Raw genomic sequence first — 55,557 nt, 5'->3', positions numbered from 1 at the left:
CATAGTCGAGCAGGTCGTCGATCATCTGTTCGGCGCGTGCGATGCGAAGCGCGATGCGGTCAAAGTTATGGCGCACGTCCTCGGGCAGGTTGTCCTCGCCCAGGTCCTCGCGAATCCAGCTTACCAGATCGCCGATGCCGCGCAGCGGAGAGCGCAAGTCGTGGCTGGCGACGTACGTGAATTCCTCCAGTTGCGCGTTGGTCTGCTGTAGCGCGCTTTCCGCGCCCTTGCGCTGGGAGATATTGCTGACCGTCGCCATGAACAGCGGCTTGCTGGCCGTTTCCAGCTTGCTGAGGGCGATCTCGACCGGGATCTCCTGGCCCGAGCTGTGCAGCCCGGTAAGATCCCGGCCCGAACCCATCATCCGCGAGGTGGGGTCGGCCAGATAGCCTTCGACATGATGGCCATGCGCTTCGCGGTACCGGTCCGGAAGCAGCATTTCCAGCGGCTGGCCGACGAGGTCCTCGTATTCATAGCCGAATTCGGTCGCCAGGGTGCGGTTGGCCTGGACGATGCGCTGGCGGCTGTCGACGACGAGGAGGGCGAGCGGAAGGTTCTCGAATATCTGCGTGAAACGCCTTTCCGCGATGATCTGGCGGGTGAGACTCTGGACGTAGATGATGGCGGACTGTTCGTATTCCTCGGACAGCGTGGCGATCGTCATCTCGACGGTCTGGCTCGCTCCGTCGAGCCCGAACAGCGTGAATTGACGCACCCACCCCGACCGGGCTTCGTCCGGGGCGGCGAAATGGAGGTCGAGCATCTGCCGGAGCGTGTCCGCCTCGTCCTCGCCCAGCCAGGTGTAGACCAGCGAATGGCGCAGCGAGGCAGGGTCGGACTCCGCCAGAAGCGTGGCAAGCGCGGAGTTCGCCCAGGAGACGACGCCCGCGGCGTCGACCACCATCGCGCCGACCGGCGCCTGCGCGAGCGCGGCATGAACGTCGGCCCTGATATGCGTTTCGGCCGTCACCGGTGCTTCCCTTGCCAGTGAGGGGTGGAAGGCCCTTTGCCTTTACCCCCTCGTTCCCGGCCAAGGAGTCGCCCCGAATTTGCCCTTGAGGGAAGAGGTAACTGATCCGATCCGGAAGATCAGATTTCGACGAAGGTCCCCGCCTCGCGGTCTTTGCGGACCTTGAGACCGTCGAAAACGGAGCCATTCATGGTGATCCACACCCCGGGCGCGGCCGTCTGGCAGCAGGCGAAGGCCATGCCGAGGTTGAACGCGGCATCGCTTTCGGCAAAGCGCGCCGGGGCAAGGGCGCCGGCGAAGACCACGGTCTTGCCCGGGATGTGGGCAAGGGTCTTCGCGGTTTCGGCCATGGTATCCGTCCCATGGGTGATGACCACGCGCCTTTCGGGCGCGTTCGCGACGGTCGCCGCGATCAGGGCGCGATCATCGTCGGTCAGTTCGAGGCTGTCCTTGCGCATCAGTTCGATGACGCGGAAAGGGTGGGTAACGCGCGCCGTCGCCAGCAGCTTTTCGATCACGCTCTCGGTAATCTGGTATTCGCTGAGGGCGTCGAAGTACTGCTTGTCGATCGTGCCGCCGGTAGTGACGATGAGGATGGGGGAGCGGTCCATGTGCGTCTTCCAGGTGCTGGAGGAGGGGTATGTTCAATGCCCGGCCGGCTCGATGCCGTCGAGCCGCAGCCGGGCGATCAGCATGTCGACGAAGTGTTCGCGGTCCGAAGTCTTCGGGCGGATCGGATTGACGAGGACTTCCGAGCGAAAGCCGACGAGGGCGGTAATGACGAGTCGCGAGAGTTCCGAGGCGTCCGGTTCCTCGAAATGAGTCGCGAAGAACCGGTGGATACGCGAGCGCAGCCTCGCCGGGCCGAGCCTGAAGTAGGCTTCGACGATCTCCGGAAACCGCTCGCCTTCGCTGACCACGAGCCGGTAGAGCGGCGAAGCGCTGCTGTCGATCAACTGCTGGATCAGTCGCAGGCAGAGCTTTCGCAGCGTCGACGTGCTGAAGTGATTGATGTCGAGAGTGCGTTCGAGGTCCTGAGCGAAACATTCGACCTGCCAATCGACCACGGCCACGAACAGTTCCTCCTTCGAGGAAAAGTGCGACCATAGCGTCGTCTTCGATCCGCCGAGTTCGTCGGCGATCGCCGACATGCTCGTCGCCCCGTAGCCGTGTTCGCAGAACCAGCGGCTGGCGATGGCAACGATTTCGGCGCGCTTCTTCGCCTTGTTGAGCTCTCGTTTTCCGGTTTTCTCTCCCATATGCGTACCAGCAAGTACACTTTTTGGTTGACAGGCGCAAGTCGCGCTTCAATAAAAAGTGTACGCATGAGTACGGTAATAACATCACGAGTCGCGACGATGTCGCTGCTTGCCCTCGCCCTTCCGCTTTCCGCATGTATGGCGCCCGATCTCGGCGCTCGTCCGGAAATGCGCCCTCCCGCCGGTCTGGAAAGCGGCCGCTCGCTGCCGGCTGCGGACATTGCCGCGCATTGGCCGCAGGAACGCTGGTGGACCGCCTACGGCGATTCCCAGCTCAACGAGCTGGTGGATGAGGCGCTGGCCCGATCGCCGAGCGTCGCCATGGCCGAGGCGCGGATACGGCAGGCGCGCGGCGCCGTGCAAGCGGCGGGCGCGCAAGGCCTGCCCCGCGTCGGCGGCCAGGCTTCGGCCGGCGTGACCAAGCAGAGCTATAACGCGGGCGTGCCTCCCGAGGTGGTCCCGCGCGGCTGGAAGAGCACCGGGACGCTGGCGCTGACGGGCGAGTTCGATCTGGACCTGTGGGGCAAGGCCCGAAACGGGCTTGCCGCCGCCACGTCGGAGGAAATGGCGGCCGAAGCCGATGCCCGGCAGGCAGCCCTCATGCTCGCGGCGAACGTGGTCGCTTCCTATTTCGATCTTGCCCGTCTCACCGAGCGCGGCAAGGCGCTGGAGGAGGCGCTTCATGCGCGCGAGAGCACGGTTGAGCTGACTCGCCAGCGGGTGGAGCAGGGGCTCGACAACGAAGGCCCGCTTCGCCTGGCCGAAGCCGCTGCCGCAGGTGCCCGGGCCGATCTGTCGGCCAATGCCGAGCAGGTGCTGCTTCGCCGCCACGCGCTGGCCGCGCTGCTGGGCGCCGGCCCCGACCGGGGGCTCGCCATCGCGCCGCCATCGCTGGCGGCGATACCGGAGACCCCGCTGCCGGCCGATGCCGGGATCGCTCTCGCTGGCCGGCGGCCGGACATCGTCGCCGCGCGCCTGCGGGCAGAGGCGGCGGCGTCCCGCATCGAGGAGGCAAGGGCGGCATTCATGCCGGATGTCTCGCTCAGCGGACTGATCGGCGTCACCTCACTGGGACTCTCGAAGCTCGTCGACAGCGGTTCGACCTATGGCGATGCGGGTGGCGCAATCAGCCTGCCGATCTTTCTGGGAGGGCGGCTCAAGGGGCAGTTCACGCAGGCCCGGGGGGACTACGATGCCGCCGTCGCGGACTACAACAGGGCCGTCGTCGGAGCGCTCCAGGACGTCGCTGACGCGCTTGCCAGCCGGGATGCGGCCGCCGCCCGCGAAAGTGACGTAATCGAGGCGCGGGACAGGTCCGCGGCCGGTTATGACATCGCGCTCAGTCGCTACCGCGGCGGGCTTTCCAGCTACCTCGAAGTCCTGACCGCCGAGACCGCCGCTCTTGAAGCGCGCGAAGCCGCGATCGACGCCCGTTTCCGGACCCTGGCTCTTGAAGTCGCGCTGAGGCGTGCGCTGGGCGGCGGGTTCGAAGACAAATCCAGTGAAAAGGCTCCCAAAAATGACTGACGAAGTGCAGGATGTGCCTGCGGGAAACGAAGGCGAGCCGGAGGCGGCCAGTGTCATCAAGGGGGAACGCCGCAAGCCGCTGCTCATTGGGCTCCTGATCGCGGTCGGAGCGATAGCGGGGCTCTATTTCCTCTACGACACCTTTATCGGCAGCCGATCGGTTTCGACAGACAATGCCTATGTCGCGGGAGATACGGCGCAGGTTACGCCGCTTACCAGCGGCAAGGTGGCAGAAGTGCTGGTCACCGATACGCAGCCGGTGAAACGGGGCCAGCTCCTGTTCCGCCTGGATGATTCCGACCAGAAGATCGCGCTCGCCGAGGCAGAGGCGGATCTGGCGAGCGCGGAGCGCCGGTACAGGCAGTCCCTTGCCAACAATGGGGCGCTGGGCGCGGCGGCCGATGCCGATGCCGCGCAGGTCGCTTCGGCCAGGGCGCGCCTTGCCTCGGCCGAAGCCGCGCTCGCCCGGGCGCAGACTGACTATGAGCGCCGGGCCGCGCTGGCCGGGAGCGGCGCCGTTTCCGCAGAGGAACTGACCACTGCGCGCGAGGCGCTGGCTTCGGCCCGGGCGGCGACGCGCGAGGCGCGCGCGGCGGTCGCGCAGGCACGTTCCGGCGCGATCAGCGCGCGGCGGCAGGAAGAGGCCTCGGAGGCGCTGACTGCCGGCACGACCGCCGAGACCGCGCCCGAAATCCAGCTTGCGAGGGCGCGGCTCGCACAGGCCCGGCTCGATCTCGAGCGAACGATCGTCCGGGCACTGGTCGACGGTATCGTTGCCAAGCGTTCGATCCAGGTCGGCCAGAAGGTCGAGGATGGCTCGGTCGCCATGGTTATCGTTCCGGTGGGGCAGCTCTACGTCAACGCCAACTTCAAGGAAGACCAGCTCGGCAAGGTCCACTCCGGCCAGAAGGTCACGCTCACGTCCGACTTCTACGGCGGGGACGTGACGTATCACGGCAGGGTGGCCGGCTTTTCAGGCGGCACCGGATCGGCCTTTTCCCTGATCCCGGCACAGAATGCGACCGGCAACTGGATCAAGGTCGTACAGCGCCTGCCGGTGCGTATCGAACTCGATTCCAGCGAATTGAAGGAGCATCCGCTTCGCATCGGATTGTCGATGGAGGCCGAGATCGACCTGACAGGCTCCGACTGATGGCAGGTGCGGCGACCGTTTCGGCGGCAGCGGAAATGCGCGGCGACGAAGGCCGTCCGATCAGGGGCGTGCGGCTGGTTCTGGCGGGCGTCGTGCTCGCGTTGGCTAACTTCATCGTCGTGCTCGATCTCACCATCGCCAACGTGTCGGTGCCGCACATCGCCGGCGGGCTGGCGGTATCGGTCTCGAGCGGAACCTGGGTCATTACCTCCTACGCGGTGGCGGAGGCGATCTGCGTGCCGCTCACCGGCTGGCTCTCGGGGCGTTTCGGAACCTTGCGGGTGTTCACCGTCTCGCTCGCGGGGTTTGGCCTGTTCTCGGCACTTTGCGGCATGGCGGACACGCTTGGCGCGCTCGTCCTGTTCCGGATCGGGCAGGGCTTTTGCGGCGGCCCGCTGATGCCGCTGACGCAAACCCTTCTGCTGCGGATATTTCCGCGCGAATTACATGCCAAGGCCATGGCGCTATGGGCCATGACCGTGGTCACGGCGCCGATCATCGGCCCGATCGCGGGCGGCTGGATCAGCGACAACTGGTCATGGCACTGGATATTCTTCATCAACGTGCCGATCGTCATCCTGCTCCTCTTTGGCGTACTCGCGCTCCTGCGCGGGGCCGAAACGCCTACCAGGAAACTGCCGATCGACGGGATCGGTCTGGTGCTGCTGGTGATCTGGGTCGGCGCGCTTCAGATGATGATCGACCTTGGCCGCGAGGAAGATTGGTTCAGCTCCGAAAAGATCGTCGCGCTGGCCTGTATCGCGGCGGTCTTCTTCGCGGCGTTCGTCATATGGGAGCTGACCGAGAAGCACCCCATCGTCGACCTCAAGGTTTTCCGGCACGCCGGTTTTTCCGCTTCGACGCTCTCGCTCATCCTGGCCTTCGGAACGTACTTTTCCTCGGTGGTGATCATTCCGCAGTGGCTGCAGACGTCGATGGGATACACGGCCACACAGGCGGGCTATGCCATGGCCTTTGCCGGCGTCCTGGCCGTCGCGGTTTCGCCGGTCGTCCCCCGGCTGATGCAGAAGTTCGATCCGCGCCTGCTGGTCTTTGTCGGTGTCTCTTGGCTCGGCGCGTGTTCCTTCCTGCGCAGTTGGTGGTCGAGCGATTCGACCTTCTGGATGATTGCGATGCCGCAACTGCTGCAGGGTGCGGGCGTGGCGCTGTTCATGGTCCCGCTCACGACGATCAGCCTCAACGCGGTGACACCGGAGGAAACCGCGTCAGCGGCAGGCATCGCCAATTTTGGCAGGACGCTTGCCGGCGCCATCGCGACGGCGGTGGTCACCACTGCCTGGAGCAACATGTCGACCGGCCAGGGCGCGGAACTGGCCGCCTCGCTCAACGACGCGGACCGGGTCACGCAGGCGCTGCAGGAGCAGGGCCTTTCAGCGGATCAGGCCAGAGGCGTCATCGCTCAACTCGTCGCGGAGCAGGGCTCGGCGCTCGGCACCACGCACCTCTTCGCGATCGCGGCGCTTGTCCTGGTCGCGGCGGCCTCGGCGATATGGATCGCACCGCGCCCGCGTGGTGACGCCAAGCCGGAGGCCGGGCATTGACGCATTATAGTCCGGCGCCTGGTCGTGTGAGGAATGTCTTGCACAATTTGCGAGAGCCTCACCCACGCGCCTGAAATGAGGGGCGATGGAAAAGCGGCCGTGACCGCGATGCCGTTCTGAGCCGCAGGCCGGGGTGCCGGCCGCAGGCCGGGGTGCCGGTGATGCCGGCAGGGACACCGACGCTCGATTTCCGGTCGGCGAGGATAACGGGAATGGCATTTTTGCTCGGCCGGAAACAATTCGTAACGGACGGGAAGGAACGAGGACACGAACAGGCTCCAAGTGCTGGACGCACCAAATTTCAGATTGGAGTGAACAATGATATCCGCCGTCCTTTTCGCGATCTCGACTCTGACGGGGCCGGTCGCTGCGTGTTCGCCTGCGGCAATTTCCTGTGCCGCGCCTGACGCAGCTTATTCCGACCGGCCTATCCTCAGGGCCAAGGGCGTGGCCGGGGCAAAGGGGCAGAGTGGATCTGGTGCCGGCGCTGACGATCGGGCCGCCACGGCCTGCCATCCGCATCCAACCAGGAACCCCACCTGCCGTCATCGCCAGACCAGCGCGCGTATCGAGGCGATGCAGTCCAAATTCGCGCTGGAAGAAGCGCACGAGGTTCACGCCCGATGAATGGGATCCGAACTACACTACTTGCACTGGTCGGCGCCGCACTGATGTGCGGCACGGCCGGTGCCGCCTACGACAAGCTCCCCAAAGGATTGGCGCGGCTGACGCCGGAAGAAGTCTCACGACGGATCGAAGTCACGGATGACCCACTAGAGCCGTACATCCTGGTCTCGACGCGGGGGGCATGGGCGCGGGGACGCTCAATCGATGGCGCCCATGCAAATGATGTTCACCTGCGTGCTTTGGTGGATCGTGGCTCCGGCGCCGTACAGTGGCAGGTCTGGCACGAACTCGTGTCTGGCAGGGTCATGCGTGACATGACCGAAGTGAGCTACCGTGTCGGCGGTCGGCCACAGAAGGCCGACGTGCTGGTCATGAAACGCTGGTCTGCTGATTGCCCTTCAGTCGACGCGATCCACACTGCCTGCAACCAATATGCTCGTCTCGTCTTCGAACTCCCTGGCAGCGTGGTCCAAGAGATTGCGGACGCTTACAGTCCGGGTCACCGTGCTGCGTGGCGGCTGCGTTTCACGGACGCGCGTGGCGCCACCATTGCCGGCGGGTTGGCACCTGCCGAGGCGTCCGGGCTGGTCGAGGCGGTGACAAGAGTGCGCCACCAGCATCTGACGCCGGTCAACTGATCGCTAAAACGACTGGTCTTTCCGGCCAGTGCGGTTTGTTTAACCGCGCTGGCAGCTCTATATGCGGGAAGATATACGGGAAGGCATGCACGAGACGATGACCATCGCTCCGAGATTAAAGTCCTCCGACAATATGACACTTGCAGCCCCAACCATTCTTCTCGTCGAGGACGACGGTGCCCTGCGTACGCTTACGGCGCGGGCGCTGCGTCAGAACGGGTTCAACGTGCTGACCGCGGCGACTGGTGCCGAGATGTGGGTGAGTTTGCGCACAAGCGTCGTCCACCTTATCATTCTCGACATCATGCTGCCCGGTGCCAGCGGTTTTGACCTGTTTCGCCGGCTTCGCCGTGAAAGCAATATTCCCATCATCTTCATCAGCGCCCGCGGCAGTGAGGAGGATCGGGTTCTCGGCCTTGAGCTTGGGGCAGACGATTATGTCGCCAAGCCCTTCAGTACTCGCGAACTGGCGGCGCGGGTCAGCGCTGTGTTGCGCCGGGGTGGATTCGAGGGGGCGGCGGAAGGCATCGCCGACGGCCACGTGCCCGAAGTGCTCTGTTTCGATGGCTGGCAGGTCTCGCTGACCCGGCGCGAACTTCGTGCGCCGAGCGGGGCCATCGTCGACCTGACGGGGGCAGAGTTCGACCTGCTGTCCACGTTTCTAAGCCATCCGCAGCGGGTCCTGGGGCGGGAGCGCCTTATGGAGCTGTCGCGTTCACGCATCGGCGATAGTTCAGACCGCAGCATCGATGTCCTCGTCAGTCGTCTGCGGCGCAAGCTGCAGGCTAGCGGTAGCGAACCGCCGATCGTCACGGTCCGCGGCGTAGGTTACATGTTCAGGGTGGAAGTGTCCCGCGCCTGATGCTCGCGCTAGGTTTGCGACTGTTCAGACGGATGGGCCTTCCCGAGCGGTTGCTGGCCATTCTGTTGCTGGTCGTGCTCGTGGAGATCATTGCCAACGCGGTTCTGTTCGAACGCGCCAATTCGTTCGAGCTGCGTCGGGACGACGCTGAGCGCATTGCCGAGAATCTCGTACTCGCCTCGCGGGCGGTGGCGCAGGCGCCGCCCGATTCACGCGCACAAGTCGCCGCCGCGCTCGGCACGAAGCGTTTTTCGCTGAAGTGGCTACCGCCCACGAATCGAAATCGCGGATCGCTTGGCCTGGCCAACCTGCGCGCCCAGATCATTGAAATCGAACCGGACCTCGCGCTTGCCGACCTGGAACTGCACCTCGAGGAATTGCCGGGCAAGGGCAACATCGGTGGATCGCTCCAGCTTCCCGACCGCAGCGTGCTGAAATTTCATACGCATGCCAACGCCGCATGGAAGCTGACGGCGGGCCGGGTGGTAAGCCTTGTCTTTCCCACACTGCTGCTTGTGGCGCTGGCATGGGTATTGCTGCGCGCGACGCTCAAGCCGCTGCGCGCGGTAATCGGGGCCACGCGGCATCTCGGCTCGGGGCCGCCTCGGCCGGTACCGGAAGGCGGCCCCGACGAACTGCGGCAGTTGATCCGCGCTCTGAATGACATGCAAGAACGTATTCACCAGTCCCTGGTCGAACGTACTCAAACAATGCTGGCTATCGGGCACGACCTCAAGACTCCGCTCGCCCGAATGCGGCTGCGGCTCGACGAAGGCGAGGTCGAATCCGAAATACGCGAGGGAATTTCGCGGGACATCGAGGAAATGCGGCTGCTGATCGAGTCGATCCAGGCCTACGTCGACAACGGCGGCGAGGCCATTCCGGCCGAACGGATCGACATCGCCGTAATGGCGGAAACCCTGGTCGATACAGCCGCAGACCGCGGCGCCGATGCGACCTACGAGGGAGCGTCCAGCGTCGTGGTGTGTGCAAGGCCGGTGGCGATTCGGCGGGCGCTGTCCAACCTCATCGAGAACGCCATCCATTACGGCGGCAACGCGCGCGTAAGCGTGCGTCGCGACGGTGATGGCGCGGAAATCGTTATTGAGGATGACGGGCCGGGTATTGCCGAGGAGCGCATTGCCGACGCCCTGCAACCTTTCGTGCGGCTCGACACGGCTCGGTCGCGCGATACCGCCGGCATGGGGCTAGGCCTGCCGATCGTCCAGAAGGCGGTGCGCATGGAGAATGGCACACTGGATTTGCGCAACCGGCCGGAGGGCGGCCTGCGCGCGACGATCAGGCTTCCGCTCGAGACGAAATAGTCCTCTGCTGCACTGCGGCAAAACTTCGTAACATTCGTGAAGTTTGGTAGACAAGTCCGTCGTCTAGCTCGTGGAGACATCCCTGCGGTCAAACGCTGCGGGAGAACATCCTCCAGAGAAAGGTGACGAACGTGAACGAATTGATTGGTCGCGTTTTCAGTTTCGAGAAGACGATCTTCCCGGCAAGCAGCGAGCTCTTCGGCAAGCTGGCTACTCACGGACAGGCGCCCAAGGCGCTGATGATTTCCTGCGCGGATTCGCGCATCGTGCCCGAACAGATCATGCAGGCTCAGCCCGGTGACCTGTTCGTCTGCCGCAATGCCGGCAACATGGTCCCGCCGTTTGCGACGATGAACGGCGGCGTATCATCCACCGTTGAATATGCCGTGATGGCACTGGGCGTGCGCGACATCATTATCTGCGGCCATTCCGATTGCGGCGCGATGAAGGCGCTGAGCAATCCCGTTGGCCTCGAAAAAATGCCCAACGTCGCGGCGTGGCTGCGCCACGGTTCGGCGGCAGAGCACATCGTCAGCACCTGCCAGCCCCATCTCGAGGACCATGAACGCGTCCGCGCGGTGAGCCTCGAAAACGTAATCGCGCAGATCGCTCACTTGCGGACGCACACTTCGGTGGCGGCAGCGATGGCACGCGGCGAAATGGCACTGCACGGCTGGTTCGTGGACATCCACGCGGGGCAAGTGCTGGGTCTCGATGGCAATACCGGACAGTTCGTGCCGCTGCGCGAGGACAGCCCGCTGCCCGTCGCGCATGCCGCACGGGCGCGCATCGCCACCCAGATCGCGGAGGCTGCGGAATGAGTGCGATCTCTTCCGAGCCTACAGGTCCCTTCGCCCACTTCACGCGCGATTTCACCGCTTCGATAGTCGTGTTCCTGGTGGCAATGCCCCTGTGCATGGGCATTGCCATCGCGTCGGGCGTGCCGCCGGAGAGGGGGCTGGTCACCGGCATCATCGGCGGGCTTGTCGTCGGACTCTTCGCGGGATCGCCGCTGCAGGTCAGCGGCCCGGCAGCGGGCCTGGCCGTCATCGTCTTCGAATTTGTCCGCGAGCACGGTCTGGAGGTGCTCGGGCCGGTGCTGCTGCTGGCGGGGGTGCTGCAGCTCGCCGCGGGTGCGCTGAAACTCGGCGGCCTGTTTCGTGCGATCAGCCCGGCAGTGGTCCATGGCATGCTCGCCGGCATCGGCGCGTTGATCGTCATCGGACAGTTCCACATCCTGTTCGACGAGAAGCCGCTTTCCAGCGGGCTCGAGAACATTGCGATGATGCCCGCGCGCTTTATCGGCCTCGATCCCTTCGATCTGTCGGGCACTGAACTGGCGCTGGCGCTGGGCGTCCTGACCATCGCCGTCATGCTGGGCTGGGAAAAGCTCCGCCCGAAGTCGATGGCGCTCGTTCCGGGAGCACTGCTGGGGGTTGTCGCGGCGACGATGATCGCCTGGTCCCTGAGCCTCGGCGTTGCCCGCATCGACGTACCCGCCTCAATAAGCGCGGCCTTCGTGCTTCCCACCAGCGTCGGGTGGTTCGCGCCGCTGGCCAGCCCCGCGCTGATCATGGCCGCCGTCGCCATCGCTTTCATCGCCAGTGCCGAGACACTGCTTTCGGCCGCCGCGGTAGACCGGATGCACGACGGCGTGCGGACTGAGTACAACAAGGAACTGCGTGCGCAGGGCATCGGCAATTTCCTGTGCGGCCTGTTTGGCGCGTTGCCGATGACCGGCGTGATCGTGCGCAGCTCGGCCAATGTTCAGGCCGGCGCCAAGACGCGTCTTTCGACGATCCTGCATGGCGCGTGGATTCTGGGCTTCGTCGCTCTATTGCCATGGCTGCTGGCGGAAGTGCCGATGGCGGCGCTGGGCGGCGTGTTGGTGGTGACCGGATGGCGCCTGGTCAGCCTCAAGCATGTACGTCATCTGCTCGAGGCGCATGGATACCTGCCTGCTGCGATCTGGGCCACGACATTCGTCCTGGTGATCGCGACCGATCTGCTCACCGGCGTTCTGGTCGGCCTGGCGCTCTCGCTCGTCGAGATTCTGCCGCACGCCCGCAACTGGCGTCTCAATGTCCACGAGCATGACGAAGGAACGGCGACGCGTCTGGAACTGCACGGTGCCGCGACCTTCATCGGCCTCACGCGGCTCAATGCGGTGCTTGAGAAGCTGCCCGCTGATCGCCCGGTGCACCTTGATCTCGGCAACGTGCGGGCCATGGACCACACGACCGCCGAAACCGTTCGCGAGTGGCTGTCCCGTCGGCGCCAGCGCGGACACGAGGACCGCGTCACCGGTCCGGAAACGATCCTTCGGCCGCTACCGCTCACGGCCTGATCGAACGGTCACCTGCGGGCAGGACACCCTCACGTTCTGCCCTGTAAACTTCCGGGCGGATGCGCGAGCCGCGCGTCCGCCCGGTTTTGTTGACGCGCGGCTCGCGCTGATTGCCTGTGCAATGATTTGTCACAAACAGGCAAATCTCGGGACAAGCAGCCTGCATAATCTGCTCGGGTCATTGCGACACGGATGCGCCATGCAGCGACATTCGACGTGGTGACCGCAGGAAGGAACACACAAACAGTAACATGAGGGTGTTCCATATATGAAAATTCGTCTTCTAGCCGGCGCGGCCAGTCTGGCCGCCGCATGCCTTGCCGTCGCCACCCCCGCAGTGGCGCAGGACATTCCCGGTGAGATCACCGTTTCTGGCAGCGCGACGCTCGTCTCCGACTACCGCTTCCGCGGCGTGTCGCAGACCGACAAGGAAATGGCCGTACAGGGCGGCGTTTCCGTCAGCCATGAAAGCGGCATCTATGTCGGTACCTGGGCGTCGAACCTTGCCGGATGGGGCACCTTCGGCGGCTCGAACATGGAGCTCGACATCTACGGCGGCTACGCGACCGAGATCGCGAGCGGCGTTACGCTCGATGTCGGTCTGACCTGGTACATGTATCCCGGCGGCGCGGACACCACCGACTTCGCCGAGCCCTACGTCAAGCTCTCGGGCACCTTCGGCCCCGCTGAAGTGCTTGTCGGCGCGGCTTACGCCCCCAAGCAGGAGGCGCTTGCCAATGTTTCCAACACGCCTCAGAGCAACGGCCAGAAGCAGGACAATCTCTACCTGTGGACCGATGCCAGCGCGGGGATTCCCGGTACGCCTCTGACGGTCAAGGGCCACCTCGGCTACTCGGACGGCAATCCCGGCCTTGGCCCCAACGGCACGAGCATCGCGCCGACGGGCAAGTATCTCGACTGGCTTCTCGGTGCCGACCTGGCGCTGGGTCCGGTGACGCTGGGCGTCGCCTATGTCGACACCGATATCTCGAAGTCGGAATCGGCATACCTGCTGCCGAATTTCTCCTCGACGAAGAATGGCTCGTCGATCGCCGGGTCGACCGTCGTATTCTCGCTTTCCGCGGGCTTCTGACGATCTGAATCGCGTTCCCGCCCGGATCTCCAATGTGATCCGGGCGGGAGCTTGCTACCCTGAAGCGGTGACGTTCCCCCGGATCAGGCGGCGGGCACACTCAGCCGTGCTATCAAGCCGCCCGCTGCCGAACGGGCGAAGGAAAGCCCGCCGTTGAACCGCATCATCAACCTGTGCGCGGTAGGAATGCCCAGGCCGAATCCTTTGGTGTCGCGCTGCCTTGCTTCATCCATGCGGAAGAAGGGATCGAGGATGGCGTCGAAGTAATCCGGCGGAATTCCGGGGCCGTCGTCTTCGACGGCGATTTCCCAACCGCCGTCGTTGCGCTGAAGGGAGAGCCTTGCCTTATCACCGAACTGGATCGCGTTTTCGACGAGCGCCAGAACGGCGAGAGCAAGCGGCTCGCGGAAGGTGCGAACGGCAGGCTCGCTGCCGGCTGCAAATTCCACTTTCTCTCCAAACTCGGCCACGACATCCCGGAGGAACGGAACAAGCTCGACCTTCTCAGGGGAAGCGGAAAGGTGCTGGGCGCGGAGAAACTTCTGCAGCGACGCCAGCAAGGCCTCCATCTCGTCGACGCTGGCAAGGATCATGCCGGCGAGTTCCTCGTCGTCGATCAACTCGGCCGCCACCTTTTGTCGTGACAAGGGCGTGCGCAGATCGTGGCTTATCGCTTCGAATGTCTTGGCCTGATCCTGCAACAGCCGGGCAATCCGCTCCTGCATGACGTTCATGGCGTGAGCCAGCTCGCGCAGATCCCGGGAGCCGCGTTCGTTGATCGACACATAGCGGCCCTGGCCGATCGCCTCGGCCGCATCGGCAATTCGGCGCAAGGGCTGTGCCATCAGGTGGAGCACGACCAGGCCCACGGTCAGACACGCGACCGCGGTAGCAAAGGTCAGTGCGGTTGCCCGCAAGGCCACCGGCCACATCGATGTAAAGTCCTCGGACCGAAAGTTCAGCCAGTTCCCGTCGGTCAGCCTGATCGAGCCGATCAGGTCCTTTTCCCCGGCCGGCGTGGTGGCTGCGGCAAGTCGGAGCGAACGGTTCGAAAGAGACGGCTCCCACTCGACGATCTTGCTCGCAATCCCCTTGAGCGTATCATCCGTCGGGAGTGTCCGCACGGACGGGCGTGACGCCACTTCGGCGGTAAGATGGCGCGTGCTCATGATCGGGCTTGTCCGGGCGGGGGTGAGTGCATGTACCCTGTCACTGACGACAAGCAACTCGGCCACGCGCCGCGCATGGTCTTCTCTCAGCGTCTGTCGGTCTATGGACTGATAGAAGATCAGGCTTGCGGCGAGTTGCACGCTTCCCAGGACCAGAAAGATAATCGCCACGTGAACCGCGAAGCGGCGGGGAATTGGACGTCCCACTGATCCTGTGCCTCTCTCGCTTGTCGCATGGTGCGATAGTCGCCTGAACCCTCGGTACCGATTTCACCTCATTCGTGCCCGGTCAACCGAAACGCGCAGCGGGCAACAGTTTGAAAGGTGCGGCGCGATGCCGAAGATCATGGGGTAGGGAGGGAATGCTTCCGGGCGGATCCATCGGGGACTGTGGCCTCGTCGCGTCCCTTCTTTCCCGTCTTGGGCGAAAGTGAACCGGAACATCGCGTTCAATTTCAAACGCTTCCTCAACCGGGAAAGCTGCCCGGACGGCCGTTCGCGGCGCAAAGGCTTGCCCAGCTCTCGGCTTGCCAGCCCGCGTTCCTGCCCCTAATGCCATGGACATAATCCTGCTACGATCAGAGACGGACCCACCGCTTGATCCTTTCTCCCTTCGAATGGACCATCGCCAAGCGCTACATGCTGCCCGGCAAGGGTGAGCGTTTCATCGCGCTCGTCGCCGGCATCAGCCTGGCCGCGGTCATGCTGGGCGTTGCCGCGCTGGTCATCGTCATGAGCGTAATGAACGGCTTTCGCGCCGAGCTGTTCGACAAGATCGTGGGCCTCAACGGCCATGCGATCATCCAGGCCTATGGCGGCCGGCTGGACAACTGGCAGCAGGTTCTCAGGGACGTGCGAGAGACACCCGGTGTCACGCGCGCCTCGCCGCTGATCGAACAGCCGCTGCTCGCCAGCTTCAACGGCCGGGTCGAGGCGATTCTGGTGCGCGGCAATACGGCGGAGGACATCGGCCGCCTGCGCAACAAGGTGAAGGCGGGGAGCCTCGCTGAACTGCGCCCAGATGCCAACAACGTCGCGATAGGCTCTCAGCTTGCGCAGAATCTCGGCGCCCAGATCGGCGACATGATCACGGTCATCAACCCGCAAGGGCGCTCGACCCCTTTCGGCACCGTGCCACGCCAGATCGCCTACCGCGTCGCCGCGATCTTCGAGATCGGGGTCTACGACTACGACAAGGCTTTCGTGGTCATGCCGATGAAGGACGCACAGACGCTGCTGCTGACGGGCGATACGGTGGGCATGATCGAGCTGACCACAACCGACCCCGACCGCGTCGACCAGATTCTGGCCCCGCTCGAACGCAAGCTGGCCGGGCAGGCGGTGGTCACCGACTGGAAGACGATCAATTCAACGCTGTTCGAGGCGCTGGCGGTGGAACGCGTGGCGATGTTCGTGGTGCTCTCGATCATTGTTCTTGTCGCGGTGTTCAACATCCTGTCCTCGCTGATTATGCTGGTGCGTGCCAAGACGCGCGACATCGCGATCCTGCGCACCATGGGCGCGACGCGCCGCTCGTTGCTCAAGGTCTTCGTGACGACCGGCTTCTGCATCGGGGCGCTGGGCACCGTGGCGGGGCTGATCCTGGGGTTCGTGTTCCTGTACTTCCGGCAGCCGATCGTCCGCCTGGTCGAGATCGTTACCGGCCAGAACCTGTGGGATCCCTCGATCCGCTTCCTCACCGAACTGCCGGCGCGCTCTGACCCCGTGGAGATAACCGTGATCAGCGTGATGGCGCTCGTCTTCAGCTTCCTCGCCACGCTCTATCCCGCCTTCAAGGCGGCGAGCACCGATCCCGTGCAGGTCCTGCGCTATGAGTGAAACCGGCCCCGCCATCGTGGAACCCGCCGTCATCGACCCCGTGGTGCGCCTCGAAAAGCTTACCCGCAGTTTCGAACAGGGCGGCGTCACCATCGACGTCCTGCGCGGCGTGGATCTTGTCGTTCATCCCGGTGAGATCGTCGCGCTGCTGGGTCCTTCGGGTTCGGGCAAGTCGACCATGCTGCAGGCGATCGGGCTGCTCGAAGGCGGTTTCGGCGGATTGATCGAGATCGCCGGGGTCGACGCCTCGAAACTGGGCAAGGACCAGCGCGCGGCGGTGCGGCGCGACCACATCGGCTTCGTCTACCAGTTCCACCACCTGCTGCCGGACTTCAACGCCATCGAGAACGTAGTCCTGCCGCAGCTCATCACCGGCAAGCCGCGCGCCGACTGCGAAGCGCGGGCGAAGGAACTGCTCGACGCGCTTGGCCTGGGCGAGCGACTCGAACACCGGCCGAGCAAGCTTTCCGGCGGAGAACAGCAGCGCGTCGCTGTCGCCCGCGCGCTTGCCAACCGCCCGCGTCTGGTGCTGGCGGACGAGCCCACCGGGAACCTGGACGAAGCCACCGCCGACAAGGTCTTCGCCCAGTTCCTCGAACTCGTGCGGGGGGAGGGCAGCGCCGCGCTCGTCGCCACCCATAACGAGCGGCTGGCCCTGGCGATGGACCGCGTCGTGCGGCTTCACGACGGCGTGCTCTAGTTTGCGGCCCGACCAGGAACGCGCGCGGGAACCTCGTTGATTTCGGGGCGGTAAATGCCCAAGTTGGAAACGAGACGAGGAACTGCGAAAGGACCACGCAATGAGCGACAACCCCTCCACGTTTCACGGCGAACCGGGTGCTGCGTCGGGCTATGGCTGGAACGATACCGCGGAATTGCACAAATGCGCCGACGGAGGCGGCCTGTTCCACCGGTTCAAGACCATCCGCCGCGGGACGCTGGCCGAACTGGTCGATTTCGTGATGGACCTGCCCGAAGAGAAACAGGTGGACTATGCCATCCAGAAGGGCGGCGATCACCGGCTCACCGTCGGCGAGATCCGCGCCCTGTTCCGCCGTTCCGACTTCCCCGGCAACGCCGCGGGCTGAACCTGGCGGGAGTCCCATGAAGACTATCGCCGATTTTCGGGCGACGCTGCCCAGTGGCGAGCGCGTCAGTCTTGCCGACAGGGCGGGCAAAGTGCTGCTTGTCGTCAACACCGCCAGCAAGTGCGGCTTCACGCCGCAGTACCGGGGCCTGGAGACGCTCTGGCGCAAGTACCGCGACCGGGGCTTTGAAGTGATCGCCTTTCCCTGCAACCAGTTCGGCGGCCAGGAGCCGGGAAGCGCCGGGGAGATCGCGGAATTCTGCGAAGTGAACTTCGGGTTGAGCTTTCCCCTGATGGGCAAGATCGAGGTCAACGGTCCCGACGCCGATCCGCTTTACGAATGGCTCAAGGCCGAGGCGCCGGGCATTCTCGGCACGCAACGGATCAAGTGGAACTTCACCAAGTTCCTGATCGGCCGCGATGGGAAGGTGATCCGCCGCTATGCCCCCACGGACAAGCCCGAACATATCGAGAGCGACATCGAGGCGCTGCTTTAGGAACTGCGCAGGTTGCGCCGGGGCAAATCAACGCATTCTCGGACAATCGAATGGTAAAATGGTCGGGGAGAGAGGATTCGAACCTCCGGCCCCTGCCTCCCGAAGACAGTGCTCTACCAGGCTGAGCTACTCCCCGACCGGTCGCGCCGCCGTGAAAGCGGCCCGAGGCAGGAGCGCGCCTATAGAGAGCGATTCAGGAGGTGGCAAGGGGCCAATCGGAGTTTCATGCGGTATATTGTCGGCGGTGTGTCGCGAGTATCCGCTCCTCGTCATTCAAACCAATTCGGTAGCATTTTCAGGACGCCGATGTTGCGGATGTCATTGGACCGGTTGGAGGGTATCCACGCCGGCGGTCTTATCCGTTTCTCCCGCCGGGGGTGCCACGCCTCTGTCGCGGTAGGACGGCAGGGCCGGTGCGCCTTCCGGCACCGGGCGCTTCTCCAGTCTGGCGATCATGCGCTTCATCTCCGCGATCTCGCGGACTTGCGCATCGATGATCCTGTCGGCAAGTCGGCGAACCTGGGGATCCCGGATGTGCGCGCGCTCACTGGTCATGATGGCGATCGAATGGTGCGGGATCATCGCTTTCATGTAACTGACGTCCTCGACCGTCTCCTGGCTTCTTACCAGCCAGAGCGCGCCGGCGAACACGAGGGCCGTGCCCGCAAGGATGCCCACATTCGCGCGGCGGTTCGGGTACATGCGCCACATGAACGCGATCATGATGAACGCCATGGAGGCGCCCATGACCAAGGCCATCCAGGCGCGCGTCTGACTGTACTCAGCGTGATCCAGCGCATAGGTGTTCAGGTACATCACCCCGAACATCGCCAACACCGAGGTAGCGATCATCGCGGAAAATCGCGCATAGCTCATGATGTTCCTCCTGCACGAGTCACCAACCAGTCCGACGCCGTATGGTTGCACGAGGACGATACCCCCAAATTTCCCATCCTTCGGGAGTTCCAGCGGGCTGCCGCCCAAAGTGGAGGCCGTTCGCTCCGAAGGTGTCCACCCAACCTTGCAGGTCGGCAACCACAGGTATTCCCGCAGGGTTCTTCCCGTTCGTGCCTGGCGGGGCTAGGTTTCGCCGCATGACCGCGACTCTGCCTGGATACCCTTCGATTGCCCCCGGCCGCGACCACTGGGAATGGCAATATCTCGACCTCATGCGCCATATCTGGGAGCAAGGAGACGAGCGGGTTGACCGTACCGGCGTCGGCACGCGCTCGGTCTTCGGGGCGACGATCCGTTTCGATCTTGCGGGCGGAGCCATGCCCCTGCTCACGACCAAGCGGGTCTACTGGAAGACGGCGACGCGCGAACTGTTGTGGTTCCTGACCGGGGACACCAACATTCGCTCCCTCTGCGCGCAGGGCGTGCAGATCTGGACGGACTGGCCGCTCGACCGCTACCGGCGCGAGACAGGCGAGTCGATTTCGCGCGAGGAATTCTCCGACCGTATCGTCGCGGATGCGGAATTCGCGGCCCGATGGGGCGATCTGGGGCCGGTCTATGGCAAGCAGTGGGTCGACTGGCCGGTATATGAAGCGGCGGGCGATGGGCTGTTCCGCCGCCGCGAGAAAGGGATCGACCAGGTTGCAGAAGTCGTCGGGAGCCTCAAGGCGAACCCCGGCAGCCGCCGCCATATCATCGAGGGCTGGAACGTCGCCGAACTCGACGCCATGGCGCTGCCGCCGTGCCACAAGACCTATCAGTTCCACGTCGCGAACGGACGGCTCTCGGGTCTGCTCTATCAGCGCAGTTGCGATCTGGGGCTCGGCTTTGCCTTCAACATGTGGTCGCTCGCGCTGTTGACGCGCATGTTCGCGCAGCAATGCAACCTCGAACCGGGTGAGGCCGTTTGGACCGGGGGAGATGTCCATCTCTACCTGAACCACGGGGCGCTCGTCGAAGAACAGCTGTCGCGGGTGCCGGAAGGCGAGGCGCGCCTGGGGATCGTCCGCCGGCCCGAAACGATCTTCGATTACCGGATCGAGGACTTCGAGGTTTCCGGATACGCCCCCCAGGCGCATATCGCCGCACCCGTGGCGGTGTGATTGACATTACCGAATTGAGAAATAAAATGACCGAACCGTAGAATTTTTATCCGCATCCGATCCGGATGGCGTAGAGTTCTCACGGCCCGAAACTGGCGGGAGAGAACATGGAGATGGGCGAAGGTCCAGTCCGAACCGGAAAGCCGCGCGGCAACCTGCCGCCGCTGGAGCTTTACGTCCCCGAACCGAGGTACCGGCCCGGCGACACGGTGGATTACTCGCACCTCGATATACCCGAAGCCGGCAGGCAGCCGCGCCCCGACGAAGCCTGTGAGGCGCGGGAGACCTGGCCGCTCACGACCGACCTGATCCGCGTTCTGGACGATGAGGGTAGCGCAGTCGGCCCGTGGAATCCGAATCTTGATCCGGAAACGCTGCGCCGCATGCTGCGCACCATGGCGCTCACTCGCGCGTTCGACGATCGCATGTATCGCGGCCAGCGACAGGGCAAGACCAGCTTTTACATGAAGTCCACCGGCGAGGAGGCGATCTCGGTCGCCTGCGCCCATGCCCTTGCCGACGACGACATGGTCTTTCCCAGCTATCGCCAGCAGGGCATCCTGATCGCGCGCGGATATCCGCTCGTCGACATGATCAACCAGATCTATTCCAATCGCGCCGACCGGCTGAAGGGCCGCCAGCTTCCGATCATGTATTCGGCCCGCGACTATGGTTTCTTCACCATCTCCGGCAACTTGGCCACCCAGTTCCCCCAGGCGGTCGGCTGGTCGATGGCGAGCGCGATCAAGGGGGACACGCGCATCGCGACCAGTTTCATCGGTGAAGGATCGAGCGCGGAAGGCGATTTTCACGCGGCGATGACTTTCGCCGCGGTCTACAACGCGCCGGTCGTGCTCAACATCGTCAACAACCAGTGGGCGATCTCGAGCTTCTCCGGCTTTGCGGGGGGCGAGCGCACGACCTTTGCCGCGCGCGCCGTCGGCTATGGCATTGCCGGCCTGCGCGTCGACGGCAACGACACGCTGGCCGTCTATGCCGCGATGGAATGGGCGGCCAACCGTGCCCGTGCCAACCTGGGGCCGACCCTCATCGAGCATTTCACCTATCGCGCCGAGGGGCATTCGACCTCCGATGATCCGGCCGCCTACCGCTCGGCGCAGGAGCGCGAGGAATGGCCGCTGGGTGACCCGATCTCGCGTCTCAAGGCGCACCTGATCGCGCTGGGTGAATGGTCGGATGACCGTCATGCCGAAATGGACCGCGAACTGGCCGAGGAAGTCAGGGCGGCAACCAAGGAGGCGGAGAAGAACGGCATTCTCGGCCACGGCTTCCACCATCCGTTCCACACCATGTTCGAGGACGTCTTCGAGGAGCTTCCCTGGCATCTGCAGGAGCAGGCCGAACAGGCCATCCGCGAGCGCCAGACGAAATGGCCCGAGTGGAAGGAGTAGGGGCAATGCTCGAAGAAGAACCCGTAAGCCTTCACGATGCGCCCACCCGTTCGATCAATATGATCGAGGCGATCAACGAGGCGCTCGACACGATGATGGCGCGCGATCCGGACGTGGTGATCCTGGGCGAGGACGTAGGTTATTTCGGCGGCGTGTTCCGCGCCACTGCCGGGCTGCAGGACAAGTACGGCAAAAACCGCGTGTTCGATTCGCCGATCAACGAATGCGGCATCGTCGGCGCGGCGGTGGGAATGGCCGCCTATGGCCTGAGGCCTGTGCCCGAAATCCAGTTCGCGGACTATATCTATCCGGGGCTCGATCAGCTCATTTCCGAAGCGGCGCGGCTGCGCTATCGCTCTGCCGGCGAGTTCACCGCACCGATCACCCTCCGCTCGCCCTTCGGCGGCGGCATCTTCGGGGGGCAGACTCACAGCCAGAGCCCGGAGGCCTTGTTCACGCATGTGGCAGGCCTGAAAACGGTGATCCCGTCAACGCCGCACGATGCCAAGGGTCTGCTGATCGCCGCGATCGAGGACAACGATCCGGTCATCTTCTTCGAGCCCAAGCGCATCTACAATGGCCCCTTCGACGGCTACTACGACAACCCCTCGAAGACCTGGAAGAACCATCCCGGCGGCAAGGTGCCGGAGGGTTACTATTCGATTCCCTTGGGCAAGGCGCGGATCGTGCGGGAGGGTTCCGCGATGACCGTGCTCGCCTACGGTACAATGATCCATGTCGTGGAGGCGGTGCTGGAGCAGAAGGGTATCGATGCCGAGATCATCGATTTGCGAACGCTCGTACCGCTCGACATCGAGGCTGTGGAAAAGTCCGTGGAGAAGACGGGCAAATGTCTCATCGTCCATGAGGCGACCCGCACATCGGGCTTTGGCGCCGAATTGTCCGCGCTCGTGCAGGAGCATTGCTTCTATCATCTCGAGGCGCCGATCGAACGCGTCACCGGCTTCGACACGCCCTATCCGCACAGCCTCGAATGGGCCTATTTTCCCGGTCCCGTCCGCATCGGCGAGGCGGTCGACCGGCTGATGAAGGGTTATTGATCCGATGGGGCGCTATACGTTCCGCCTGCCCGATATCGGGGAAGGCATCGCCGAGGCCGAGATCGTCGCCTGGCATGTGAAGGTCGGCGATACGGTCGAGGAAGACGGCCGGCTTGCCGACATGATGACCGACAAGGCCACGGTCGAGATGGAAAGTCCCGTCGCGGGCAAGGTGATCGAGGTCGCGGGCGAAGAGGGCGATGTCGTCGCCATCGGCTCGCCGCTGGTGGTGATCGAGGTTGAGGGCGAGGGCAATGAACGCGACAGGGCGCCCGCGCCCAGAACCGAAGTCGTCGACGAGCGGATCGAATCCGAAACGCCCGATGCCGGCGATGTGGAGCGCGCGCTAGAGCGGGCTTCGACAAGCCCTGCACGGGCGGCGCCCTCACCCGCACCCACTCAGGCCGAGCCCGTCGAAGCCCCGCCCCCGACCTCCGTTCGTCCCGAGTCTGCCGAGGAACCCGCGCGCAGCCACGCCAAGGTCATGGCCAGCCCCGCGGTGCGCAAGCGCGCCGCCGATCTGGGCATAGACTTGTCCGAAGTGCGTCCTGTCGGGGACGGCCGCGTGCGCCATTCCGATCTTGACGCCTTCCTTGCCTACAATTCGGCGGGCGGCTTCCTTCCCGCCGGGCACAAGGGCAGGGACGAGCAGGTCCGCGTCATCGGCCTCCGGCGCCGCATTGCCGAGAACATGGCGGCTTCCAAGCGCAACATTCCGCACTTTGCCTATGTGGAGGAGTATGACGTCACCGCGCTGGAGGAGATGCGCGCGCAGCTCAACCAGGGGCGGGGAGACCGGCCCAAGCTGACGATGCTGCCGTTCCTCATCACCGCGATCTGCCGTCTGATGCCCCGGTATCCGATGCTGAATGCGCACTACGATGACGAAGCGGGCGTGGTGACGCGCTATGGTGCGGTGCATCTGGGCCTGGCGGCACAGACGCCGGCGGGCCTGATGGTTCCGGTGATCCGCGATGCGCAGGATCGAAATCTGTGGCAACTCGCGTCCGAGATCGCGCGCCTCGCGCAGGCGGCGCGCGATGGCTCGGCAAAGCCGTCGGAACTTTCCGGCTCTACTATGACGATCACCTCGCTCGGGCCGATGGGCGGGGTGGCGACGACGCCGGTCATCAACCGTCCCGAAGTGGCGATCATCGGCCCAAACCGTATCGTCGAGCGCCCGATGTTCGTGCGCGGCGCCGACGGCGCGGAGCGCGTCGAAAAGCGAAAGCTGATGAATATCTCGATGAGCTGCGATCACCGCGTGGTGGATGGCTGGGATGCCGCCAGCTTCGCGCAGGACCTCAGGAAGTTGATCGAGGCGCCGGCACTGATACTCGCCGCTTAAAGCATCGTGCGCTTAATCTGCATCGGACCTGACTCTGATTTTGCCCAATTAGCTATAGCTTGGGCGGTCAGCGCACGGTCCCGCTATAGGCGATCTCGCCCCTGCCGCGCGCGGCGGTGCCCGGCGGGATGCGCCAGCGGACATGGGTGACGTCCTCCGGTGCCGCGAGGCGATTGCCGATGCGCAGGGTTCCGAGATGCCCCCAGGTTCGCCCGCCGTCCACGGAAACGTCCTGCCGGTCGCTGGCGCTGTCTTCGTAGGCGAGGCCGGCGGGCAGGGGATTGGTGATGACGAACCCGCCGTCGCCGCCCATGCGATACCAGGTGACGACCGTGACGACCTTGTCGCCCCGCGAAAGCCGGACGGCCGGCTCAAGGCGGCTGCTCGAATCGGGCATCACGCGTTCGACGAATACCGCACTGTCGGTCGCGACCGCGGGCCGCGCCTGCGCCCGCTCCGCAAGTAGCGGCGGCGCGGCCAGCGCAAGCGAAATTGCAACGACAATCCTGCACGACATACGAACTGACAGCCCCCGCCGATCTGCTTGCGAAACGGGAGGACACTGCCGGAAAAGTCGCCAATATATGGTTAACGCCGTCTGACCAAGACCTGCCTCTGGCCGATCACTCGCAAAATTTCCGGATCGCGGCTCAATGCAGTTGACAGGGTGAAGAGGCTGTCTTAGTGGCGCGGCTCCCAAGCGGACGCACTGCGAAGTATGCGGGTGTAGCTCAGTTGGTTAGAGTGCCGGCCTGTCACGCCGGAGGTCGCGGGTTCGAGCCCCGTCACTCGCGCCACTTGGGATTTCTCCGGGAAACCGGTAGGAAGAGGTCGGATTGTTCCGGCCTTTTTCGTTTCTGCGCGGGTGTAGCTCAGTTGGTTAGAGTGCCGGCCTGTCACGCCGGAGGTCGCGGGTTCGAGCCCCGTCACTCGCGCCATTCATCGAATGGTGTGCATCAAGCGCGAACGATGAAGAGCGCGAACGATTTAGGCCGGGGTCAGCCCCAGCGGCCGGTTTCCATCCAGATCAGGAACCGCCGCAAGGGCAGGATCCACACCACGCCGAGCAGGACATAGACCGGCATCTGCAACAGCGCGTGCCATTCTCCGATCAGCGGCGCGACGAAGCTGGCAACCAGAATGCCGTATACTGCCAGCGCGACGCAGAGCCCGAGAACGCCGATCGGTATCCGCCAGGTCGGGGTCTCGCGCATCTCAGAGGCTTCCTTCGTAGATCCGGGTCGGTGTCACCACGGCGGCCAGGTGCCGGTCGTGATCTTCCACCGGCAGCGCATCGGCGATCTGGCAGTCCCATGCAAGCCCGATCGCGGGGACCAGCGGGTTGGCGTCCAGCCAGCGGTCGTAGTGCCCACCGCCCTGGCCGAGCCTTTCCCCCCGCGCCGTGAAGGCGACAAGCGGCACCACCACCAGATCGGGGATCACCCGTGCTCCCGGATGGGAAGGCTGCAACGCGCCCCAGGGACAGACCGTCAGGCCCTCCTCGTCGAAGGGATTGGTCCACTCGCGAAATTCCATTGTGCTTTCGCGCGAGGCGAAGCCGGGCAGGGCGACGCGGCGGCCGTTCTCCGCCAGCCAGCGCGCCCATCCGAGCGTCGGCGCCTCTGCTCCGACCGGATAGTAGAGGCCGACCGTGGCGCCCTCGGGCATCATGTCCACGATCGGGGCCGGCGGGCGGTTGAGGATCAGGGCGCGCAGGCCTTCCGGCAGGCTGGCCACGTGCTCGCGGCGCCAGGCGCGGTACTCCTTGCGCAGCCGGGCCTTGTGGTCAGTCGGGAACATGGGGGGTGACGGGTCCACCGTGGGTCGTTTTCCTAGAAATCCTCTGACGCCTCAACGTCAGGTGGGGACCATATGTGCCGGACCAGGATCCGACCAGGGACAGCCCCCTTGGATTGCTTATAGCCTCAGGGATGTTCGAACGGTTCGTGCCGGGCAGATCCCGTCTCTCCCTAGTTAGGCGCTCGTTGTGTCGCTCTCAAGGAGGTTCGCGATATTTTCGATGCGGCCCGCGACCTGGGCGAGGCGATCCGTGAAGCCGTCGGGGAGGGCAGGGCCGCCGCCACCGCCATTTCGCAGCTCGTGCACTTCGTCTGCAAGCAGCAGCGCGGCGAACAGCAGCATGCGTGTTTCGGTCTGCCCCTGCGCCCCTGCGGCGGCAACCTTTTCGTCGATCAGGCGGCCCAGACCGGTGACGTGGGCCTCCTCGCCATCGGCGCAGGCGACCGCGAAGCTGCGAGAGCCGATCGAGAGGTTGACGTTGCTCATGCCTCGTGCCGCGCGATAAGGCCGTCGATTTCGATCAGCGACTGCTCCACCGAAGCCTTGAGCTTTTCGTGCCTCCCGCGCAGGCCCGATGTCTGCCTTGCGGCGGCCTCGATACGGGCCAGCGCTGCTTCGATCCTCTCCAGTGCCTGACAGATCGCTGCCTGTTCCATGGCAACGTGGCTATCGTAAAATCGCCAAAAGGCAAGAAATTGGCGGGGGTTGTTCACAATCATCGCGATGTGCCCGTCGCTTCGTCGGCCGCCTGTAACGGCCCGGCGAACTTGACGGGAAGCCGCCTCTCCCTAAAGGGGGGTCGCGAAATCCGAATCGCCCGCACATATCCGTTTCCGGAGCCACCTCATGACTATTGCCCCCGACCGTCTCGCGCCCATGGCAAACGCCATCCGGGCGCTTTCGATGGATGCGGTCCAGGCGGCCAACAGCGGCCATCCGGGTATGCCGATGGGCATGGCCGACGTCGCCACCGTCCTTTTTTCCAAGTTCCTCAAGTTCGATCCTGCCGCCCACCAGTGGCCCGACCGCGACCGCTTCGTGCTCTCGGCCGGCCATGGCTCGATGCTGATCTACTCGCTGCTTCACCTGACCGGGTATGAGAGCCCGACGATGGAAGACATCCGCAACTTCCGCCAGCTCGGCTCGGTCTGTGCCGGCCACCCGGAAAACTTCCTGATCCCCGGCATCGAATGCACCACCGGCCCGCTGGGACAGGGACTTGCCATGGCCGTCGGCATGGCGATGGCCGAACGCCATCTCAATGCGACGTTCGGTGACGGTCTCGTCGATCACAGGACCTGGGTCGTCGTGGGCGACGGCTGCCTCATGGAAGGCATCAATCACGAGGCGATCGGCCTTGCCGGCAATCTCAAGCTCGGCCGTCTCAAGGTGCTGTGGGATGACAACCACATCACCATCGACGGCGACACGTCGCTGTCGACCAGCGAGGACATCCCCGCACGCTTCCGTGCCGCCGGCTGGGACGTGGTCTCGTGCGATGGCCATGACTTCGCCGACATCGAGCGCGCGCTGGCAGAAGCCGCCGCCTCGGACAAGCCAACGCTGGTCGCCTGCCGCACCGTGATCGGCAAAGGCGCGCCGAACAAGCAGGGGAGTCACGACGTCCACGGCGCCGCGCTCGGCGCCGATGAAGTCGCCGCCGCCCGCGAATATCTGGGCTGGACTGCCGCTCCCTTCGAGATTCCGGCCGACATCCTCGCCGACTGGCGCTCGCTTGGCGCGGCCGGTGCCGAAGCGCGCAAGGCCTGGGAAGGCCGCCTTGCCGCGAACCCCGATGCCGCCGAATTCAACCGCCGCATGGCCGGCGATCTGCCCGAGGCCGAGGAAGCGGCCAAGACCTTTGCGTCCTGGCTCGAAGGAGACACCACGGTCGCCACGCGCAAGGCTTCGGAAAACTGCCTCAATGTCCTGGCGCCGCTGGTGCCGGAGATGATCGGCGGCTCGGCCGACCTCACCGGCTCGAACAACACCAAGGCCAAGTGCCAGGCGCCGTTCACCGCGGAAGACTACTCCGGTCGCTATGTCTATTACGGCATCCGCGAGTTCGGCATGGCCGCCGCGCTCAACGGCATGGCGCTGCATGGCGGCGTCATTCCCTATGGCGGCACCTTCCTGATCTTCTCGGACTACTGCCGCAACGCGATCCGCCTCGCGGCGCTGCAGCAGACCCGCTCGATCTTCGTCCTGACGCACGATTCCATCGGTCTGGGCGAGGATGGGCCGACCCATCAGCCGATCGAGCAGGTGATGAGCCTGCGTCTGATCCCCAACCTCAACGTGTTCCGCCCGTGCGACGTGATCGAGACGGCCGAGTGCTGGAATCTCGCGCTGCAGTCGAAGGAGACGCCTTCGGTTCTCGCACTGACCCGCCAGAACCTGCCGCAGCTTCGCAAGCAGGGCGAAATGCTATCCGCGCGCGGTGCTTACACGTTGCGCCGCGCCGCCGCCGATCGCAAGGTGATCCTGATTGCTTCCGGTTCGGAAGTGGAACTCGCCATGAAGGTTGCCAATCAGCTCGAGGCGCAGGCCATTGGCGCCGACGTCGTCTCGATGCCCTGCATGGAACTGTTCGAGGCGCAGGACGAGGCCTACAGGCACGAAGTCCTGCCGCACGATCCCTCTATCCTGCGCGTCTCGATCGAAGCGGGATCAACGCTGGGTTGGGAGCGTTATACTGCTGCGAGCCGCGATGGCGGCCTCAACATCGGCATCGACCGCTTTGGCGCTTCGGCGCCGGCCAAGGACCTGTTCGCCCGCTTCGGCTTCACCGCCGAGGCCATCGTGCCCAAGATTCTGGATAAGCTCAGCGCCTAAAGAGGAGATTTCAATATGGCGACCAAGGTTGCTATCAACGGTTTCGGACGCATCGGACGGCTTGTCGCCCGCGCCATTCTCGAGCGCCCCGACTGCGGGCTCGACCTCGTCTCGATCAACGATCTGGCCGATACCAAGTCGAACTCTCTTCTCTTCGCCTACGACAGCACCCATGGCCGCTTCCCCGGCACCGTAGAGGCCGGCGAGGGCAAGATAACTGTCAACGGCAAGGACATCGTCGTCACTGCCGAACGCGATCCCGGCAAGCTGCCGCACAAGGATCTGGGCATCGACATCGTGCTCGAATGCACGGGCTTCTTCCAGTCGAAGGAAGCCTCGGCTCCGCACCTCGCCGCCGGCGCCAAGCGCGTCCTGATCTCGGCCCCGGCCACCGGCGTCGACAACACGATCGTCTTCGGCGTGAACCACGAGACGCTGACGGCCGACCATATCGTCGTGTCGAACGCTTCGTGCACCACCAACTGCCTCGCGCCGCTGGCAAAGGTCTGCCACGACACCGTCGGCATCGAGCGCGGTTTCATGACCACGATCCACTCCTACACCAACGACCAGCGCATGCTTGACCAGATCCACAGCGATCTGCGCCGCGCCCGCGCCGGTGCGTGCAACATGATCCCGACCACGACCGGCGCCGCCCGCGCGGTCGGCCTCGTGCTGCCGGAGCTGAAGGGCAAGCTCGACGGTTCTTCGGTCCGCGTGCCGACCCCGAACGTCAGCCTCGTCGACCTGTGCTTCGTGCCGAAGCGCGACACGACGAAGGAAGAGATCAACGCCGCGCTCAAGGCCGCTTCGGAAGGCGCGCTCAAGGGCGTGCTGGCCTACACCGAAGAGCCGCTGGTCTCCTCGGACTTCAATCACTACCCCGCCAGCTCGACGGTGGACAGCCTTGAGACCACGGTCATGGAAGGCAAGTTCGTCCGCGTCGTTTCCTGGTACGACAACGAGTGGGGCTTCTCGAACCGCATGCTCGACACCGCGGGTGAGATGGCGAAGTTCCTCTGAAAGTGAACTCGGCGACGGGCATGGCCATGAAGGACCTGCAACCCGTCGCCGTCACTGCCGCCGCGGAAGTCGAACGCGACTTTCGCGGCGTCGTGGGTCGGGGGCAGACAGTCACGGCTTGCCTGGACCTCGTGACAAAGTTGAAACACTGCTCTCGCCGCTCGACACGAACGGGTATTGTGTTTCGCAGCCCTGACAAGTTTGATTTCCGAGCCACGGTAGTCGGCGATGAATTAAGGATCGAGAAATGAGCGCTTTCAAGACCCTGGACGATCTGGGCGATGTGACCGGCAAGGTGGCGCTGGTGCGCGTGGATCTCAATCTGCCGATGCAGGACGGCCACGTCACGGACGAAACCCGCATCCGCGCCGCCGCGCCGACCATTCTCGAGCTCGCGGCGAAGGGCGCCAAGGTTCTCCTGCTTGCCCACTTCGGACGTCCCAAGGGCGAACGCTCGTCCACCATGTCGCTCTCCATGGTGGTCGGCGCGGTCGAGAAGGTCCTTGGCAAGGAAGTGATGTTCGTGCCCGAGATCGCCGGCGAAGTCGTTGCCCAGTCGGTCGGCATCCTGCGCCCCGGTGACATTGCCATCCTGGAAAACACCCGCTTCTGGAAGGGCGAGGAGAAGAACGACCCCAATCTCGTCAAGGCCATTGCCGAAAACGGCGATTTCTATGTCAACGACGCCTTCTCCGCCGCTCACCGCGCCCATGCCACGACCGAGGGCCTGGCGCACGTTCTGCCCGCTTATGCCGGCCGCTCGATGCAGGCGGAGCTGGAAGCGTTGGACAAGGCGCTCGGCGCGCCTGAGAAGCCGGTCGCGGCTGTGGTCGGAGGCGCCAAGGTCTCTTCCAAGCTCGACGTGCTCAAGCACCTCGTCGGGCAGGTCGATCATCTCATTATCGGCGGCGGCATGGCCAATACGTTCCTTGCAGCCAAGGGCGTCGATGTGGGCAAGTCGCTCTGCGAACATGATCTGACGGGTACCGCGAACGAAATTCTCGAAGCGGCCGACACGTCTGGCTGCACGGTGCATCTGCCCTACGAGGTCGTCGTCTCGAAGGAGTTCGCGGCCAATCCGCCGTCCCTGCGCACCTGCAACGTCCACGAAGTCGCCGCCGACGAAATGATTCTCGACGTCGGACCGCTCGCGGTCGAGGCTCTAGGGGACGTGCTGAAGACCTGCCGGACGCTGGTCTGGAACGGCCCGATGGGCGCTTTCGAGACCACACCTTTCGATGCCGCGACGGTCGCCCTGGCGAAGACCGCAGCCGCGCTGACCGCCGAAGGTTCGCTGATCTCGGTTGCGGGCGGTGGCGATACCGTCGCGGCACTCCATCATGCGGGTGTTGCGACGGATTTCTCTTATATTTCAACGGCAGGCGGCGCCTTCCTCGAATGGATGGAGGGCAAGGAACTGCCCGGCGTCGCGGCGCTCTCGGTTTGAGGAATGGTCCGGGCCGCGCGCCCGGGCGGCGTTCACGGGCAGCGCGCCGTGGCGTGGTTGCGCACCGCCGGCGGCGCGGATAAGCGCGGATCCTGAGTTTATCGAACGTGTGAGGAGGAGACCCATGCAGTATTCACAGATGGCGGCCAAGATGGCCGATGGCGATGGATTTATCGCCGCGCTCGACCAGAGCGGCGGTTCCACCCCCAAGGCGCTCAAGGGCTATGGCATCGAGGAAGGCGCCTGGTCGAACGAAGAGGAAATGTTCGGCCTGATCCACGAGATGCGCAGCCGCATCATCTCCTCGCCGGCCTTCACGGGAGAGAAAGTCATCGGGGCGATCCTGTTCGAGCGGACCATGGACGGACAGGTCGAGGGCGTGCCGACACCGACTGCTCTGGTCAATAAGGGCATCGTGCCCTTCATCAAGATCGACAAGGGCCTCGAGGATGAGGCCAATGGCGTGCAGCTCATGAAGCCGATGCCGACGCTCGATGCTCTTCTGGAGCGTTCGAAGGCGCTCGGCGTATTCGGCACCAAGGAGCGTTCGGTGATCCAGTCGGCCAACGCCGAGGGCATTGCCGCGATCGTCAAGCAGCAGTTCGAAATAGGCCTGCAGGTGCTCGGCCACGGCATGATGCCGATCCTCGAGCCCGAGGTGAACATCAAGAGCGAGACGCGCGCCGAGTGCGACAAGATCCTGCTCGCCGAGATACTCAAGAACCTCGACGAACTGCCCGAAGGCAAGCAGGTCATGCTCAAGCTCTCGCTGCCGGTCGTACCGGGCACGTTCGATCCGCTCGTCTCGCACCCGAGGGTGCTGCGCGTGGTTGCGCTCTCGGGCGGCTACAACCGCCCCGAGGCCTGCGCCGAACTGGCGAAGAACAGGGGCGTGATCGCCAGCTTCAGCCGCGCGCTGCTCGAAGACCTGCGCGCGCAGATGACCGACGAGGAATTCAACGCCTCGCTCGCCTCGGCGATCGACGAGATCTACAAGGCCTCGACGCAGAAGGTCGGGGCCGCGTCCGCAGCCTGATCGCTATCCGGTCCGATCAAGAAAGGGCGGCGCCAGCCAGGCGCCGCCCTTTTATTTCAGTGGCGCGATGCGCGGGCCGCGCCGATCCCTGTCTCGGCCTGGACGCGCTGCGCGGGATACCCGGCACGGTCCACCGCGGCGCGGCCGCTGCGGTCGGCGCGAGAGACAAGCCAGATCGTCGCGAAGGCGATCGTCATCGAGAACAGCGCCGGGGAGCTGTACGGGAAGATCGCCTCGGCATTGCCGATCACGCTGACCCAGATCGCCGGTGACAGGATCGTCAGCACAAGCGCGGTCACGACCCCCAGGGTTCCGCCCGCAACCACGCCCTTCGTGGTGCAGCCCTTCCACAGCACCGACATCAGCAGAACGGGGAAGTTTCCGGATGCCGCGATGGAAAAGGCAAGGCTGACCATATAGGCGACGTTCTGCCTTTCAAAGGCGATGCCCAGCACGATGGCGAGCGCGGCCAGCACGGGGACGGTCCGCCGGGAAACCTTGAGCTCGGTTTCGGGGTCGGCCTGCCCGTGTTTCAGCACCGATGCGTAGATGTCGTGCGAAACGGCCGATGCACCCGACAACGTCAGGCCGGCCACGACCGCCAGGATCGTCGCAAAGGCGACCGCGCTGACGAAGCCGAGGAAGAAATCCCCTCCGATGGCGGATGAAAGATGGATCGCGGCCATGTTGCTTCCGCCCCTCAGCGTGCCATCTGGGGCGAGGAACGAAGGATCGGTCGCCACCATCGTGATCGCGCCGAAGCCGATGACGAAAGTGAGGATATAGAAATAACCGATCCATCCGGTCGCCCAGAGCACCGATTTTCGGGCCTCCTGCGCGTCGGGAACGGTGAAGAAGCGCATCAGGATGTGGGGCAGGCCGGCCGTTCCGAACATCAGCGCGAGCCCGAAGGAAATTGCCGATATCGGATCGTCGATGAAGCCGCCCGGTGCCATGATCGAAAGGCCCGATGCCGCTGCGTCGGCAGGCGAAGCGCCTTCGGCGACCGCCAGATCGCTCTTCACTTCCACGGCGCGCGCGAACATCGCTTCGGGCGAGAAGCCGAAACTCGCGAGCACCGCCAGCGCCATGAAGCTGGCGCAGCCGAGCAGGAGCACCGCCTTGATGATCTGTACCCAGGTCGTGGCGATCATGCCGCCAAACAGCACGTAGCAGGTCATCAGCACGCCGACGATCACGACGGCATAGGCATAGTCCAGTCCGAACAGCAGCTTGATGAGCTGCCCGGCGCCCACCATCTGCGCGATCAGGTAGAACGTGACCACGGCCAGCGTGCTCGCCGCCGCGAACATGCGTACCGGCGTCTGCGCGAAGCGGAAGCTCACGACATCGGCGAATGTGTAGCGCCCCAGGTTCCGCAGCCGCTCGGCCAGCAGGAACAGGATGATGGGCCAGCCCACGAGAAAACCGGTGGAATAGATGAGCCCGTCGTAGCCCGTGGCGAAGATCTGTGCGGAAATGCCCAGAAAGCTCGCCGCCGACATGTAATCGCCCGCGATTGCGAGCCCGTTCTGAAAGCCGCTGATGCCGCCGCCCGCGGTGTAGAAGTCCGAAGCCGAGGTCACGCGCCGCGCTGCCCAGCGGGTGATCCACAGCGTTCCGCCAACGAAAAGCGCGAACATGGCGATCGCCGGCCAGTTCGTCGGCTGCTGCTCGGTCTGACCTGTCAGCGCGTCTGCCAGAGCGACGGCGGGGACAAGGCAGAAAGTGAACGCCAGGGCCAGGCGTGTGGCCGGAAAGGCCCTCATGCGCCATACTCGCGCAGCAGCGCGCGCATTTCCGGATCGAAGGTCCGGTTCATGCGGACGACGTAGATGCCTGTCAGTGCGATGCCGGAGAGGATCACGGCAATACCTACCGGAATGCCCAGCGTCGTCACACCTTCGGCAATCGGGCGGGCCAGGATGTCCCGGCGGAACGCGATCAGCAGCACGTAGCCGAAATAGATGGCAAGCATGACCGCGCTGAGCAGCCATGAAAAGCGCCCCCGGCGGCGGACGAGACGCTGATATCGTGGATCGTTCGCCAGATCCGTCAGACGATTGCAGGATTGCGACCCGGCGGCATTGTCATAATTGGACATTTGTTTTCCTTATCCTCGCCCGGCAGGTTGGCTATGCGAGAGTTTGTTTTGCCGCAAGCCCCGGTTGGGGCCGGTCCTGGATTTTTTCGGGTTTTGCTGATGCGCTTGAACGGCATGGCCCGTGAATCCGCCGCGCCAGAGGCGGATATTGCCCCGGAAGAGGAGGCCTTTTCCTCGGCCGGCCGACAGGCTAGGTGCGGCCGATGTCCGATGAAATCGAACGCGAACCGACGCGGCTCTATCTGATCTCTCCACTAGAGGTGGATGGCGGCTTTCCCCGCCGGCTTGCCCGCGCGCTGGACGCCGGGCCGGTGGCGGCTTTCCAGTTCCGGGTCAAGGACGTGGACCAGCATGAGGCGGTGCGCCTTGCCGAACCTCTGCAGGCGATATGCGCCGAGCGCGAGGTGGCTTTCATCGTCAACGATTCGGTCAGCCTTGCAAGGCGCATCGGCGCCGACGGGGTCCATCTCGGACAGGAGGACGGCACGGTCGAGGAGGCGCGCAAGGTGTTGGGTCGCGATGCCCAGATCGGCGTGACCTGCCATGACAGCCGGCACCTGGCGATGGAAGCGGGTGAGGCGGGAGCGGACTATGTGGCTTTCGGCGCGTTCTTTCCGACCCTGACCAAGCAGGTGAAGCACACGGCGGGGCTCGACCTCCTCGAATGGTGGCAGGCGCTGTTCGAGATACCCTGCGTCGCCATCGGCGGGATCACGCCCGAAAACTGCGGGCCGGTGGTGCAGGCGGGGGCGGATTTCCTCGCCGTTTCCGGCGCCGTCTGGAACGGGGACGAAGTTGCCGCCGTCAGGGCATTCCACGAAACGATGGAAAAGGCTCTGGCCTAGTTTACGGCCTGGCCTTCGACCCATCGGGATCCGCGAAGCTGGGATAGGGGCCGAGCCCGATGAACAGCGTCGCACAGACCAGCATCACCGGCGCGGCGATGATCTCCAGCAGGTTATAGCTGCCGGTCACGTCGTGGACGAAGCCCGCGAAGAGGGGGCCGATGGCGGTGCCGGCCATCATCATTGAGCTGATCGTGCCGAAGATCGCGCCGAAGTTCCGAAGTCCCGCATAGCGCGAGATCAGGTAGGTGGAGATCTGAAGGCCCGCGCCCGAGGCGAAGCCGATGCACATCGCGCCAAGCAGGAGCGGCACCGAGCCGGCGAACAGGCCGATCAGCAGGAAATGCCCGAGGGCACCGACGGCAAAACCGCTGAACGGGATCAGGCTTCCCTCGACCCGGTCCAGCAGCCAGCCCACGCCGAGCTTGCCGACGAGGCCGGCAATGCCTGCCGTTGCCGCGATGTTGACCGCGTCGTCCATGGCAATGCCGTTTTCCGAGACGATGCGCACGAGATGCACCGAGACGCCTGATCCAACCATCGACATCATCAGGTTGGCGCCGGCTATCCGCAGCACGCGGCTGTCGCGCAGCGCCTGGCGGACGGTGAGGCCGGGCAGCGTTAGGGTCGCGGAAGACTTCCCGGCGCCGGTTTGCCGCGCCTTGCGCGCGCGGGCGTCGAAATAGAACGGGATCAGCAGTGCGAGCGCGAGGCCTGCCCAGCCGAGGCCGAGCCAGATATAGGCCTCGCGCCAGCCGAAGGCGGTGATCAACCGGTTGGCGGCGATGGGGGCGAAGGTCTGCCCGATCGCCACCCCGCTGAGCATGACGGCTAGGGCAAAGCTGCGCCCCCTGGTGAACACGCTGGAAATCCCCGCGCTCCAGACCGTCGATTTGATGGCCAGCGCGAAGACCCCGTAGATCACGTAGAGCGCGATCCATTGCACCATCGAACCGTCTATGAGGCTGAAGGCGGCAAAGGTGCAGCCCGACAGGGCCATGCCGGCGATCACGATCCGCCGGGTGCCGTACCTGTCCACCACCGCCCCGACGAAAGGGCCGCCAAGCATGGAGATCGCGGCGAAGATCGTCAGGCCGGAGGAAAGGGCGGTGCGGCTCCACCCGAATTCCTGTTCGAGCGGCCCCATGAATGTGCTCAGCGAATAGGTGAGAACCGTATAGAACGACATGCCCACTGTCGCCGCGAGCACCGTGGCCCAATATCGGCGCCACTCCTCGCGTGCGGTAGCAGGATCGTTCATTTGCATGGTCCCTTGCGAATCGCGAAGCGGATCAGAAATCGATCTTCGCGATCACCTCTTCGCCGAACTGGCGGGCCATGTCGCAGTATTCGCCGCGCGTTTCCGCGCAGATCGTCGCGCCGGAGGCATCGATGCCGATCGACTTCAGATGCGCGAAGTGATCGAGCGCTTCCTGCGCACTCCAACCGGCCTTCACCGAATAGGTGGAGGAAGCGATGATCCTGGGCGGCACCTCGCGGCCCACCTTGGCGCAGTGGTCCTGTATGTAGTCGATCGCGCCCTTGACGTCGTCGTCGCCTTCCATGCTGGCGGTGCGGGCGGTGTCGGTGACCGTCTTCGGCACGAAGAAGGGATGCCAGGCATCGCCCAGTTCCACCGCGCGGCGCAGCGCGCGCTTGGAATTGCCGCCGACGAGGAGCGGCGGGTGTGGCTTCTGCGCGGGCGTGGGCAGCACGCGGTTGCCGAGCGCGGTGTAGCCGGTGCCTTCGAAAGTGAAGTCCTCGCCCGTCCAGGCCAGTTTCATCGCCTTGATGTATTCGTCCATCAGGTCGTTGCGGATGTCGAAATCGACGCCCAGCGCCTTGTACTCGGCCTTGAGGTAGCCTGCGCCCATGCCGAGGATCACGCGTCCGCCGGTGAAGTGGTCAAGGCTGGAAACCGCGCGCGCAGTGATGAAGGGGTTGCGATAGGGCAGGACGATGATGTTGGTCTGCAGCCGCAGCTTGGTCGTCACCGCGCCCAGCATCGAGAGCATGACGAAAGGATCCTGCGCATAGTGCCCGCCGCTGTCGAGCCAGCGGGCGGAAGGGACCGGATGGTCGGTTACCGAGCCGGCATAAAAGCCCGCATCCTCCACCGCGCGGGCGATCTCGTGGAGCGCCTGCATCGAGACGAATTCCTCGGCCCGGTGGACGTGATCGAAAGGCAGGCTGGTGCTCAGGGTAAAGGTCATGGTCTGGCTTTCTTGATATCGGGATGGCCGGTCAGTCGATGACTTCGGGGGGAAGGATCCAGGTCTCGTTACGGTCGCGGACCCAGCCGCTCGATGCCCAGGTGCCGCCATCGACGGGTATGATCGTGCCGTTGACGTAGCTCGCCATGGGCGAAGCGAGGAACACCGCGACGCGGCCGCACTCCTCGTCGATCCCCGCGCGGCCGGCGGGGATGCGGCGGCGCACGGCGTCCATTTGCGCCTCACTGGGCTGGTACCACTTGCTCTCGTCCACCGGGCCGGTGAACTGGCCGCGTGTGCCGGGTGTGATCGTGTAGTCGGGGGCGATCGCGTTCACGCGGATGCCGTGTTCGCCGAGTTCCAGCGCCAGCGTGCGGGTGAGGTTGTTCACGCCCGCCTTGCAGGCCGCGTAAACGGCGTAGCCCGGTGCTGCGCGCGAGGCCTCGATGCTCGTGACATTGATGATCGAACCGCCGCGTCCGCCCTCGATCATCACCGGCACTGCCGCCTGCGTCGCGGCGAGATTGCTGACGAGATTGATGTCGATGTGGCGGCGCCAGTTCTTTTCCTTGAGGTCGAGGAAGTCGCGCCGGGTCACCCCACCGGCGTTGTTGATCAGGATGTCGAGCCGCCCGAACGTGTCCGCTGCGGTCGCAACCGCGTTCTGCAGGGTTTCGACGTCCATCACGTTGCCGGGAATGCACAGCGCCTTGCGCCCGCGTGCCGCGACCATTTCGGCGACCTGATCGCAGCGTTCCGGGACTGCTTCGATGATCGCGATGTCGGCGCCCATATCGGCCATGCACAGCGCGATCGCGCGCCCGATCCCGCCGCCGCCGCCCGTGACGAAGGCTACCCGGCCCGATAAGTCGATGTCGCTGGGTTCCAAGTTTTCTCTCCGCCTTTTCGTGCCGTATTCGACATCGGCTTTCAGCCTCGCATGCTAGCGCACAGGACTGAACACCTGGGCAGCATCAGACAAATCCGCGCGCTCGTCTATATCTTTCTCCAGTCCCGCGCTGTGGATCGTCTCCACGGTAAGGCCAAGTTTTTCCGCTTCGTTCCAATGTCTTGCGCGACTGTCCGTGCCGAAGTGGAAGGTGAACCTTGCCGCCTGAGGCAAGGGAAGGGACAGCGCGTTGGTGCCGGTTCCGTGGCGATCGGGGGCGATCCCCACCGTCTCCGCAGGCACGCTGGCAAGAAGATCGAGGTCGAGCGCGGTTACACAGGGAAGATCGCCGGCAACGACGAGAAGGCGTTCCGGTCCATCCGATGCAACTTGCGCCAGTGCCTTGCGGAGGGCAGCGTTCAGCCCCTTTCCGGCATCGGCCAGCAGCGGAATCGTTTCGTCGAGGCCGTGCCGCGAGGGGCCGACGAGAAGGACGCGCTCGATCAACCGGGCCTGCCGCGCGGCATCGACGACGTGAGCTAGCATGGCATCGACCAGGGCCTCGCGCTCGCCCTCGGAGAGCGCGCCGGCAAGCCGGCTCTTGCCCTGGCCCTTGCCCTTGATCGGTATGATGGCCCAGCAGGTCATGGCATCACGGGATCGGCGGCGCGTCCGTCAGGCTGGTGAAGCGGACCCCCGCGCCGTCGGCCTTGTAGGTCTTGTTCATGTAGATGAGGATGGACGTCAGAGCCTCGGCCGCGGCGGAGTTTGCGAGCGCGCCGCCCGAGAGGCCGCGCAGGCCCATGCCGGGGCACAGGTCGATCACCGTCTTGCGCGCATCGACGTCGTCGCTGAACACCAGCACATCGCAGTCGATCGTATGATCGCTGTCGAGGTGGTGGGCCGAGACGTTGTGGAACGCGGTCACGAGACGCACGTCGGGACCGAGGTGCTCGCGTGCCTGCATCGCCGCGCTGCCCTCGGCGGGAAGCTGCACGCGCATGACCTTGGGCGGCACCAGCGGCACGGTCGTATCGACCACCACGGCGTTGCCTACGCGGCCTTTGATGAGCCTGAGCGTATCGCCCTGCGAGGCATGGGGCACGGTGACGATGACCACGTCCTTGCCCTCGGCGGCGTCCTCGTTGGCGGCATAGCCGAGGCCGCCCAGTTCCTCCGCCGCCGCTTTCGCCTTTTCTGCCGAGCGCGAGCCGATGGTGACGGCTTGTCCTGCCTTTGCCAGCCGGCGCGCAATGCCCTTGCCGAGCGCTCCGGTTCCGCCGATTACCGCGATTGAGGCCATCTGTTCTGTCTCCCGGGAATTCCTGGTTGCGTCATGTCGTCATTTGCCGATAGCGGCGCTGAACAGTGGAGGAGAGGCCGAACATGATCAACCGAGGTGACGGCGACGCATGACCCGCATTCCAGAACTTTCCGTGCGTCCGCTCGCCGGATTGCCCATGTTCGCCCCCGAAATGTCGATCGCGCAAGAGATTTGCAATCTTGTCGGTGCGCAAGGGGACGCCCTACGCGACGACGATATCTGCGTGATCGCGCAGAAGATCGTTTCCAAAACGGAAGGCCGCGCTCTTGATCTGGCTTCAGTGACGGCCGGAGGGGATGCCGTGAAAATGGCCGCCGCCGCGCGGCGCGAACCGGCGGTCATGCAGGCGATCCTCGACGAAAGCAGCGAGATCCTGCGCGCGACACCCGCCGCGATCATAGCCCGCCACCGCACCGGTCATGTGCTCGCCAATGCCGGTATCGACGCCTCGAACATAGAGGGCGGGGATGCGGGCACCGTGCTGCGCTGGCCGATTGATCCCGATGCCTCCGCGCGTGCCATTCGGCAGTCGTTGCAGGAGATCGCAGGCGTGAGGCTCGCGGTGGTGATCGCCGATTCCATGGGAAGGGCCTGGCGCGTCGGGACGGTGGGAACGGCGATCGGCTGCGCCGGGTTGACCGTGGTGGAAGATCGCCGGGGCAAGGCCGTCGACCTCTACGGCCGCACCTTGCAGGCGACCATGATCGCGGTCGCGGATTCGATCGCGGCGATGGCCGCGCTGGCGATGGGCGAGGGCAACGAAGGCACGCCCGTGGCGCTGGTGCGCGGCGGGGGGCGCTGGGTCACCGACGAGGACAGCGCGGGCGCGGCGAGCGGGCTGCGGCCGATTGAACAGGATATGTTCCGATGAGCGGCAAACACGTTCTTGCCCTCAGCGGCGGCGTCGGCGGCGCAAAGCTGGCGGCAGGCCTTGCCGCCGTGCTCGCGCCGGAAGACCTGACGGTGGTCGTCAACACCGCAGACGATTTCGAGCATCTTGGTCTAACCATCTGTCCTGACATCGATTCAGTCACTTATGCGCTGGCCGGACTCAATGACGCGCAGCGCGGCTGGGGGGTAAAGGACGAGACGTGGCAGGCGATGGCCATGCTGGGCGCGCTGGGCGAGGCGGACTGGTTCAACCTGGGGGACCGCGACCTGGGCATGCACATCGCCCGAAGCTGGCGGCTGCGCGAGGGGGAGAGCCTCTCGTCCGTAACCGCCCGGTTGACCCGGGAATTGGGTATCGTGACCGCGATAGTTCCCATGAGCGACGCCCCTGTGCGCACCCAGGTTCGCACGGCCGAGGGCTGGCTGGACTTCCAGCGCTATTTCGTGGCCGAGCAATGCCGGCCGGTCGCGACGGCGATCCGCTTCAAGGGCGTTCCGGGCGCCCCGCCGTCGCCGCGCTTCGCCGAGGCCCTGGCGCGCGAGGATTTGGCCGCGATCGTCGTTTGCCCCTCGAATCCGTACCTCAGCGTCGATCCGATCCTTGCCGTCGACGGCGTCCGCGAGGCGCTGGCCGGTCGCAAGGTGCCGCTTGTCGCGGTATCGCCGCTGGTGGGGCGCGCGGCACTGAAGGGGCCGCTCGCCAAGCTTCTCGGCGAACTCGGGCAGGAGGTCGGCAACGGGGCGATTGCTGATCACTACGGCGATCTTCTCGACCATCTGATTATCGATACGGCCGATGCCGATGACGCGGAGGGCTTGCGCGCGCGCGGCCTTTGCGTCACCGTTACGGGAACAGTCATGTGCGATGCCGATGACCGGGAGCGGCTTGCGCGCGTAGCACTGTCCGCAGCCCGTATCGAAACAGGATGAAAATGGCTCGCGACGACAGGGCACTGATAACTCGACTCCTTTCCGATCCTCTAAATGACGTGCTTGCCGAAGCACGCGCGTGCCGCGATGCGCGCGGGGGAGCCGTTCCACTGGCGCGAATGACCTATTCGCCCAAGGTCTTCATTCCACTGACGCGCCTCTGCGCGGACGTGTGCCACTATTGCACCTTCGCGACGACGCCCTCGCGCGTCGACGCGCCTTTCCTCGCCGAGGATGAAGTGCTGGAAATTGCCCGAGCCGGTGCCGCCGCGGGCTGCAAGGAGGCGCTGTTCACGCTCGGCGATGCGCCCGAGCGACGCTATGCCGCCGCGCGTGAGTGGCTGGCCGAGCGCGGATTTTCCCGCACCATCGACTACGTGCGCCACTGTGCGGAACTGGTGCTGAAAGAGACGGGTCTGCTCCCGCACGTCAATGCGGGCGTGCTGGAGGAGGACGACTACCGCATGCTGCGCCCGGTCTCAGCCTCCGCCGGGCTGATGCTGGAGAGCACGTCGGAGCGCCTGCTGGAAAAGGGCATGTGCCACCACGGCTCGCCCGACAAGGTGCCGGCGGTGCGGCTTGCCTCGCTGGCAGCGGCGGGCCGGGCGCGGATGCCGATGACCAGCGGTATCCTGATCGGCATCGGCGAGACGCCCGAAGAGCGCATCGAGAGCCTGCTTGCGCTGCGCGACCTGCACCTCGAACACGGCCACCTGCAGGAAGTCATCGTCCAGAACTTCTGCCCGAAGGCGGGCACGAAGATGGCCGGAGCGCCCGAGGCCTCCGAAGCCGATTTCCTGCGCACCGTGGCGGCGGCGCGTATCGTATTGCCGGACGAGGTCTCCATCCAGGCCCCGCCCAATCTCAACGACGAACGCCTTGCCGAACTGATTGCTGCCGGCATCGACGACTGGGGAGGCATTTCGCCCGTCACGCTGGACCATGTGAATCCGGAGGCGCCCTGGCCCGAAGTCGAGCGGCTGGAGGCGATCTGCGCCCGCGCCGGCCTGCCGCTGGTCGAGCGCCTGACGATCTATCCGCGCTTCGTCGCTACCGACGACCGCTCGTGGCTCGATCCGGCGATCCGCCCTGCGGTGCTCAGGCTGGCCGATGCCGAAGGGCTGGCGCGCGACAGCCGCTGGAGTCCGGGAGTGGCCGATGGCGCGCCGGGAACGGTGCATGTCCCGCTGGGGTCACACCATGAAGGGCCGGTAGCCGCGCGGCTACACCGCATCATCGACCGGGCGGCCAGCGGAGCACAGCTCTCCGGGGACGAGATCGTCGCGCTCTTCGCGGCGCGCGGCGCGGCGGCGCGGGCGGTGGTGGAGGCAGCCGACGCGCTGCGGGCCGAAGTCAGCGGCGATACGGTGACTTATGTCGTCAACCGCAATATCAACTACACCAATATCTGCACACACGCCTGCTCGTTCTGCGCCTTTTCCAAGACCAGCATCAAGGCCGGCTTTCGCGACAAGCCTTACAACCTCGACCTGGAGGAGATCGCGCAGCGCGCGCGCGAGGCGGTCGAGCGCGGGGCGACCGAGGTCTGCCTTCAGGGCGGCATCCACCCCAGCTATACGGGCGAGACCTACCTCTCGATCCTGCGCGCGGTGAAGGATGCCTGCCCGGACCTGCACGTCCACGCCTTCTCGCCGCTGGAGGTGTCGCAGGGTGCGCGTACGCTGGACATGCCGGTGTCCGATTACCTTGCCATGCTGCGCGATGCCGGCCTCGGCTCGCTGCCGGGCACGGCGGCGGAGATCCTGTGCGACGACATCCGCGCGCAGATATGCCCGGACAAGCTGACCACGCGGGAATGGCTCGATGTCGTGGGCAGCGCACACCGCGTAGGCCTGCCGACGACGTCGACGATCATGTTCGGCCACCTCGAAGGCATCGAGCACTGGGCGCGGCATCTGCTGGCGCTGCGCGATCTGCAGCTCGATACCGGCGGGATTACCGAGTTCGTGCCGCTGCCGCTCGTCCATATGGAAGCGCCGATGTACCGGCGCGGGCAGAGCCGCAAGGGGCCGACCTGGCGCGAGGCGGTGATGATGCACGCGGTGGCGCGTCTCGCCCTCAACGGCGCGATCAACTCGATCCAGTGTTCCTGGGTGAAGCTGGGCATGGACGGCGCCGCCGCGGTGCTGGCGGCAGGCGCAAACGACCTTGGCGGCGTGTTGATGAACGAAAGCATCAGCCGCGCGGCAGGCGCGGCGCACGGGCAGGAGGTCGGCGTGGAAGAACTGCGCGCGGCGGCGGAATCGGTCGGGCGCAAGCTCAGACAGCGCACGACGCTTTACAAGGATGTCGCGCCTCTCAGAGAGATGGCCTGAAGTTCCGCTCTGAGCTTGTCTCGGGGAGGAACCGGCGCCTACATCGCCCTGATCTGGTCCCACATCGCGTCAGGCATCCAGGTGTACTCGATGTAGTGCCCGAAGACCGCGCGGGCATCGAGGTACAGGAACTTCAGGGCATCCGGATCGTCCGTTGCCGCGCGTTCCATGGCGATCGGGAACTCCTGTTGGTCGACGCGGGCGCGAAAGTCGGCCCAGTCGTCGATTCGGAAGCAGATGTGATGGAAGTGCAGCGGGCCGCCGTTCGCGAGGCAATTGGCGTAGATGCCGGCTTCGTCGATCTCGTTCTCGATCAGCTCGTATTGCAGCTCGCCGATCCAGATGAAGCAGATGCGGCCCTTCTGGCGCTTGGGGCCTTCGGGGGTCAGCACCGTCTGGTCGACGGGGATGATGATCGGTTCCCTGACGAGGCCCCGGCCCCGGAACAGGTCGATTGCCGCCTCCAGATTGTCGCAGATATAGGCATTCTGATAGTGCCGGCCTTCGAGCATGGCGTGTCTCCCATATTCCCGTCATCCCGGACTTGCTCCGGGATCGGTGGCGGTCGTTCGGCGGGGCCTCTCGGCCAAGTTGCGCGTAAACACCGCCACCGGTCCCGGCGTGCGCCGGGATGACGTTCAGCCTTCGCGCGCGATGTCGTAGCGCGAGAGGTAGCGTTCGAAGAGCGGCTCAAGCTCCGCTTTGCTCAGCCCGTACTGGGCCAGCTTGTATTCGTGCTTGCCGAACTTGTTTTGCGGGTTGTCGTCGACCCACCGCTGGATTCCCGCTTCGGCTTCGGCGGTCCACTCGTCACCCAGTTTCGCGTAGAGCTTCTTCGTTTCTCCTACGGGGTCCTCGATGAGATCGGCGTAGTGGACGTCGATGATCTTGTCCTCGCCGAACCTGTCGCGGAAGTCCATGATGCGGTTGGCATGCTCGGCGGCCTGCCAGGGATAGTCCTCGGCCAGCCATTTGGTGTCGATCCGGCCCATGTGCGCCATATGGCTCAAGGAGATGATCGAGCACAGCGAACCGGTCGCGGTGAAGGGATCGCGGTGGGTCCAGACCACGCGCGCGTCGGGATAGACCTTGAAGATCGTCTCCAGCCACAGCGCATGGCTCGGTTTCTTGACGTTCCATACACCGCCGGCATGGTGCTGGAGCACCTGCAGGAACTTCTTGTGGTACTCATAGGCGCTGGTCATGTCGCACGAGAAGATGAAGTCCTTGTAGAGCGGCAGCTTGCCCTTGGACTCGATCATCAGCGTCTTGAAATCGTGCGCCATGAAGAACACGCACTCGTTGGGATAGACGGCCGAGCCGCGATAGTACTTGCCCATCTCCGGATTGGCCTCGCGCATGGCTTTTTCCTGCGCCAGGCGGGCCTGCGCGCGCGGGTCATTGATCAGCATGTCCCCGGAGGACACGGGCGGCACCGGGTCGTCGATTTCCCATGTCAGCGGCGAACGGCGGGCGGGGTCGGCGGCGAGCAGGTTGGACATCAGCGTGGTGCCGGTGCGCGGCACACCCATGACGAAGACCGGCCTTTCGACCGGGCGATCCAGAAGCTCAGGGTTTTCACGAAGATACTGCGAGACTTTCAGGCGACCCCGGAGATAATGCAGCGTGTCAGCCGTCGCGCGGGCGAGGCCGCCTTCGGACATCCAGCTCTTCTCGATGCCCTCGTTGAACGAGGCTGTGAATGCGTCGAGCCCCTCGCGATAGGTGTCGGAGTCGAATGCGTCGATGCCGGTTTCCTTCATCGCCTGTTCGATGAGGGCGTCGGCGAGCAGTTTTTCGGCCATGAGTCCTGATCCTCTGTCCCGTGGAATACCAATCTGGCCGCCGCGCGCGGCCTGTTGCGTGCGAGATAACCCCTCCGCAGGCCCGATTGGCAATGCGGCTGACGCAGTAAAACGGGACGTTGTATAGAAATCGGGTCAGTTCTTGGACGGATGGAATGGCGCGTTCAGTGCGCGGCCCTGACGCTGCCGGAAAGTGCTGGGACTTGCTCCGACGGCGCGGCGGAAGGCAAATGTGAAGCTGGACGGTGAGGCGAAGCCCATGCGGAAGGAAATCGTCTTCACGCTTTCGCCCTCCATCAGCAAGCGCTTGGCCGCTTCCATGCGGCGTTGTTCGATGTAGTCGCCGATCGAGCATGCCCGGCTGACCCGGAACCCTCTGGTAAGCTGCCTTACTGAGAGCGAGCACAGTTGGGAAAGTTCCTTGAGCGACGGCGCGGCGAGGTCATCGGCCAGGCGTTCGTCGATCAGGCGCAGGCGCCAGCCCGCAAGACCGCCGGTGACGGGGCGCTCGGCGACTTCGTGGCAATAGCGTGCAAGCTCGATGGCAAGCTCGCCGCCGAGCAGTTCCATCATCCGCCGGGCGGCGAGGCCGGGGTGGCGGACTTCGGCGGTGATGCGGAACAGCAGGGCGCGGACATGCGCGCTGCCGATGTCCAGCGTGGCGGCAAGGCGCTGGTCGTCCCAATCCAGCGCGTGCCCGATGCCTTCGTGGACCAGGGCAGGGGCTATGTTGCAGATCAACGATGCCTGCCTGCCGCTGCCACCCTTGATGTACAGCTCTTCCCCCGGAGGCAGGAGGAAGATGTCGCCCAGCCTTTCGAAGCGGTGCGGGCCCCAGCGCTTGCGATAGCCGGCGCGCGATTGCAGCGGGCGCGGAGTGAGGCACATATTGACGTGATATCCATCCGCGGCGCTGTGCTGCGTCGCCGTGGGTTCGGGCATGTCGAAGCGGACGATCCGGGCGCTGATCCCGGGAGCCGACAATTCGGCATCGACGGTCATCGTCGGCTTCAAGGCGCCGCTGTCAGGCATCATCCGTCCTCGCAGGGGCGGGTTCGGCAAGCCGCCCGCATTGTGTCCCTGATACAATGGTTCGACCTGATATCTATGCCTCGCGGGGTTGCGGGGCAAGCCATCCGGTCCGAAACCTTGCGGACGTAACTGCGCCGCGTTCGGCGCACGATCCGGATCCGGGAGAAGCAGGATGGCCAAGGGCCTCTTCGATTGCAGTGGCAAGGTGACGGTGGTGACCGGCGGCAATGGCGGCATCGGCCTCGGGTTTGCCATGGGCGTAGCCAGGATGGGCGGCGATGTGGCGATCTGGGCGCGCAATGCCGAGAAGAACGCCAAGGCGAAGGCGGAACTCGAAGCCGCCGGCGCGCGGAAGGTGATCGCCTACCAGGTGGACGTTTCGGAAGAAGGTAACATCGTCGAAGGCTACGGCAGGGTGATGGAAGACTTCGGCCGCGTCGACTGCGTCTTTGCCAACTCCGGCGCCGCGCCCCGTTACAATTCGGTCTTCGATATGCCGGCCGAGCACTGGTATGATTTCCAGAAGACTGCGCTGCACGGCGCCTTCTTCACGCTGCGCGAAGGCGCGCGGCTGATGAAGGCGCGAGCCGAGGCGGGAGAGAAGGGCGGCAGTCTTGTGGCGTGCGGTTCGCTCTCGTTGTTCCATGGGCTGCCCGGAAAGCAGGAATATGCCGCGTCCAAATGCGCGGTGGCGGCCACCATTCGCTGTCTGGCGGTCGAGCTGGGCGAACACGGCATTCGTGCCAATGTCGTCGCGCCCGGCCTTATCATTACGCCGATGATGGGCGATCGTGGCGACGCGATAGCGCAGGCGATGGGACCGGCGATCCCGCTGAAACGCACCGGCTACCCGGCGGATTTCGAAGGCATTGGCGCCTACCTGTGCTCGGACGCGAGTTCCTTCATGACCGGCGAGACCATAACGATCGACGGCGGCTACATGGTCCGTCCGTAACGCACCGCGAGACCGGGGACGGGAAGAGAGGAGAAATGGCAATGGAACTGCTCACGATCCATGGTGCCGGCGATGTCCGACTCGATCCCTACGAGCGCCCGGTGGCAGGACCGAAGGATGTGGTGGTAAGGATGAAGTCGGTCGGCATCTGCGGATCGGACCTCAGCTACATCAGGATCGGCGGCATTCCGCCGGGCAACGTGACCGCGCTGGGCCACGAAGGCGCGGGAGAGGTGATGGAAGTGGGCGCCGAGGTCGCAGGCATCGCCGTGGGCGCGCCCGTCATCGTCAACCCCATGATGACGCCGGGCAACATTGGCTCGGGCGGACCAGAAGGCGCGTTCACCCAGGAACTGCTGGTGCGCGGCGCGCGGCTGGGGGAATCTATCCTGCCGATCCCCGAAGGCATTCCCTATGACGTGGCCGCCATGTGCGAACCGCTGGCGGTGGCCATGCACGGCGTCAACCGCGCCGAGGTGAAGCCGGGCGACAAGGTGGTGGTGTTCGGTTGCGGCCCGATCGGTCTTGGTATGCTGCTCTGGCTGGTCGATCGCGGGATTACCGATGTGGTCGCGCTCGACCTGTCGGAAGAGCGCCTCGAACGCGCGCGCGCGCTGGGCGTGCAAGCCGCGTTCGACCCCACCAGGGTGGACCTGCGCGCCGAACTGGCGAAGCTGCACGGCGAGGTGCCGAGCTATGGCCGCGTGGGCGTGGGCACCGATGCCTTTATCGACGCGGCGGGGGCGCCCAATATCCTGTCCGACGTAATCATGATGGCCAAGTTCCATTCGCGCATGGTCATCACCGCGGCGCACATGAAGCCGATCGAGTTCCCCGCGGGCCGCATGCTGACCAGCGAAATGACGATCACCACGGCCATGGGCTATCCCACCGAAATGCCCGAAGTGATCGCCGCGATGCCGCGCCTCAAGGACAAGATCGTGGCGATGATCAGCCACAGACTGCCGTTCAGGGACGTTATGAAGGGCCTCGAAATCGCGGCGACCCCGGCGTCGGCCAAGGTTATGATAGAGATGGAGGATTGAGCGTGGCGGAAACCGAGGACGCCCCATCGAAACAGGAGGGCCCCAGGCTGGCCGGCCTCGTGCGCTCGGGCGACGAGCAGACCGACGCCATCGCGATCACCGATTTCATCTTTCAGGCCAACGACATCTCGAACGCCTGTCTTGTGACCACGAGCGAAGGCGATGTGATGATCAACACCGGCTTCATGGACAATGCGGAGCGCACCAAACGCCTGTTGGCACCGCACCGCAAAGGCCCGCTGGCGTTCATTATCCTCACGCAGAGCCATGCCGACCATTACGGCGGCGTGCCCGACTTCGTGGAGGAGGGGACGCAAGTGATCGGCGGCCCCGGCTTCGACGAAGCTCTGGGCGACATGATGCGTTTGCAGCCCTTCTTCGGGCCGCGCAGCGGAAAGCTCTGGGGCTCGACGCTCAAGCGCGGCGGCACGCCCAAGCCACCGCCGGACGTGAAGCCGGATATTCTCGTCGACCGCAGGCTGATACTCGAACTAGGCGGCCGCACGTTTGAAATCATTTCCACTCCCGAAGGCGAGACCATCGACAGCCTCACGGTCTGGATGCCCAGGGAGAAGATCGCCTTCACCGGCAACGTGTTCGGCCCGGTCTGGCTGTCGATGCCGTTCCTCAACACCCTGCGCGGAGACAAGCCCCGGCTGGTGCGCAATTACCTCAAGTCGCTGGCGACGATCCGTGCTCTGGGTGCCGAGATCATCGTTACCGGCCATGGCGATGCCATTGTCGGCAAGGAGCGCATCAAGGCCGATCTCGACAAGCTGCACGAGGCTGTCAGCTATGTGCGCGACTACACGCTCGGCGGCATGAACGCGGGCAAGGACGTCCACACCCTGATGCGCGAGTTTGCCTGGCCCGAGGGACTGGAGATCGGTGAATTCCATGGCAAGGCAAGCTGGGCGGTCAAGTCGATCTGGCGCGAATATGCGGGCTGGCTGCATTACGAGGACGGCACTACCGCGCTTTACGGCGTGCCGCGTTCGAGCGTGGATGCGGATCTGGCCGAGCTGGTCGGCGGCGCGGACAGGATCGCCGAACGGGCGCGCGTCAGGCTGGATGAAGGCAAGCCACTGGAGGCACTTCACCTCGTCGACGTCGCGCTGGGCGCCGAACCGGGGAACGTGCCTGCGCTGAAAGTGCGCAAGGCGGCGAACGAAGCCTTGCTCAAGGCCAGCGGCGGCAGGAACCTGAGCGAGACCATGTGGCTACGCGCGGAGATCGCCGAATGCGAGAGGTTGTTGGGCGAGGGACCGTAAAGGCAGATCCGTTCGTGTCGAGCGAAGTCGAGACACGCTCACGCCGCGCCAGTGTGTCTCGACTTCGCTCGACACGAATGGAATCCGATGCAGATCAAGCGCACGATGCTCTACCCCGGTTTTGGCCGCTTCTTCATGCCATCACCGCCACGCTGTCGCTGACCAGGCGCACCAGTTCCGCCTGCCCGCGCACCCCCAGCTTGGCGTAAAGCCGTTTCGAATAGTTGCGCGCCGTTTCCAGGGTCAGGCCCATGCGCCCTGCCGCTTCTGCAATCGACAGACCCTCGTTGAGCGCAACCGCGAGTTCGGCCTCGCGCCGGGGAAGGTCGAACAGGCGGGCGAGGCGCTCCACGCTTTCGGCGGTGCGCGCATTGGGCAGGCGGCAGAGCACCAGCATCGAGCGGCGGGGCATGTCGGTGGTCGCGGAGAGCAGCGCCTCCAGCCGGGGATGCTCGTTCAGAAGGAGAGGGCGGGGCGGTCCGGGTTCCTCACCGGTAAAGTGGTTTGCGGCGGCCATCAGTTCCCGCTCCGTCTGGACGCCGAGGTCGCGCAGCCGTTCGCCGATGCGGGGGCTGTAGCCCAGCGTCTCCTCCATCCAGACTTCGAGTCTCGGGTCGATGAAGAGCAGCCGCGCTTCGCGGTCCATCACCAGCCAGGCCGTGGCCGACCGGGCAAGGCCCTGCACGCTGACGCTGGCCCTCACCCGGTAGCGCTCCAGCTCGATATGCGCCCGCAGCGCTTCCTCGACGTAAGGCGCGAGATTGGAGAGGAGGGCGCTGTCCGCCGCCGTGCAGGGCTGCGCGCGGGCCATCACGAGCCACGCTGTAACGTCGCCAATGTCGGGTATGCGCACCACGCGCTCGTCGGCGATGCCCAGGCCTTGCATGCGGCGTGCCCGATCGGCGCGGTAGACCGGATCGTGGTCGAAGAACTCCGACATCGAATAGACGCGCCCCGGCCGCAGGTTGTCGTAATGGAACCGGTCGAGGGCGCGAGTCTCCAGCGGATCGTCTTCCTGTGCGCGGACGCGCAAGTCTATTCCGGCGTGGAATTCGCTCACTTCGGCGTGCGGGCTGCTGCCCACGCGCTGGATCAGGCCGATGTATTCGGCGTCGGTGCGCCGCCTGAGCCGCTCCAGAAACGTCGAAAACCGCTCGTTTCCAGACAGACTCCGGAAAAGCGGCAGTAGCAGATCGGTCTCGTCGCGACTGGTTAGGGCCATATCCTCCCATATGGGAGGTTTTCGCGAAAGTCATCCCTGCAAAGAGATTCGCGACCAAGAAAAAGGGAAGCTGATGAAGACCCTGACCCACCTCGAGAGGCTGGAAGCCGAAAGCATCCATATTATCCGAGAAGTTGTCGCCGAGGCGGAAAAGCCGGTGATGCTCTACTCGGTCGGCAAGGACAGCGCCGTCATGCTGCACCTCGCCCGCAAGGCATTCTACCCCTCGCCGCCGCCGTTCCCGCTGCTCCACGTCGACACCACCTGGAAGTTCCAGGAGATGTACAAGCTGCGCGACAGGATGGCGGAGCTTTCGGGCATGGACCTGCTTGTCTACCATAACCCCGAGGCGCAGGAAAAAGGGATCAATCCCTTCGACCATGGTTCGCTCCACACCGACATGTGGAAGACCGAGGGGCTCAAGCAGGCGCTCGACAAGTACGGGTTCGACGCGGCCTTCGGCGGCGCCCGCCGCGACGAGGAAAAGAGCCGCGCCAAGGAGCGCATCTTCTCGTTCCGCACGTCCTCGCATGGCTGGGACCCGAAGAACCAGCGTCCCGAGCTGTGGAACCTCTACAATGCCAAGAAGGCCAAGGGCGAATCTATCCGCGTCTTCCCGATCTCGAACTGGACCGAGCTTGACGTGTGGCAGTACATCCACCTCAACGACATTCCGATCGTTCCCCTCTACTTCGCGGAGAAGCGTCCCACCGTCGAGCGCGACGGCATGCTGGTCATGGTCGATGACGATCGTTTCCCGCTCAAGCCCGGCGAAAAGCCGGTCATGCGTTCGGTGCGCTTCCGCACGCTGGGCTGCTATCCGTTGACCGGAGCGGTGGAAAGCACGGCCAAGACGCTCCCCGAGGTGATCCAGGAAACCCTGCTCACCACCACCTCAGAGCGGCAAGGCCGCGCTATCGACAAGGATGCCGGCGGCGCCGGCATGGAAGTCAAGAAGCAGCAGGGGTACTTCTGATGGCCCGCTTTCACACGTCGATCGTCATCCCGGCGAAAGCCGGGACCGGTGGCGGTCGTTCGGCACGACCTCACGGCGGGGCCCATTCCCATGACGTCGCGCATAAATTCAGCCAGCGGTCCCGGATCAAGTCCGGGATGACGGAGTGATCCGATGACCGACCAGACCATCACCAAAGACAAGAACGAACCCGTCTACGTCGTCGACGACCTGATCGCGAAGGACATCGACGCCTATCTCGATCAGCACGAGCACAAGACGATGCTGCGCTTCATCACCTGCGGCAGCGTCGATGACGGCAAGTCCACGCTGATTGGCCGTCTGCTCTACGATTCGAAGATGATCTTCGAGGACCAGCTCGACGCGCTGACCTCGGATTCGAAGAAGGTCGGCACGCAGGGTCAGGAAATCGACTTCGCGCTGCTGGTCGACGGTCTCGCCGCCGAGCGCGAGCAGGGCATCACCATCGACGTGGCCTACCGCTTCTTCAACACCGAAAAGCGCAAGTTCATCGTCGCCGACTGTCCGGGCCACGAGCAGTACACCCGCAACATGGTGACCGGTGCCTCGGCCGCCGATCTTGCGGTAATCCTGATCGACGCGCGCAAGGGCGTGCTCGTCCAGACCCGGCGTCACAGCTACCTGTGCCACCTGATCGGCATCAAGAACATCGTGCTCGCCGTCAACAAGATGGACCTCGTCGACTACAGCCAGGACGTCTTCGACAAGATCGTCGCCGACTACACGGAGTTCGCGGAAGGCATCGGGATCGAGAGTTTCACCGCCATGCCGATCTCGGGCTTCAAGGGCGACAACATCACGACGCTGTCCGAGAATACCCCCTGGTACAAGGGGCCGACGCTGGTCGAGCATCTCGAGACTGTCGAGGTCATCAGCTCGGTCGACGCGGACAAGCCGTTTCGCATGCCGGTGCAATGGGTCAATCGCCCGAACCTCGACTTCCGCGGTTTCTCGGGTTTGATCGCGACCGGTTCGGTCAAGCCGGGCGATGCGATCCGCGTCCTGCCTTCGGGCAAGACCAGCAAGGTCAGTCGCGTCGTCACGTTTGACGGCGATCTCGACGAGGCGGTTGCGGGACAGTCGGTCACGGTCTGCTTCGAGGACGAGATCGACTGCTCGCGCGGCTCGGTGATCTCGGTTGCCGACAACCCGCCGCAGACCGCGGATCAGTTCGAATCCACCATCGTCTGGATGGCGGACGACGCGCTGGTCCCCGGCCGCGCTTATTGGCTGAAGCTGGGCACGCAGACGGTCTCCGCCACGATCCATGCGCCCAAGTACACGGTCAACGTGAACACGATGGAGCACATGGCCGCCAAGACGCTCGAACTCAACGAGATTGGCGTCGCCGAGATCGCCACCGACAAGCAGATCGTGTTCGAGCCCTATGCCGAAAACCGCGCGCTGGGCGGGTTCATCCTGATCGACAGGATGACTAACGCCACGGTCGCGGCGGGCATGCTGCATTTCTCGCTGCGCCGTTCGCAGAACGTCCACTGGCAGGCGCTCGACATCGGCCGCAAGCAGCACGCCGACCTCAAGAACCAGCGTCCGGCGGTGCTGTGGTTCACCGGCCTCTCGGGCTCGGGCAAATCGACGATCGCCAACCTCGTCGAGAAGAAATTGTACCGGATGAACCGGCACACCTTCCTGCTCGACGGAGACAATGTGCGCCATGGCCTCAACAAGGACCTGGGCTTCACCGAGGCCGACCGTATCGAGAACATCCGCCGCGTCGGCGAAGTCTCGAAGCTGTTGGCCGACTCGGGCCTGATCGTCATCACCGCGTTCATTTCGCCGTTCCAGGCGGATCGCGAGATGGTGCGTTCGATGCTGCCCGAGGGCGAGTTTTTCGAGGTCTTCATCGACACGCCGCTGAAGGTGGCCGAGGCGCGTGACGTCAAGGGCCTCTACAAGAAGGCGCGCGCGGGTGAGCTCAAGAACTTCACCGGGATCGACAGCCCCTATGAAGCGCCGCGCGACCCCGAGATTCGGATCGACACCACCAAGATGTCGCCGGACGAGGCAGCCGAGCTCATCGTCAATACCCTGCTGGGCGACGCGTGATGGGGATGACTGACGGCAATCTCGCCGCCCATCTCGCCGATGTCGCGGGCAGGATCCTGCTTCAGGTTCGCGCCTCGGGCGTGTTCAAGGGCAAGGCGCTGGGCAAGGCGGGAGACCAGACTGCGAACCAGTTCCTCTGCCATGCACTGCGCGAGCAGCGGCCGGAGGACGGGCTGCTCTCCGAGGAGGAGAAGGACAATCCGGAACGTCTCGCCAAGGAGCGGGTGTGGATCGTCGACCCGGTTGATGGCACTCGCGAATACGGCGAGGAGCGCACCGACTGGGCGGTCCATGTCGGCATGGCGGTCAATGGTGAGCCGGTGCTGGGAGCAGTCGCGCTTCCGGGGCTCGGCTTGGTGCTGCGCTCGGATCAACCGGAAGAAGTCCCGGCGCCGCCCGAAAAACTGCGCATGGTCGTGAGCCGCACGCGCCCCGCCAGGGAAGCGACGGGCGTTGCCGAGGCGATCGGAGCCGAACTCGTTCCCATGGGTTCGGCGGGCGCCAAGGCCATGGCCATCCTGCGCGGCGAGGCGGACATCTACCTGCACTCCGGCGGACAATATGAATGGGACAGCTGCGCGCCTGCCGCCGTCGCGGCGGGCTGGGGGCTGCATGTCTCGCGCATCGACGGCAGCCCGCTGGTCTACAATCGGGAGGACGTCTATATGCCGGACCTGCTGATCTGCCGGAAGGAACACGCGGAAATGGTGCTTCGGGAAGTCAAGGCTTTCCTCTAGACGCGATCCGCACTTGCACGGGAGGCCGGCCTTTGTGGAGGGCCTCCCGTCTGCCAAATAGCCGACCGCTTCGCCGGGGCGGCCTGTGTATAGTCAACATTGTCGATTAGTTGCATCGCCGCTATGCTCCTCCGGTGGCAACGAAGGGGGAAGGCATGGAGGCGAAGGTGAAGCGCAGGGTCCGCGATCCGGCGGCGACGCGCGAGACCATTCTCGAGGCAGCCAGTAACCTGCTGGCCAAGGATGGGCTTGAGGGGGTCAGCCTTTCGGCGGTTGCCCATCTCGCGGGCGTCAACCGCGGCACTGCCTATCAGCATTTCGAAACGCGGGAAAAGCTGATCGAAGCCACGATCCAGTGGGTTTCGGACAAGCTGTTCCACGCCGTGTTCGGTGACCCTGAAACGATCGGCGAACGCCGTGTCGAGGAAGTCGACGTCGCCAGACTTACTGACCGGCTTTGCGATTTCGCGATGGAAAACCCGGAAATCTGCCGCGTCTGGCTGCAGCAGGTGCTGGCCTCGCCGGACCCCAGCCAGGATCCGTTCTGGCGCGAATATTGCGGTTCGTTGCGCCGGTTCGCCGCTACCGATCTTTCCCAGCCGGGGGTCGACGCGGAAGTCCTTTCGGTGCTCAACCTCGCCGGCGTGTTTTTCTGGCCGATTCTCGTGCGCGCGCATGCGGCCGACGATCGGGAGCGTAGTGAGCTGACCCGCCGATTCAGTCATGAAATCCTCCGTCTCTCGATGTACGGATCGATGGATTCGCGGGCTTTCCCGCAAGTTGAGGAACGTCTCAGGAAAGGGATGCGCGTGGCCGCGTCCTGACACAGGGGCCGCCTCAAGCCGGGCTTCCTGTTCGCCTCGGCGATGCCATGGCTTCGCGCCATTGACGGGCGGGGGCATTATCCGTTTCAGCA

55 protein-coding genes and 3 tRNA genes (1 of these 58 cut by a window edge) are annotated in these 55,557 nt (G+C 64.7%); 36 read left to right on the top strand and 22 right to left on the bottom strand.

What is annotated here, in order from left to right; all coding sequences use genetic code 11:
* The 3 genes from IEX32_RS08835 to IEX32_RS08825 all read right to left on the bottom strand — a co-directional run.
* A protein-coding gene (locus IEX32_RS08835; protein ID WP_229736263.1) for a sensor histidine kinase crosses the window boundary here: on the bottom strand, positions 1-970 show its 5' portion. 503 nt of this gene lie to the left of the window's left edge; 970 of the gene's 1,473 nt are visible here — the first part of the coding sequence; its start codon is at positions 968-970; its stop codon lies off the left edge, out of view.
* Positions 971-1,089: 119 nt separating this feature from the next.
* A complete protein-coding gene (locus IEX32_RS08830; RefSeq protein ID WP_188770558.1) occupies positions 1,090-1,581 on the bottom strand; it encodes an asparaginase domain-containing protein in 492 nt (163 codons plus the stop codon).
* A gap of 33 nt (positions 1,582-1,614) precedes the next feature.
* Positions 1,615-2,229, bottom strand: coding sequence for a TetR/AcrR family transcriptional regulator (locus IEX32_RS08825; RefSeq protein ID WP_188770556.1), 615 nt, complete (start codon positions 2,227-2,229; stop codon positions 1,615-1,617).
* A gap of 66 nt (positions 2,230-2,295) precedes the next feature.
* Between IEX32_RS08825 and IEX32_RS08820 the strand changes: the two genes are divergently transcribed.
* The 10 genes from IEX32_RS08820 to IEX32_RS08775 all read left to right on the top strand — a co-directional run bounded on the left by IEX32_RS08820 (position 2,296) and on the right by IEX32_RS08775 (position 13,363).
* Entirely contained in the window at positions 2,296-3,756 is a 1,461-nt protein-coding gene (locus tag IEX32_RS08820) for an efflux transporter outer membrane subunit (protein WP_188770554.1), read from the top strand.
* Positions 3,749-4,909 (top strand): HlyD family secretion protein, encoded by a 1,161-nt coding sequence (locus IEX32_RS08815; RefSeq protein ID WP_188770552.1) that lies wholly within the window; start codon positions 3,749-3,751, stop codon positions 4,907-4,909. Before IEX32_RS08820 ends, IEX32_RS08815 begins: the two co-directional genes overlap by 8 nt.
* Positions 4,909-6,471 (top strand): DHA2 family efflux MFS transporter permease subunit, encoded by a 1,563-nt coding sequence (locus IEX32_RS08810; protein ID WP_188770550.1) that lies wholly within the window; start codon positions 4,909-4,911, stop codon positions 6,469-6,471. The genes IEX32_RS08815 and IEX32_RS08810 overlap by 1 nt, the downstream gene beginning before the upstream one ends.
* Positions 6,472-6,683: 212 nt before the next feature.
* On the top strand, positions 6,684-6,878 hold the full coding sequence (locus tag IEX32_RS08805) for a hypothetical protein (protein ID WP_188770548.1): 195 nt from the start codon (positions 6,684-6,686) through the stop codon (positions 6,876-6,878).
* A gap of 216 nt (positions 6,879-7,094) precedes the next feature.
* The gene (locus IEX32_RS08800; protein WP_188770546.1) at positions 7,095-7,736 is read left to right on the top strand and encodes a hypothetical protein; all 642 of its coding nucleotides are present in this window, start codon (positions 7,095-7,097) and stop codon (positions 7,734-7,736) included.
* Positions 7,737-7,869: 133 nt separating this feature from the next.
* Positions 7,870-8,598: a response regulator gene (locus IEX32_RS08795; protein ID WP_188770638.1), complete on the top strand. Its 729-nt coding sequence runs from the start codon at positions 7,870-7,872 to the stop codon at positions 8,596-8,598.
* Entirely contained in the window at positions 8,598-9,923 is a 1,326-nt protein-coding gene (locus IEX32_RS08790; RefSeq protein WP_188770543.1) for an ATP-binding protein, read from the top strand. The genes IEX32_RS08795 and IEX32_RS08790 overlap by 1 nt, the downstream gene beginning before the upstream one ends.
* A gap of 131 nt (positions 9,924-10,054) precedes the next feature.
* Complete coding sequence (locus tag IEX32_RS08785; RefSeq protein ID WP_188770541.1) at positions 10,055-10,744, top strand: carbonic anhydrase; 690 nt, start codon at positions 10,055-10,057, stop codon at positions 10,742-10,744.
* Positions 10,741-12,270, top strand: coding sequence for a SulP family inorganic anion transporter (locus IEX32_RS08780; protein WP_188770539.1), 1,530 nt, complete (start codon positions 10,741-10,743; stop codon positions 12,268-12,270). Before IEX32_RS08785 ends, IEX32_RS08780 begins: the two co-directional genes overlap by 4 nt.
* Positions 12,271-12,538: 268 nt before the next feature.
* Positions 12,539-13,363: a TorF family putative porin gene (locus tag IEX32_RS08775; RefSeq protein WP_188770537.1), complete on the top strand. Its 825-nt coding sequence runs from the start codon at positions 12,539-12,541 to the stop codon at positions 13,361-13,363.
* A gap of 83 nt (positions 13,364-13,446) precedes the next feature.
* Here IEX32_RS08775 and IEX32_RS08770 read toward each other — a convergent pair whose 3' ends face one another.
* Complete coding sequence (locus IEX32_RS08770; RefSeq protein WP_188770535.1) at positions 13,447-14,703, bottom strand: sensor histidine kinase; 1,257 nt, start codon at positions 14,701-14,703, stop codon at positions 13,447-13,449.
* Between the two features lie 426 nt (positions 14,704-15,129).
* Here IEX32_RS08770 and IEX32_RS08765 point away from each other — a divergent pair, with 426 nt between their 5' ends.
* The 4 genes from IEX32_RS08765 (at position 15,130) to IEX32_RS08750 (ending at position 17,955) form a co-directional block, all read left to right on the top strand.
* A complete protein-coding gene (locus IEX32_RS08765; RefSeq protein ID WP_188770533.1) occupies positions 15,130-16,371 on the top strand; it encodes a lipoprotein-releasing ABC transporter permease subunit in 1,242 nt (413 codons plus the stop codon).
* A complete protein-coding gene (locus tag IEX32_RS08760) occupies positions 16,364-17,071 on the top strand; it encodes an ABC transporter ATP-binding protein (RefSeq protein WP_188770531.1) in 708 nt (235 codons plus the stop codon). Before IEX32_RS08765 ends, IEX32_RS08760 begins: the two co-directional genes overlap by 8 nt.
* Before the next feature lie 100 nt (positions 17,072-17,171).
* On the top strand, positions 17,172-17,459 hold the full coding sequence (locus IEX32_RS08755) for a hypothetical protein (RefSeq protein ID WP_188770529.1): 288 nt from the start codon (positions 17,172-17,174) through the stop codon (positions 17,457-17,459).
* A gap of 16 nt (positions 17,460-17,475) precedes the next feature.
* Entirely contained in the window at positions 17,476-17,955 is a 480-nt protein-coding gene (locus tag IEX32_RS08750; protein WP_188770527.1) for a glutathione peroxidase, read from the top strand.
* 59 nt (positions 17,956-18,014) lie between these two features.
* On the opposite strand, the gene IEX32_RS08745 is transcribed toward IEX32_RS08750, so the two are convergent.
* Both IEX32_RS08745 and IEX32_RS08740 read right to left on the bottom strand, forming a co-directional pair.
* Positions 18,015-18,091: transfer RNA gene (locus tag IEX32_RS08745), tRNA-Pro, on the bottom strand.
* A gap of 182 nt (positions 18,092-18,273) precedes the next feature.
* Entirely contained in the window at positions 18,274-18,831 is a 558-nt protein-coding gene (locus IEX32_RS08740) for a DUF305 domain-containing protein (protein WP_188770525.1), read from the bottom strand.
* Positions 18,832-19,049: 218 nt separating this feature from the next.
* Here IEX32_RS08740 and thyA point away from each other — a divergent pair, with 218 nt between their 5' ends.
* The 4 genes from thyA to IEX32_RS08720 all read left to right on the top strand — a co-directional run bounded on the left by thyA (position 19,050) and on the right by IEX32_RS08720 (position 23,836).
* Positions 19,050-20,015, top strand: a complete 966-nt coding sequence (thyA, locus tag IEX32_RS08735) for a thymidylate synthase (protein WP_188770523.1) — start codon at positions 19,050-19,052, stop codon at positions 20,013-20,015.
* Between the two features lie 113 nt (positions 20,016-20,128).
* On the top strand, positions 20,129-21,427 hold the full coding sequence (locus tag IEX32_RS08730) for a 3-methyl-2-oxobutanoate dehydrogenase (2-methylpropanoyl-transferring) subunit alpha (protein ID WP_188770521.1): 1,299 nt from the start codon (positions 20,129-20,131) through the stop codon (positions 21,425-21,427).
* A 5-nt stretch (positions 21,428-21,432) separates the two neighbouring features.
* Entirely contained in the window at positions 21,433-22,488 is a 1,056-nt protein-coding gene (locus IEX32_RS08725) for an alpha-ketoacid dehydrogenase subunit beta (RefSeq protein ID WP_188770520.1), read from the top strand.
* A gap of 4 nt (positions 22,489-22,492) precedes the next feature.
* Complete coding sequence (locus IEX32_RS08720) at positions 22,493-23,836, top strand: dihydrolipoamide acetyltransferase family protein (RefSeq protein ID WP_188770518.1); 1,344 nt, start codon at positions 22,493-22,495, stop codon at positions 23,834-23,836.
* Between the two features lie 67 nt (positions 23,837-23,903).
* On the opposite strand, the gene IEX32_RS08715 is transcribed toward IEX32_RS08720, so the two are convergent.
* Positions 23,904-24,353, bottom strand: a complete 450-nt coding sequence (locus IEX32_RS08715) for a hypothetical protein (protein WP_229736262.1) — start codon at positions 24,351-24,353, stop codon at positions 23,904-23,906.
* A 203-nt stretch (positions 24,354-24,556) separates the two neighbouring features.
* Between IEX32_RS08715 and IEX32_RS08710 the strand changes: the two genes are divergently transcribed.
* Positions 24,557-24,633: transfer RNA gene (locus IEX32_RS08710), tRNA-Asp, on the top strand.
* 64 nt (positions 24,634-24,697) lie between these two features.
* Positions 24,698-24,774 (top strand) — tRNA-Asp (locus tag IEX32_RS08705).
* Positions 24,775-24,834: 60 nt separating this feature from the next.
* On the opposite strand, the gene IEX32_RS08700 is transcribed toward IEX32_RS08705, so the two are convergent.
* The 4 genes from IEX32_RS08700 to IEX32_RS08685 form a co-directional block, all read right to left on the bottom strand.
* Positions 24,835-25,050: a DUF2842 domain-containing protein gene (locus tag IEX32_RS08700; RefSeq protein ID WP_188770517.1), complete on the bottom strand. Its 216-nt coding sequence runs from the start codon at positions 25,048-25,050 to the stop codon at positions 24,835-24,837.
* Position 25,051: 1 nt separating this feature from the next.
* Entirely contained in the window at positions 25,052-25,654 is a 603-nt protein-coding gene (locus IEX32_RS08695) for a 5-formyltetrahydrofolate cyclo-ligase (RefSeq protein ID WP_229736261.1), read from the bottom strand.
* A 156-nt stretch (positions 25,655-25,810) separates the two neighbouring features.
* A complete protein-coding gene (gene zapA / locus IEX32_RS08690; protein WP_188770516.1) occupies positions 25,811-26,122 on the bottom strand; it encodes a cell division protein ZapA in 312 nt (103 codons plus the stop codon).
* Positions 26,119-26,292: a hypothetical protein gene (locus tag IEX32_RS08685; protein ID WP_188770514.1), complete on the bottom strand. Its 174-nt coding sequence runs from the start codon at positions 26,290-26,292 to the stop codon at positions 26,119-26,121. Before IEX32_RS08685 ends, zapA begins: the two co-directional genes overlap by 4 nt.
* A 190-nt stretch (positions 26,293-26,482) precedes the next feature.
* Here IEX32_RS08685 and tkt point away from each other — a divergent pair, with 190 nt between their 5' ends.
* The 5 genes from tkt (at position 26,483) to IEX32_RS08660 (ending at position 31,977) form a co-directional block, all read left to right on the top strand.
* Complete coding sequence (tkt, locus tag IEX32_RS08680; protein ID WP_188770512.1) at positions 26,483-28,471, top strand: transketolase; 1,989 nt, start codon at positions 26,483-26,485, stop codon at positions 28,469-28,471.
* 15 nt (positions 28,472-28,486) lie between these two features.
* On the top strand, positions 28,487-29,494 hold the full coding sequence (gap, locus tag IEX32_RS08675) for a type I glyceraldehyde-3-phosphate dehydrogenase (RefSeq protein ID WP_188770510.1): 1,008 nt from the start codon (positions 28,487-28,489) through the stop codon (positions 29,492-29,494).
* 20 nt (positions 29,495-29,514) lie between these two features.
* Positions 29,515-29,745: a hypothetical protein gene (locus IEX32_RS08670; RefSeq protein ID WP_188770508.1), complete on the top strand. Its 231-nt coding sequence runs from the start codon at positions 29,515-29,517 to the stop codon at positions 29,743-29,745.
* Positions 29,742-30,941, top strand: a complete 1,200-nt coding sequence (locus tag IEX32_RS08665) for a phosphoglycerate kinase (protein WP_188770506.1) — start codon at positions 29,742-29,744, stop codon at positions 30,939-30,941. The genes IEX32_RS08670 and IEX32_RS08665 overlap by 4 nt, the downstream gene beginning before the upstream one ends.
* 124 nt (positions 30,942-31,065) lie before the next feature.
* Positions 31,066-31,977, top strand: a complete 912-nt coding sequence (locus tag IEX32_RS08660; protein WP_188770504.1) for a fructose bisphosphate aldolase — start codon at positions 31,066-31,068, stop codon at positions 31,975-31,977.
* Positions 31,978-32,033: 56 nt separating this feature from the next.
* On the opposite strand, the gene IEX32_RS08655 is transcribed toward IEX32_RS08660, so the two are convergent.
* Positions 32,034-33,746 carry a cation acetate symporter gene (locus IEX32_RS08655; protein ID WP_188770503.1) on the bottom strand — a complete coding sequence of 571 codons (1,713 nt, stop codon included), beginning with the start codon at positions 33,744-33,746 and terminating at the stop codon, positions 32,034-32,036.
* Positions 33,743-34,081, bottom strand: a complete 339-nt coding sequence (locus tag IEX32_RS08650) for a DUF485 domain-containing protein (protein WP_188770501.1) — start codon at positions 34,079-34,081, stop codon at positions 33,743-33,745. Before IEX32_RS08650 ends, IEX32_RS08655 begins: the two co-directional genes overlap by 4 nt.
* Before the next feature lie 203 nt (positions 34,082-34,284).
* Between IEX32_RS08650 and thiE the strand changes: the two genes are divergently transcribed.
* Positions 34,285-34,926 carry a thiamine phosphate synthase gene (gene thiE / locus IEX32_RS08645; RefSeq protein WP_188770499.1) on the top strand — a complete coding sequence of 214 codons (642 nt, stop codon included), beginning with the start codon at positions 34,285-34,287 and terminating at the stop codon, positions 34,924-34,926.
* A gap of 1 nt (position 34,927) precedes the next feature.
* On the opposite strand, the gene IEX32_RS08640 is transcribed toward thiE, so the two are convergent.
* Genes IEX32_RS08640 through npdG form a run of 5 tightly spaced genes read right to left on the bottom strand, consistent with a single transcriptional unit; the run spans position 34,928 to position 39,331 of the window.
* Complete coding sequence (locus tag IEX32_RS08640) at positions 34,928-36,187, bottom strand: MFS transporter (RefSeq protein ID WP_188770497.1); 1,260 nt, start codon at positions 36,185-36,187, stop codon at positions 34,928-34,930.
* A gap of 31 nt (positions 36,188-36,218) precedes the next feature.
* The gene (locus IEX32_RS08635) at positions 36,219-37,139 is read right to left on the bottom strand and encodes an LLM class F420-dependent oxidoreductase (RefSeq protein ID WP_188770495.1); all 921 of its coding nucleotides are present in this window, start codon (positions 37,137-37,139) and stop codon (positions 36,219-36,221) included.
* Positions 37,140-37,170: 31 nt separating this feature from the next.
* On the bottom strand, positions 37,171-38,028 hold the full coding sequence (locus tag IEX32_RS08630) for an SDR family NAD(P)-dependent oxidoreductase (RefSeq protein WP_188770493.1): 858 nt from the start codon (positions 38,026-38,028) through the stop codon (positions 37,171-37,173).
* A 54-nt stretch (positions 38,029-38,082) separates the two neighbouring features.
* On the bottom strand, positions 38,083-38,676 hold the full coding sequence (gene cofC / locus IEX32_RS08625; protein ID WP_188770491.1) for a 2-phospho-L-lactate guanylyltransferase: 594 nt from the start codon (positions 38,674-38,676) through the stop codon (positions 38,083-38,085).
* A gap of 4 nt (positions 38,677-38,680) precedes the next feature.
* Positions 38,681-39,331, bottom strand: coding sequence for an NADPH-dependent F420 reductase (gene npdG, locus IEX32_RS08620; protein ID WP_188770489.1), 651 nt, complete (start codon positions 39,329-39,331; stop codon positions 38,681-38,683).
* Positions 39,332-39,440: 109 nt separating this feature from the next.
* On the opposite strand from npdG, the gene cofE reads away from it, so the two are divergent.
* From cofE to cofH, 3 genes are read left to right on the top strand one after another with little or no spacing between them, the layout of a single operon-like run.
* Complete coding sequence (gene cofE / locus IEX32_RS08615) at positions 39,441-40,223, top strand: coenzyme F420-0:L-glutamate ligase (RefSeq protein WP_188770487.1); 783 nt, start codon at positions 39,441-39,443, stop codon at positions 40,221-40,223.
* A complete protein-coding gene (gene cofD / locus IEX32_RS08610) occupies positions 40,220-41,173 on the top strand; it encodes a 2-phospho-L-lactate transferase (protein WP_188770485.1) in 954 nt (317 codons plus the stop codon). The genes cofE and cofD overlap by 4 nt, the downstream gene beginning before the upstream one ends.
* Positions 41,174-41,175: 2 nt before the next feature.
* Positions 41,176-43,509 carry a 5-amino-6-(D-ribitylamino)uracil--L-tyrosine 4-hydroxyphenyl transferase CofH gene (cofH, locus tag IEX32_RS08605; protein ID WP_188770483.1) on the top strand — a complete coding sequence of 778 codons (2,334 nt, stop codon included), beginning with the start codon at positions 41,176-41,178 and terminating at the stop codon, positions 43,507-43,509.
* A gap of 38 nt (positions 43,510-43,547) precedes the next feature.
* Here the strand turns inward: cofH and IEX32_RS08600 are convergent, their stop codons facing one another.
* From IEX32_RS08600 to IEX32_RS08590, 3 genes are all read right to left on the bottom strand, one after another.
* A complete protein-coding gene (locus tag IEX32_RS08600; RefSeq protein ID WP_188770481.1) occupies positions 43,548-44,021 on the bottom strand; it encodes a VOC family protein in 474 nt (157 codons plus the stop codon).
* Positions 44,022-44,147: 126 nt separating this feature from the next.
* Positions 44,148-45,314 carry a sulfotransferase family protein gene (locus tag IEX32_RS08595; protein WP_188770479.1) on the bottom strand — a complete coding sequence of 389 codons (1,167 nt, stop codon included), beginning with the start codon at positions 45,312-45,314 and terminating at the stop codon, positions 44,148-44,150.
* Positions 45,315-45,449: 135 nt separating this feature from the next.
* On the bottom strand, positions 45,450-46,346 hold the full coding sequence (locus tag IEX32_RS08590; protein WP_188770477.1) for a helix-turn-helix domain-containing protein: 897 nt from the start codon (positions 46,344-46,346) through the stop codon (positions 45,450-45,452).
* Positions 46,347-46,518: 172 nt separating this feature from the next.
* Between IEX32_RS08590 and IEX32_RS08585 the strand changes: the two genes are divergently transcribed.
* The 3 genes from IEX32_RS08585 to IEX32_RS08575 are packed head-to-tail and all read left to right on the top strand — an operon-like array spanning position 46,519 to position 49,618.
* Positions 46,519-47,301: an SDR family NAD(P)-dependent oxidoreductase gene (locus IEX32_RS08585; protein WP_188770475.1), complete on the top strand. Its 783-nt coding sequence runs from the start codon at positions 46,519-46,521 to the stop codon at positions 47,299-47,301.
* Positions 47,302-47,342: 41 nt separating this feature from the next.
* Positions 47,343-48,347 carry a zinc-dependent alcohol dehydrogenase gene (locus IEX32_RS08580; protein ID WP_188770632.1) on the top strand — a complete coding sequence of 335 codons (1,005 nt, stop codon included), beginning with the start codon at positions 47,343-47,345 and terminating at the stop codon, positions 48,345-48,347.
* Between the two features lie 2 nt (positions 48,348-48,349).
* A complete protein-coding gene (locus IEX32_RS08575) occupies positions 48,350-49,618 on the top strand; it encodes an MBL fold metallo-hydrolase (RefSeq protein ID WP_188770473.1) in 1,269 nt (422 codons plus the stop codon).
* Positions 49,619-49,751: 133 nt separating this feature from the next.
* On the opposite strand, the gene IEX32_RS08570 is transcribed toward IEX32_RS08575, so the two are convergent.
* Positions 49,752-50,840: a helix-turn-helix transcriptional regulator gene (locus tag IEX32_RS08570; RefSeq protein WP_188770470.1), complete on the bottom strand. Its 1,089-nt coding sequence runs from the start codon at positions 50,838-50,840 to the stop codon at positions 49,752-49,754.
* Between the two features lie 70 nt (positions 50,841-50,910).
* Between IEX32_RS08570 and cysD the strand changes: the two genes are divergently transcribed.
* From cysD to IEX32_RS08550, 4 genes are all read left to right on the top strand, one after another.
* Positions 50,911-51,816, top strand: coding sequence for a sulfate adenylyltransferase subunit CysD (gene cysD / locus IEX32_RS08565; RefSeq protein ID WP_268236725.1), 906 nt, complete (start codon positions 50,911-50,913; stop codon positions 51,814-51,816).
* A 153-nt stretch (positions 51,817-51,969) separates the two neighbouring features.
* Positions 51,970-53,904 carry a sulfate adenylyltransferase subunit CysN gene (gene cysN, locus IEX32_RS08560; protein ID WP_188770466.1) on the top strand — a complete coding sequence of 645 codons (1,935 nt, stop codon included), beginning with the start codon at positions 51,970-51,972 and terminating at the stop codon, positions 53,902-53,904.
* On the top strand, positions 53,904-54,641 hold the full coding sequence (locus tag IEX32_RS08555; RefSeq protein ID WP_188770465.1) for a 3'(2'),5'-bisphosphate nucleotidase CysQ: 738 nt from the start codon (positions 53,904-53,906) through the stop codon (positions 54,639-54,641). Before cysN ends, IEX32_RS08555 begins: the two co-directional genes overlap by 1 nt.
* A gap of 155 nt (positions 54,642-54,796) precedes the next feature.
* Positions 54,797-55,465 carry a TetR/AcrR family transcriptional regulator gene (locus IEX32_RS08550; protein WP_188770463.1) on the top strand — a complete coding sequence of 223 codons (669 nt, stop codon included), beginning with the start codon at positions 54,797-54,799 and terminating at the stop codon, positions 55,463-55,465.
* Positions 55,466-55,557: the final 92 nt, after the last annotated feature.

Origin of the sequence: Novosphingobium endophyticum (genome assembly GCF_014640675.1) — a bacterium.
In the GTDB taxonomy this organism is placed as follows: Bacteria; Pseudomonadota; Alphaproteobacteria; order Sphingomonadales; family Sphingomonadaceae; genus Novosphingobium; species Novosphingobium endophyticum.
This window is presented reverse-complemented; position numbering and strand designations above follow the sequence as displayed.

Bases quoted from the DNA above. Each gene is read 5' to 3' on its own strand.
- cofD (WP_188770485.1), top strand. From the start codon at position 40,220: ATGAGCGGCAAACACGTTCTTGCCCTCAGCGGCGGCGTCGGCGGCGCA.
- IEX32_RS08700 (WP_188770517.1), bottom strand. From the start codon at position 25,050: ATGCGCGAGACCCCGACCTGGCGGATACCGATCGGCGTTCTCGGGCTC.
- IEX32_RS08720 (WP_188770518.1), top strand. From the start codon at position 22,493: ATGGGGCGCTATACGTTCCGCCTGCCCGATATCGGGGAAGGCATCGCC.
- IEX32_RS08660 (WP_188770504.1), top strand. From the start codon at position 31,066: ATGCAGTATTCACAGATGGCGGCCAAGATGGCCGATGGCGATGGATTT.
- IEX32_RS08755 (WP_188770529.1), top strand. From the start codon at position 17,172: ATGAGCGACAACCCCTCCACGTTTCACGGCGAACCGGGTGCTGCGTCG.
- thyA (WP_188770523.1), top strand. From the start codon at position 19,050: ATGACCGCGACTCTGCCTGGATACCCTTCGATTGCCCCCGGCCGCGAC.
- IEX32_RS08725 (WP_188770520.1), top strand. From the start codon at position 21,433: ATGCTCGAAGAAGAACCCGTAAGCCTTCACGATGCGCCCACCCGTTCG.
- IEX32_RS08760 (WP_188770531.1), top strand. From the start codon at position 16,364: ATGAGTGAAACCGGCCCCGCCATCGTGGAACCCGCCGTCATCGACCCC.
- tkt (WP_188770512.1), top strand. From the start codon at position 26,483: ATGACTATTGCCCCCGACCGTCTCGCGCCCATGGCAAACGCCATCCGG.
- IEX32_RS08570 (WP_188770470.1), bottom strand. From the start codon at position 50,840: ATGGCCCTAACCAGTCGCGACGAGACCGATCTGCTACTGCCGCTTTTC.
- IEX32_RS08790 (WP_188770543.1), top strand. From the start codon at position 8,598: ATGCTCGCGCTAGGTTTGCGACTGTTCAGACGGATGGGCCTTCCCGAG.
- IEX32_RS08595 (WP_188770479.1), bottom strand. From the start codon at position 45,314: ATGGCCGAAAAACTGCTCGCCGACGCCCTCATCGAACAGGCGATGAAG.
- IEX32_RS08670 (WP_188770508.1), top strand. From the start codon at position 29,515: ATGGCCATGAAGGACCTGCAACCCGTCGCCGTCACTGCCGCCGCGGAA.
- IEX32_RS08585 (WP_188770475.1), top strand. From the start codon at position 46,519: ATGGCCAAGGGCCTCTTCGATTGCAGTGGCAAGGTGACGGTGGTGACC.
- IEX32_RS08800 (WP_188770546.1), top strand. From the start codon at position 7,095: ATGAATGGGATCCGAACTACACTACTTGCACTGGTCGGCGCCGCACTG.
- cofC (WP_188770491.1), bottom strand. From the start codon at position 38,676: ATGACCTGCTGGGCCATCATACCGATCAAGGGCAAGGGCCAGGGCAAG.
- IEX32_RS08830 (WP_188770558.1), bottom strand. From the start codon at position 1,581: ATGGACCGCTCCCCCATCCTCATCGTCACTACCGGCGGCACGATCGAC.
- IEX32_RS08715 (WP_229736262.1), bottom strand. From the start codon at position 24,353: ATGTCGTGCAGGATTGTCGTTGCAATTTCGCTTGCGCTGGCCGCGCCG.
- cofH (WP_188770483.1), top strand. From the start codon at position 41,176: ATGGCTCGCGACGACAGGGCACTGATAACTCGACTCCTTTCCGATCCT.
- IEX32_RS08600 (WP_188770481.1), bottom strand. From the start codon at position 44,021: ATGCTCGAAGGCCGGCACTATCAGAATGCCTATATCTGCGACAATCTG.
- IEX32_RS08650 (WP_188770501.1), bottom strand. From the start codon at position 34,081: ATGTCCAATTATGACAATGCCGCCGGGTCGCAATCCTGCAATCGTCTG.
- npdG (WP_188770489.1), bottom strand. From the start codon at position 39,331: ATGGCCTCAATCGCGGTAATCGGCGGAACCGGAGCGCTCGGCAAGGGC.
- IEX32_RS08550 (WP_188770463.1), top strand. From the start codon at position 54,797: ATGGAGGCGAAGGTGAAGCGCAGGGTCCGCGATCCGGCGGCGACGCGC.
- zapA (WP_188770516.1), bottom strand. From the start codon at position 26,122: ATGAGCAACGTCAACCTCTCGATCGGCTCTCGCAGCTTCGCGGTCGCC.
- IEX32_RS08640 (WP_188770497.1), bottom strand. From the start codon at position 36,187: ATGAACGATCCTGCTACCGCACGCGAGGAGTGGCGCCGATATTGGGCC.
- IEX32_RS08795 (WP_188770638.1), top strand. From the start codon at position 7,870: ATGACACTTGCAGCCCCAACCATTCTTCTCGTCGAGGACGACGGTGCC.
- IEX32_RS08685 (WP_188770514.1), bottom strand. From the start codon at position 26,292: ATGGAACAGGCAGCGATCTGTCAGGCACTGGAGAGGATCGAAGCAGCG.
- IEX32_RS08815 (WP_188770552.1), top strand. From the start codon at position 3,749: ATGACTGACGAAGTGCAGGATGTGCCTGCGGGAAACGAAGGCGAGCCG.
- thiE (WP_188770499.1), top strand. From the start codon at position 34,285: ATGTCCGATGAAATCGAACGCGAACCGACGCGGCTCTATCTGATCTCT.
- IEX32_RS08655 (WP_188770503.1), bottom strand. From the start codon at position 33,746: ATGAGGGCCTTTCCGGCCACACGCCTGGCCCTGGCGTTCACTTTCTGC.
- IEX32_RS08590 (WP_188770477.1), bottom strand. From the start codon at position 46,346: ATGCCTGACAGCGGCGCCTTGAAGCCGACGATGACCGTCGATGCCGAA.
- IEX32_RS08740 (WP_188770525.1), bottom strand. From the start codon at position 18,831: ATGAGCTATGCGCGATTTTCCGCGATGATCGCTACCTCGGTGTTGGCG.
- IEX32_RS08730 (WP_188770521.1), top strand. From the start codon at position 20,129: ATGGGCGAAGGTCCAGTCCGAACCGGAAAGCCGCGCGGCAACCTGCCG.
- IEX32_RS08805 (WP_188770548.1), top strand. From the start codon at position 6,684: ATGGCATTTTTGCTCGGCCGGAAACAATTCGTAACGGACGGGAAGGAA.
- gap (WP_188770510.1), top strand. From the start codon at position 28,487: ATGGCGACCAAGGTTGCTATCAACGGTTTCGGACGCATCGGACGGCTT.
- IEX32_RS08820 (WP_188770554.1), top strand. From the start codon at position 2,296: ATGAGTACGGTAATAACATCACGAGTCGCGACGATGTCGCTGCTTGCC.
- cysN (WP_188770466.1), top strand. From the start codon at position 51,970: ATGACCGACCAGACCATCACCAAAGACAAGAACGAACCCGTCTACGTC.
- IEX32_RS08750 (WP_188770527.1), top strand. From the start codon at position 17,476: ATGAAGACTATCGCCGATTTTCGGGCGACGCTGCCCAGTGGCGAGCGC.
- IEX32_RS08635 (WP_188770495.1), bottom strand. From the start codon at position 37,139: ATGACCTTTACCCTGAGCACCAGCCTGCCTTTCGATCACGTCCACCGG.
- IEX32_RS08580 (WP_188770632.1), top strand. From the start codon at position 47,343: ATGGAACTGCTCACGATCCATGGTGCCGGCGATGTCCGACTCGATCCC.
- IEX32_RS08780 (WP_188770539.1), top strand. From the start codon at position 10,741: ATGAGTGCGATCTCTTCCGAGCCTACAGGTCCCTTCGCCCACTTCACG.
- IEX32_RS08810 (WP_188770550.1), top strand. From the start codon at position 4,909: ATGGCAGGTGCGGCGACCGTTTCGGCGGCAGCGGAAATGCGCGGCGAC.
- IEX32_RS08825 (WP_188770556.1), bottom strand. From the start codon at position 2,229: ATGGGAGAGAAAACCGGAAAACGAGAGCTCAACAAGGCGAAGAAGCGC.
- IEX32_RS08775 (WP_188770537.1), top strand. From the start codon at position 12,539: ATGAAAATTCGTCTTCTAGCCGGCGCGGCCAGTCTGGCCGCCGCATGC.
- IEX32_RS08665 (WP_188770506.1), top strand. From the start codon at position 29,742: ATGAGCGCTTTCAAGACCCTGGACGATCTGGGCGATGTGACCGGCAAG.
- cofE (WP_188770487.1), top strand. From the start codon at position 39,441: ATGACCCGCATTCCAGAACTTTCCGTGCGTCCGCTCGCCGGATTGCCC.
- IEX32_RS08555 (WP_188770465.1), top strand. From the start codon at position 53,904: ATGGGGATGACTGACGGCAATCTCGCCGCCCATCTCGCCGATGTCGCG.